Raw genomic sequence first — 57,140 nt, forward strand, 5'->3', positions numbered from 1 at the left:
CAGGGAGCGGATATACATATTAGAGCAAAAAACGAAAATGAAAATACACCTCTTCAAGCAGCAATTGCGAATAAGCAAAGCGAGCTTGTAGCTTTCTTAATTGAAAAGGGATCAGATGTGAATGCTGCACAAAGTGGTGGTTGGACAGGACTTCATGAAGCGGCGTTATTAGGAAATGAAGAAATCATTATATTACTTCTTGAAAAGGGTGCTAATAAAATGATTAAGAAAAATGATGGGAAAACCGCATATGATATTGCTTTAGAAAAAGGGCATGAATCTCTATTACATCATTTGCAAGAGGAAGTGAGCTTATGATTAGCCACTGGAATGTAGGGGTTTTTCTTTTTAATGAAGTGGAAGTGTTAGATTTTGCGGGCCCATTTGAAGTTTTTTCCGTTACAGCAACAAGTGAAGGTCAACCATTTACAGTTCATACTGTTAGTCAAGATGGAGAAATGATTACAGCGAGAAATGGATTAAAGGTACAACCAGATTATAGTATCGAAGACTTACCTCCAGTTGATATTTTAATTATTCCTGGTGGGTTAGGTGCTAGAGAAAACGAAGTAAAAAATGAAATAATAATAAATTGGATCCGTCAGCAAATGAAAGAAGTAAAGTTAATGACTTCTGTTTGTACCGGTGCGCTTTTACTTGCGAAAGCTGGATTACTCGACGGCTTCAAAGCGACAACACATTGGGCAAGTATTGAAAATTTTAGAAATGATTTTCCGAATGTGGAAGTATTAGAGAATGTAAAGTTTGTCGATGAGGGGCACATTATTACGTCTGGTGGAATTTCGGCCGGAATTAACATGTCATTTCACATTGTGAAAAATTTGTTGGGTGCTCGGATTGCTGAAGAAACTGCGAAAAGAATGGAATACGATATTGATTTAAAATATTAAAAGTAAAACAAGACCAGCTGCTGGGTATTTCCAGCAGCTGGTCTTGTTCTATAGTGAACGAATATATGTTAACTCTTCATCTGTAAAAAGGGGACGAGTTGACGCACCTGCGTTTTCTTTCGCTTGCTTTTCTGTTTTCGCACCAGGAATTGCGACCGATACCGCTGGATGAGTGAGGATATAACGAAGTGCAAGTTGCCCTAAGGTTTGATTTTCATTTGAGAGTAATCGTAGTTTCTCTACTTTTTGTAAATCTTCTTGAAACCAAGTTTCTTTTGGCCATTCTTTGCGTAAATCGCCATCAGGAAAAGTTGTTGCGTTTGTGAATTTTCCAGTTAATATCCCCATTTTTAAAGGACCGCGTATAACAGCTCCTAAATTATTCTCTTTTAGGTATGGCAGTATGTCGTTTTCTGGTTTTCGGTTTAATATGTTGTAATCAAGTTGCACAACATCAATTGCATCGTGTTTATTGAAGTGTTTTATATATTGTAGGTCATGAGTTGAAACACCTACAGCTCTTACTTTTCCGTCCCGTTTTAATATTTCAAATGCGCGTAAAAATGCCTCTGTTTCTTCTTGTTTATCCCACCAAATGTGACAGAAATAAATATCTATATAGTCTGTTTGGAGGCGCAGTAAACTAGTGTCAAATACCGCGATTACTTTTTCAGCTGTATTATAAACAGGCTCTCCATTTGGATCATAGTGATGCCCAATGAGTCCGCCTTTCGTTGATAAAACGATATTATTACGGTAGTCTTTTATTGCCTGTGCTACTAATTTTTCACTATGACCTAGTCCATATACATCAGCAGTATCAATAAAATTCACACCGCATTCGATTGCTTTTTTCATAGCGGTTATAGATTGTGAATCGTTAACGGGTCCCCATTCATCACCACCAATCGCCCACGCTCCAAAGCCAATTTCTGAAACGGTAATTCCGGTTTTACCTAATGTACGGTAGTGCATCATTTTTCCTCCTTGTAAGCATGTTATAACATCGGTATGCAAGGGGAGGATGGATGTGTGTGAAAATGTTTTCTACAATAGAGGAAAAAGAATAACATAAACTACTATTTTATTGCAGCATAAATAAAAATTTTCATTTTGAATAGGGAAATGTCGTCGAACGCTATCTCTAATTGGTTAATTTATGAGATTTTTTTGTGAAGGAGCTTATTTTATAAGAATAGAATTTAAGTTAATAAGATCGTGCCGATGGCAGTGAAAAATATGGGTTAGGGGGATTTGAAAATGAGGAAACTCAAAAGAGTAAATATTCCTAATATACCAGAGCAACTATCACAGCCTAATGCCAACCGAGCAATAAATAAGAAGAAGTTAAGGCGTTTTATTTTCATGTTCATTTTTATCGCTGCAACTACTTTGTACGTTCAATATATTTTAACGAAACAACAAGAAATAATAAATGAAAAAAAAGATACAATTACGGATCAAAAGAAACAATTAGTTTCTTTAGAGAAAGATCAAGGTTTTTTAAAGACTAACATTGAGAATTTAACCGATAATGAAGAAGAGATATTAAAGTTTGCGAGAAAAGAGTATCAATTTTCTAAGTCAAACGAAACAATATTCGTATTGCCGAAGTGAAGTGGTGGAACAGTTAGCGATAGCTAACTGTTTTTTTATGTATGAATGAAGGAGTTTGTAGTATGAATGTCATGGTACAAGGAGTGATGACATATTGTAAAAATGAGGAGTGTGAGCCATTTCCAATTGTTTTAAGAGATTTTCATAATTATGGAATATATGTCGGAATAAATATTGTTAAAATTCTGTCAATTTTATATAATACAAGGTAAGCGGATATATTTTTTAATCAACGTTGAGTTAATAGCTCATACGCCTGCTAAGAAAACCGTTATCCTCGTATAAGAAAGGAAGATAGCTGTGTACGCATCAAATACAATTTATGTCGTAGGGGATGCGAAAGCACCTCAAAATAATCCCATTACCGAAAAATTCAAAAGTTATTTTGTAGCATTTGTACTTGAGAAGGATACAGGGGAAATTATAGATGCAGATTGCTCAGCGACAATTGCATTAACATCTCAATTTGTTAAATATTTGTTTCTACATAAAAATATTAATGACCCAGCGTTAGTAACAGAAATAAAAAATCGATATTTCGGTTCGTCTCAAAAGGCGCTACTTGTAGCGCTAAAAGATGCGCAGAAAAAATATAATCAGATTGCTGCTTTGTCTACACATTCATAGACAAAATCCAGCCGTAAGAATCTTCTTATGGCTGGATTTTTTTGTTGGACAACGAAAGGATGAACAAAATGAAAATTATCGATGTAAAAGTAAATCGTAGACGTGTAAAGCTTCATACACCGTTTAAAACAGCGCTTCGTACCGTAACGGAAATTGAAAGTATAGATGTGTTTATTCATACAGATGAAGGGATTGTCGGAAAAGGAGCTGCGGCAGCAACACCAGTTATTACTGGTGATTTCGCCAGCGGGATTGAGGAGGCAATATTAGGATCAATTCGTTCCGCATTAGTTGATAGAGACATACTGCAATTTCAAACGTTATTGTTACAAATTCAAATGAGCTGCGTAGGAAATACAAGTGCGAAAGCAGCGGTAGATATGGCTTTATACGATTTGTACTGTCAATTTCATAGTATACCTATATACGCATTACTAGGTGGAAAGAAAGAGATTTATACGGATATTACTGTAAGTGTGGATGAACCATTATTAATGGCAAAAGAGGCGAAAAAGCATATAGAAAAAGGATTCCAAACATTAAAAATTAAAGTTGGTAAAGAGGCACATTTAGATCTGGAACGCATTGAGGCAATTCGAAATGTAGTGCCAAAAAATACGACGTTACGTTTAGATGCAAATCAAGGATGGAATCCGAAAGAAGCGGTTTCAATCATTAAAGAAATGGAGAATAGAAATTTAAATATAGAATTTGTAGAACAACCTGTTCATGCGAAAGATTGGGATGGATTAAAATACGTGAAAGATAATGTACAAACGCCTATTATGGCAGATGAAAGCATCTTTTCAGCAAGGGATGCGTTAAAGCTCGTCCAAGGAGGATATGCAGACTTACTTAATATTAAATTAATGAAATGCGGCGGTATACGAGAAGCCTGGCGAATTGCGGATATTGCAGAAACAGCTGGTGTAAAATGTATGGTTGGAAGTATGATGGAATCTTCACTTTCAGTTAGCGCTGTGTCGCATTTAGCCGCGGCTCATCCGAATATTCATTACTTTGATCTTGATGCACCATTATGGTTAGTAGAAGAACCAGAAGGAATGACTTACACAGGTCCAAAGGTAAACCTACATTCTGCAGTGAATATAAAGTCTTAGAAGTAGTGTCTAGCAAACTATCTTTTAAGGGGGATATGTATGAAAAAAGTGGGGACAGCATTATTAACAACATTGTTTATTTTTTCATCGTTTACAGCGGCGAACGCTGAAGAGAGGAAAGAAAATAAAGCGTATATAGACGTATCGGCTGCAACGTTATGGACTGCACCCGATTCACTTCGGCCAATTGATGCACCTAGTGCAAGTAATCCTGTTGATTTATGGAAGTGGACGAAATCAATGACACTAGATGAGAAACTTTGGTTAACAAACGCAAATAAATTAGAAACGCAAGCGTTACTCGGTCAAGAAGTAACTGTAATTGATAAACGAGGCGATTGGGTGAAAGTGCTAGTGCATGGACAGCCAACGCCGCGAAATGAGGAAGGGTACCCCGGATGGATGCCTGAAAAACAATTAGCGTATAATCAAGAATTTGCAGATAAGGCAGGACAGCCCTTCGTTTTAATTACAAAACCGACAGCTATTCTATATATAAATCCTTCTGAAAAACATAAATCACTTGAGGTGAGTTATAATACGCGGTTACCACTTTTAAGTGAAGATACTATTTCGTACCGCGTACTATTACCAAATGGTCAGAAGGCGTGGTTACGCAAGAAAGATGGAACTGTTCACCGTTCTCAAAATGATATTCCTACGCCAACAGCTGATGATCTAATAAATACTGGTAAGATGTTTTTAGGATTACCGTATATATGGGCTGGTACAAGTGGGTTTGGCTTTGATTGCTCAGGATTTACTCATACGATATATAAATCACATGGTATTACAATCCCACGAGATTCGGGGCCACAGTCAAAAGCAGGAATCGCAGTTGATAAGGAAAATCTTCAAAAGGGAGATTTAATATTCTTCGCACATGATCAAGGAAAAGGTAGTGTTCATCACGTTGGAATGTATATTGGTGATGGCAATATGATTCATTCACCAAGAGCTGAAAGATCGGTAGAAATTATTCCGCTAAATAAACTAGGATATATAGAAGAATACGCTGGTGCTCGTCGTTACTTACCTTGAAAAAGATAGGGGGCTTTATATGAAAAAGGTTGTTCGCTATTCATTAGTTAGTACTCTACTTGTCTCTTCATTTTTAGTAGGCTGTGCGAAAGAAAAAACAGTTACAAAGCCGAAAGATGAGAAGAAAGTATTACAATTATTAGAAACGGGTGAAATTCCGTCATTGAATTCAGGGAAAGTAACAGATGCAGTTTCGTTTAATGTTTTAAACAATGTTATGGAAGGATTATTCCGTTTATCGAAAAATGATGAAGTGATTCAGGCTGGGGCACAAAAATATGAAGTGAGTAAAGATGGAAAGACATATACCTTCCACTTGCGTGATGCGAAATGGTCTAACGGTGATCCAGTAACAGCTCATGATTACGTATATGCTTGGAAGCAACTTATTAATCCAGATACAGCCTCTCAATATGCATATATTGCGTACGATGTGAAAAATGCGGAAAAGATAAATAAAAAACAATTAGGATTAGAAGAATTAGGTGTGAAAGCAAAAGATGATAAAACGTTTGTTGTTGAGTTAGAACATCCAGTACCATATTTTACAAAGCTATTAATTTTACCGTCTTTCTATCCAATAAATGAAAAGTTTGCGAAGGAGCAAGGCGATAAATATGGCTTAGAGGCGAATAAAGCGATATATAATGGGCCGTTTACGTTATCAGAGTGGAAGCACGAAGCGAGCTTTACAATGAAGAAAAACGATAAATATTGGGATAAAAAAGAAGTGAAATTAGATGAAGTAAACTACCAAATTGTTAAAGAAATTTCAACTGCGGTAAATTTATATGAAACAGATAAGGTAGATAGAGCTGTCATTTCTACAGAATTCGTAGATAAATATAAAAATAATAAAGAACTGAAACAATATACAGATCCAGTTATGTATTTCTTCCGTTTCAATGAAAATGTACCGATTCTTAAAAATAAAAACGCACGTCTTGCACTTAGCACAGTTTTTGATAAGAAGGGACTTGCAACCTCGTTTTTAAATGATGGTTCGGTAGCTGCGAACTACTACGTTCCGAAAGGATTTTTAAAGGGGCCAGATAAGAAAGATTTTAGAGATACGGCTGGAGAGTTTAATAAGACGAACGTAAAACAGGCAAAGGAATATTGGGAAAAAGCAAAACAAGAGACGGGAACAAATGAAGTAACGTTAGAATTCTTAAACTATGACTTAGAAAACTTTAAAAAAGTAGGAGAGTATATTAAAGAAGAGCTTGAGAAAAACTTACCAGGGCTAAAAGTAAATGTGAAATTACAACCACATACTCAAAAACTAGCGTTAGAGAAGAAAAAAGAATATGAAATGTCGTTATCACGCTGGTTACCTGATTATCCAGATCCAATGACATACTTAGAAGTTTTCCTTTCGGGAAGTACCGTTAATAATACAGGGTATGCAAATCCAGAATACGATGCGCTAATTAAGAAGATTAAAACAGAATTAGGTAATGATGAAAAAGCTCGTTGGAAAGCAATGCAAGATGCTGAAAAAGTACTTCTTGATGATGCAGTAATTGCACCAGTATTCCAGCGCGGACTATCTTACTTACAAAAACCGTACGTAAAAGATTTATATGTTCACCAATTTGGTCCAGCAACAAGCTTAAAATGGGCGGACATACAAAAATAAGGTAAGAGAAAAACAGACGTCATGTATTGATAGTCTGTTTTTTTCTGGATGGTAGTTCATGGTATAATTTACCAGTCTGTAAACAGTATTAGGAGGGGGATTATGTCTGTATTTGTAGAGGGGAAAGTAATGCATACGAAAAGGTTGTCCATGAGAAGACCAAAATTAGAAGATGTTGATCAATTGTATAATATTTTGAAGAAAGAAGCGGTTGGTCAATGGCTTGCTAAATCAAGAGGTATGTCACTAGACGAAACTAAAGATTATATTAGTCAACTTATATTGCATTGGGAACAGTATGATTTTGGTGTATGGCTGTTATTCAAAAATGAAACAGGCCAGCTATTAGGACATTGTGGTTTAAGAAAGGTAGATGAAACAGGGGAAACAGAAATTATGTATCTCCTTGACCCTGAGTATTGGGGTAATGGATATGCGATTGAAGCAGCAGATGCAACCATTCAATATGCAACAGAGGCGATGAATCTAAAAAGAATAATCGCTAGAGTGAAAATAGCAAATGAGAATTCAAAGAAACTTTTGCGTAAGCAAGGATTTACATATACTTTCGATGTTGACCATAGTGGGCGTTTATTATCTTACTTTGAACTCCGTACATATTCTAATGAGTTATAGACATTTTATATGTTTTTTTATCGCTTAAAAATAAAATTATTACTAAAATTCCAGTGTGAAATTTATGTAGAATCTTGTATAATTAACATGTTTCTTTGGAAACATTTTCTTACGCTTTAATTATAGGGCTTAATAGAGCGAAGGAAGGAAATACATACATGTAAATAATAGATAAATAGAATGGAACATGTATATAGAAAAAGGAGAGAAATGATGGCGTGTCAAAAACAAGGGTTACAAGTTATTAGTAATGGAAAGAGGAATCACCGATGAAGATGAAGCATGCTTTTGGTCCAATTATTTTAGCGTGTCTACTCTTTTTCATTATATTGCTTATCCCATCTAAAAGTTTAGTATCACTTATTAGCGATAAGAAGGTTGAAGATGCGGCAACTTCTTTGCAAAAAGAGAAATTACAAAGTGTTTTCCTACAGCAGAAAATGTTAGAGAATTCGCAGTATTTACCGATGTATGGTTCATCGGAATTTTTACGAATGGATGCATATCATCCATCTAATTATTTCAAAGTAAATCCCGCAGGTTTTACACCATTTCTAATAGGAACTGGCGGTACGCAAAGCTTGGCTCATATTTTAAATATGACGTCTACAATGGATGAATTAGAAGGTAAAAAAGTAGTCTTTGTTCTTTCACCACAATGGTTTACAAAAACGGGTGTATCACAAGGGGACTTTTCAAATAATTTTTCTAAACAACAAGCATATCATTTTATTTTTAATGATGAAATTAATCCTGAAATGAAGAAGAAAATTGCGAAACGTTTACTAGATTATAAAGTTGTTCGTAAAGATGCGATATTAAGTAGTTCGCTAGAAAGTATTGTATATAACGATACAAAACATAACATCAAAGCTGGACTAGCTAAACCGCTAGCATATATGTACCGGAACATTTTAGATCATAGAGATTTATTTAATTCTCTATTTAAGATCGAACCAATGGAAGAGAAAACAAATACGGGACTGCGTTCAATTTCTTGGGAAGATGCACGTAAACAAGCGGAACAAGAAGGTAAGGCGGAATCCACAACAAATACATTCGGAATAGAAAATCCGTATTACTATAAACATAATTTAAAGAAAAAGTTAAAAGCTTTAAAAAACTTTAGAGCGAATGAATCGTATGATGAATCACCAGAATATGATGACTTACAAATTGTTTTAGATCTTTTCAAAGAAAAACATGTAAAACCACTCTTTATTTCTGTACCTGTAAATGGACCGTGGTATGATTACGCTGGTTTCCCAAAAGAACGCCGTGATGTGTATTATAATAAGGTTCGCGAGCAAGTCGAGAAAGCCGGATACCCAGTAGTCGATTTTTCTAGCCATGAATATGATAAGTATTTCTTAAAAGATACAATTCATTTAGGCTGGAAAGGCTGGATCTATTTTGATGAAGCAGTGCAGAAATTTTACTCTGAAAAATAATGTATAAACAATGGAAACAGGAATGGCGATAAAGCCGTTCCTGTTTTTTTAATATAAAAGATTTTGATGTGGGCAATTTGGAAAGGCATGTATATCTTGGATTTGTCTAAAGTCATAATGTTTCATGGCGAACTGAGCTTGGTAAAGGTATTCGTAAAGAAATAATTGATTATCTTGTACGCCGCATAAAACACCGGAAGTCCCTTGCCCATTAATGAGAGAAATACCAACAGGGCGACCGATTAAGTATGGTACTTTTTGCTGCCAATGCATAGGGGAGTCACTCCTTTTTGAGTTACTATACGAGGTTACAAATGAATTGTAACTTATCCATGTAAATCTTAAACTGGAGGGTTTTAATGAAATGTCTAGAAGTCATTAATATGAATGAATTATAAGTGTGGAAGAGGAGTGAATTATGGAGAAAGAAAGGATTCTGGAAGAAAAGCTAAGCCTAATAGAATGGTGCCAAACATTGAAGGGTATATCTGATGATATATGGTTTCAATCATTTAAAAAAGGTTCATGGGGAACTGCGGATGTGATTTCACATTTTATAGTTTGGGATGAGTTTTTAATGAAGTATAGAATCTTGTACTTTATAAGCTCGCAATATGTACCTGATGTTCCAACGGATGTGAAAGAAATGAACAAGAGTGCAATGAGATATGCGAGATCTGGTATTTCTAAAGAAGAACTAATAGATCAGTTTATTTTCACCCGAAAACAATTAGTTGATCAAATTAATCAAATTCCTGCCCGGAATTTTAATGATGGCTACCAATTCGGCACAAAAAGAGTGAGATTAAACAATTATTTTTCATCACTCATTCAACATGATTTAAAACATAAAGAAGAAATTATACAATTTCTAAAAAAAAAATGAAGCCTACAATAAAAACCGCTATTATTCTAATTGAATGTATAGCGGTTTTTATTTAGAATTTTAAGCAAGATTTTTACGTTTTTTTAACCATATTTTTATCGCGAAATATAAAATAATAAGAACAACTCCGCCAATAGCGAAAGATTTCACATATGGTCCGGCAACGTCATTTATATTACCCCAGTTTTCTCCAAGTTTTTCACCTAAATAAATGAAAATGATAGACCAAGGAATAATCGCAAGCCCTGTTAAAGTAATGAAACGTGAAATTGGCATTTTTGTAATCCCAGCAGGAATTGAAATTGCATGACGAACGACAGGAATGAAACGTGCAGTGAAAATTACGCCAGTTCCGTATCGATTAAACCAATCTTCAGCAGCATCAATTTGTTTTTTATGAATGAAAATATACTTCCCATAACGTTCTAAGACAGGGCGACCGCCGTATCGTCCAATCCAATAAATAAAGACTTGGGCAATGATTCCGCCAATGGTACCGAATATAACTGCGCCTACAAATGAGATACTTCCAGTTGATACTAAGTATCCCGCATAAGCAAGGACAATTTCACTTGGAATAATCTCAATCATAAGTCCAAGCATAATGCCCCAATAACCTAATCCTTCAAAAAACGTTAATACTGAATGAATAAAACTACTTAACATTGTTGCACCTTCTAGTTCATAAATTTTTAGGGTGAAGTTCTTTTTATTTAACAACATAAAAAGTTCACTATATGCAAATTATACCTTATTTAATGAACATATTGCCATTTCAATACTTTTTTATGTCTCGTATTTATTTTCCTTGTATTTATAGTAAACGATATAAATTGAGTTTTCATGAAGAGATAATGAAAAAAATATTAAAAATTTCTCATATTTAAAGAGAAGGAAAGGGGTTAGTAGACTGAACGGCATTAATTTAATTGGAACGATCTATTCTTATTTTTCACTTTATAAAACAAAAATCAAAAAATTCCCAAATTTTAGTTTTTAAAGATTGTTTATTACAGTATAATGGAATATGTTAGGAAATTTATTTGTGTAAGGAGGGATAATCTTGTGTACTTTTAAATATCATACAAGAACAATAAAAATTACGTTGTCCAGTATTAAGCCTACTTATAATCGGTATGTTAAATCTTAAGCGATAATGATCTGAAATGAACTTGCGTGAGATTATCGTAAATAGATAATCTTTTAAATATGCTTATTGGTAAAGGATTATTAATATACTTATCTAGGTTTATGGACTTCTTATCCTAGCAGCATTGTTCTTGCTATAAACTAGGAGGAAGCAAATTAAATGATGAATTTATTGTCCAAACCAGTGAAAATAAAGGGAAATGAATTGGAAGAAGTCTTAAAGAAAATTCAAAGTGGGCAAACAACATGGGATGAAAAGAATAAGACTGATATTGTTAAAGCGATGATTAACCATATTGGTTCGACGGATAGCGAACTTAGAGAATTGATTTACAGTTCTTTTTCTCAATTGATATTAGGTAATGAACTAGCGCATGAGTTATTAGTGGAAATATTAGATTTTTGTTTAAGTGACTTGTTATTTAAAGGGATTGGTGAGAATGGGACAGATACTGTATTTACAAGGTCATTTACCTCACTTTTAATTGCACTCATTTTGTACAAGGATAACGAAAATCAATTTCTATCTCAATCCATTATTTATAAAGCAAAAGATGAGTTAATTCATTATATTAATTTAGAACAGGATTTAAGGGGATATGTCCCTGAAAAAGGGTGGGCTCACAGTGTTGCACATGTGGCTGATGTTTGTGTGGAACTTGTAAAAAACGAAAAAATTGAAAAGTATTACTCAGAAATATTAGAAACGCTTTGGAAAAAAATATTTTATACAAAAGGTGTTTATATCCATAATGAAGACGGGAGAATTATAAAACCAATTCTAGCAATGTTAAATCGAGGATTAGAGATAGAGGGAGTAGAAGCATTAATCAAAGGTATACCAATGGAAATGAAATGTCAAAAAGAAGAGCTTGATGATGAACATTATTTGTTCCTAAAAGCAAACTGTAAGTTATTTTTAAAAAGTTTTTATATAGAAATTAACTCAAATTCTAATTTGTTATCACTGCAAAAAAATATTGAAACTTGCTTATCAGAAATTTAAAGGATTAATTACTTGTTCAAATAGCGGGGACATAAATGAAAGGACATTAAATAACTTTATTTTCATAAAAAAATAGGAGCAAATTTGCTCCTATTTTTTTATGGTTTTACATCTAAATTTTGTAAAAATAATGTTGCTGTCACATATCGTTTCGCTAGCATTTGTACATATGCGGTATGTACAGAGAGTGTAGCGATAATAATAGCGTTACGAATTGCTTCGCGTTGTTCGTTATTTATTTGATCGAACTTGCTTGCGATTTTATCAGCTTTTTCTTTTACAATATTTTCAATCGTATGAATTGTATCTGTAGCATTTAGTTGTATGCAATTCCCTTGATTTAGTTCTTCAAATAAAGAGGAATAAGCAACATATAAATGAACAGGATTAATTAAATCATCACTTCGATCGGCCGGGTCATTTACGATGAGACGTAATAGTTTACGAATAGATTCAAAATCAAGCGCTGTTTTTAAATCTTCAACAATGAATAGTAAGGCTGCTTGTTCGATTGAGTATTTCTTCCCTTTTTGAGGGGAGCCAATCATTTCTTTTATATCTCGTTTCACCCAGTTTTGCATAGCAGTTACAGAGAAACTCGTGTTTTCGATCTGATTGCCAAGCGCAACTATTTCATTTAAAGAAAAACCGACGTCCGTATCGTCAATCTTAATCAGTTTTTCAAAAATAGGTGAAAGTGCGGTTGTAATAAAAGCAGTAACGCTTTGTCCGCTCTCAATATCTTTTTTATGTGACTTTGCCCAAGCTTCTTGTAAAATACCGAGAGGCTTTTTCGTATTCCATCCTCTTAGTGATAGAAGGAGCGTTGCCATTTCGTTTCGTGTGAGATGAAATGTTTCCATCTTTTCACCTCCAAAATTATAAAAAGTTCTTATGAACTTATAATATGTTTTGTTTCATTTAAAGTCAATTCTGTTTTGCTTAATTTTTCCTATGTCATGAAATTGTCGTAAGTAAATAATGCTTGCATATTTCGACAAAAGTTCATATAATAAGTTCATAAGAACCTTTAAAATGGTTTTAAAACAAATCTATCATTCTAAATTTACAAGAAAGATAGATTTCACATATATCTATATAAAAGGAGAATGGATATAATATGTTGAAAAAACTTGTAGCAGTAATGACAGCATTCATGGTTATCTTTGGGGCTAGTAGCTTTATGTTCGTAGATCATGCGGCAGCGAAAAGTTACAAATCTGGTAAAAAATCATATACACCAAGTTCAGGTCAAAAGTCAAAAGTTGATTTAAACAAAAAAGATTCTAATGTAAATTCACAAAAAACAACAACTGATTCAAAAACAAAAGCAACAAACACAGCGCCAAAAAGTAATAAAGGAAGCTTTATGAAAGGTTTATTACTAGGTGGTCTTGGTGGTTTACTAATGGGTAGCTTATTTGCAAATATGGGAGCTCTTGGTTCTGTATTAGCGTTTATGGTAAATATGTTAGTAATGGCTGGTATCGTAATGTTAGCAGTTCGTGCATTCAAATACTTCAAAGACCAACGTAAGAAAAAGGCGGATGAAGTAGCATGGAAACAATAAAAATCTCTGAACAAGAGCTTATAAATGCGCTTTGCGTATATATCGCTGAAAAAAGACAAGTTGGGCCAGAAGAAGTTTTAGTTGAACTAATGTATGATGATGACTACGGTTTCTCTGCAGAAGTAGAGGTAAATGGTCGCCAGCAAATTTTAATTCAAGCAAACTTAATCGAAGCACTACGCTTGTTGCTTGATCGAGAATACAACGTCAATTCATTTGCAGCAAGATTGCAACTTGAATTAGATGATGAAGAAGGCATTTACGCATTAGCGAAATTTAATAATAATGAACAATAAAACTGTTAGAGCTGTATGCTCTAACAGTTTTTTTATTTTGATTTCTATTGTTAGTATGTTTCCTATTTTGGTATAAAATCCAGTATTTCATGTGTCTTCAATTTAGTATTTGCATCATTTTATCTATCTAATCAAAAGTTGGCTATCCAAATAAATAATAATTTTGACATAAAACGACTTTTATTTATCTATTCGACGAATTGTGACAAATAAATCACAACTATATTTGATATGATATTTCAGAAATCTTATATTTTATTATTCAAAGCGAGGTAGAAGAATGATGGTGTGAATTTAGCTGAATTAGCTCATAAGGCTTCTGGTGAAAAAGAAGTGTGTATATCGAGAAGATTAGAAAAGTTCAAAAAAGGAGAACGGAACATGGAAACACAAACACAGACTTATAAATATCCTAGGCAAAAGATTAATGGAATTTGGCTAATAATTGCTGGAACAGCAATGTTCTTACTTTTAATAAAACATAACGGATATCCAAATGTGTGGCCTTTTATTATTGTTTATATATTAGGAATGACATGGCAATTGAGCCCTAAAACTAGGAGGAGATTAGCGGTTGGTTCTGGAACACCGGAACAAAAAAAGTGGGCTAATTTTTCAATAATTATATTGGCTATTTTAGTTTTTCTCGCTTTTCATTTTGGTGGTGATGATTATAGAAGTTGTTGGCTATTAATTCTTTTAGCAGTAGGTATTCACTTTATACCGTTTATTCCAGTACATGGGAAGATTATGTTTTTGCTGTCCGTTATTTTAATAATCAATGCATCCATAGGATTAATCATTACTAACGTAAATCTAGATATCTTTTTTGTAGTAGATGGTTTAATAAAAATTTTATTTGGTGTAATTTTTATTAGGTTAAGTCCTATTGATTTTTAAAATATAGTTGATAAAAATTTCAGAAAAGAAGGCATAGTAATGATATTTTTTATGTTAGTTATTAGTGTAGGATTAATATTTTTTGTTCATTACATAACGAAACAGGTGTTTAAGTATGAAGTAAATCATCTCAGTTCAAAAAAACGCTTTATAATAAATCTTTTGCAATTTGTTAGAATCGCGCCATTAATTACAGTACTTGTAATATGCATACTGGTTTTAACAACTTTGCATACGAAAACAGGTATTCGACTATCTCATGCATGGTATGCTGCGCAATTTTGGGCTTATTATACGTTTTTGTATTGTATTTATATGATAACCAGGAAAAAACTGCTTCTTTTTTCAATGGTTATATCCTTAATTATGGCCATTTATTACACTCCGTTGTTCCACTTTGAAAACCAATTTATAGGATTGTATGTAATTGTCGCTGATATTTGCGGGATTTTAATGTTTATAAATTTATGGATGTCGATATCGAAAGTTTTAGTCGGAATGAAAAATAGGTAATACTTTTGGTTCCTGTAATTGACGTAACAGAAATACTAGATGTAGTACAAAAATTATAAAAAAGGCGGTGGAAATGAATCCACCGCCTTTTTTATATACTAGTATTTCACGCTTTCATTTGTTGATTTTCTTCAAATGATTGAAAATCATGCCAAATCTCATTCATCTTCCGTCTACCAATATCAACCATCGGATTAAATTGAATCGCAGCATGATGACGAACGGAGTGAACATTTTGAATCGCTTGTTGTAAATGTTTTTCAACCGAATTAGATGTTTTATTAGCCTGTTTTACGATTGAATATCCAGCGACAGTACCTTGCGCCATCGCGATTTTCCCGCTTTCAATTCCGGTAATATTTCCAGCTACAAATAAACCTGGAAGAGGGGTTTCCATTTCTTCTGAATGAAGTGGAACATGACCGCCTAATTCCGGAATGTAATGGAAAGGGCATCCCGCTACAGCGGCAAGCTCAGCAAGTGGATATAAACCTCCAGCGATACAAACGAAGTCTGCCTCATATATCTTTTCAGATTCATTAATAATATTTCCTTTAGAGTCGATGTTAGCAACACGTACACCTTCAACTTGATCTGTACCGATAATTTCAAGTGCAGCTTTTCGGAGATGAAGAGGTGTTCCATTTATTTTCAACCCGTTATTTGGATAGAAGTTTAATCCAACTTTTCGAATCCAATCATATTTCATAAAACGGCTACCTATGCGTAGGAAAGCGGACGGAGCGAGGTGAGCTGCATTTAAAAGGGAGTTCAAAACTTCCTCTGGTTCACCAGCTTTTTGGCTTAACTCGCTTTTTTCTGGAAGTACAATGTGATCCACTGTAATTCCAGCTAATTGCAATTCGTTTAAAATGGCGAATGACAAAATGTTAGCACCGATAATAATTCCTTTTTTACCAACTTGGACTCGGTGGACATTTGTCATAACTTGAGCCGCTCCAATTGACATAACCCCTGGAAGTGTCCAGCCGGGAAGGGGAATAGAATACTCCGCAGCCCCAGTAGCAATAAGTACAAACGGCGCTTCTAGCGTACCGATATTTGTATGTACGAACCAACAACTTTCATCTTTATCTAAATTATAGACAGAAACACCACATCGAATATCGACTGAAAGTGATTTTGCTTCTTCGTGAAGGCGTTTTGATTCTTCTATTCCGTTCCACCAATCTCCAGTAGTTTCCTGGTGTAACTGTCCTAATAATCGTCCGCCAGGCTTCATGAATTCATCAATAACAAGTACGTTAAGTCCAAAACGTGCACAAGAGATGGAAGCTGATAATCCCGCCGGCCCTGCGCCAATAATAATTACATCGCTCATCGCTTTTTCACCATCTCTCTTACGATATTTGGATGCTGTTTTCCGCTTTCAACAACCATATCGTTTTCTACAACAGTTAAGCACGCTCGTACGTTCGTTTGATTGTTTACCGTCACTCGGCATTCAGAACAATGCCCGATATTACAATAAATACCTCGCGGCGTTCCACTATCTTCATGGACTCTTAACGTTCGTATTCCGTTTGCTAGTAAAGCAGCCGCTATCGTTTCATGTTCATGTGCTTTGTATTGTTGACCGTTAAATTGAAAAGTGATGCGCTGACTATTATTTAAACTACCTAAAATAGGGTGATGTGTAATTCTACTCATTGATTTTCACCTACCGCTCCGAAAGTAACTGCACGTATTGGTGGCTGATATTTTAATGGAATTTCATTAGGAGTTATGTCAGGGTTTGTACTTTCAATCATTCGATCTATCATCATTCTACATGTACGGCCACCACAAAATCCCATGCCAGCACGTGTTCGTAGTTTTAATTCCCTTGCCGAGCATTTATATTCAGCAATTGTCGATTGTAGTTGTCCGTATGTAACTTCTTCACAACGACAAACAATTAAGTTCTCTTTATTCGTCATATGTATTCCTCCTCTAGTTCGGTTTGCACTAATTATGATGCAAAAACTATGCCAATATAGAGGAGGAGTGGGTGATTATTGTAACCCAAGTCTTTTTAAACGGTTATATAATGTGGCCCTCGTTACACCAAGTTGTTTCGCACATTCTAATTTATTACCATCTAAAATGCGTAAAGCTCTTTCAATTACCTTTTTCTCGTGCTCATCCATCTCTTCTTGTAATGAAAGAATCGTGTTATTGTTGCTGAGTAATAGGGAATGAGACGTTTGGTTCTCTAAAGTATCATTTGAATGAAATGGTAAATATTCTTGTTTTATAATGCCGTCTGACGCAAATACGACGAGTCTTTCAACTACGTTGCGGAGCTCGCGGATATTCCCTGGCCAATTGTAATGAAGCAACTCATGCATAATGCTTGAAGGTAAGTCGCGAACTGGTCTGTTATAGTTTATTGAAAAATCGTTTAAGAAGGAGTACGTTAATTCGATAATATCTTCTCGTCTTTCACGCAGTGGCGGAATATGCAAGCTAACTACATTTAAGCGATAATATAAGTCTTCTCGGAAAGTTCCTTTTTTCATTTCTTCTTGTAAATCACGATTTGTAGCAGCGATGATGCGGAAATCTATATTTATTTCTTTTTCTCCACCAACTCGGTAATACTTTCGTTCTTGCAGTACACGTAAAAGTTTCACTTGCATATCGAGCGGCATTTCGCCTATTTCATCGAGGAATAAAGTACCGCCTTGTGCAAGCTCTATTTTACCTTTCTTACCTTTACTATTCGCACCAGAAAACGCTCCCCGTTCGTAACCGAATAATTCACTTTCAAATAACGCTTCTGGAATTGCACCGCAGTTAATCGAAATGAAAGGGGCATTTGCTGTTTCGCTCGCCTCATGTATTGCCTTCGCAAATACTTCTTTTCCAACACCACTTTCGCCAAGTATTAAAACTGTAGATTTCACAGAACAAACCTTTCTAGCTAATTGAATCGTTCTTTGTATGACAGGGCTTTTTCCATTCATCGCATGGAAAGGGTCAGATGTATCTTTATATTTTGCTACTTCTTGCTCTAAACGGTGCATTTCATGCGACATATTAAATAATTTTTCATTCAATACAACTTGATTTGTAACATCTGTTTCAGAAACGACTGCTCCGATAATTTCATCGTTACAATAAACAGGGTTTGAATTAATTAATACGAACAAATCAGGACGAGGCTGATGGAACTGAGCGATTATGCTTTTTCCGTCATGTAATGAATGCAAAATTTCCAAATCCTTATAATCAAAAAAACGAGTGATGGGTTGTCCGATAATTTCATCCTGGTTGACAGAAAAGATTTTCTCAGCGCCATCTGTCCAAGTACGAACGCATTCTTTATCATCGATGACTGTAACAGAAGAATCCGATGTTTGAATAACAGTGTTATAAAAAGCTTGTAGTTCATTGTAGTACTTATAAAGAAAAGGAATCGTTTGCTGAGCAGTTATACAGCATATAGGTTCTTGGTTTTCGTTAATAATGACAACGGCTGGTTCATGAGAAAATGCGTCGATTAAAGCAGTGAAAGAGTCCTCTTCATATATAACTACGCAACTCCATTCTTCAGTAGATGAAGGGATGTAATAAAATTTTTCACCTACCTGTTTCATGTGCTTAACGATACTTGTACGATCAATTGACAAAATTTTTATAAACTCTTTTATTGTTGGAAATGAAAATGCCATAGTGCCCTCCTATTATGTATAAAAATTTAGACAGTGATAAAAAAATAATACACCTATTTACGATAAATTTAAAATATTTTTACAAATAAAAATTATTTCATATAAATATTTCTGTATGTAGAGTTGGCACATCAATTGCATAAATAGAAAGTGAGAGATTTAGGAGAAAGGAGGGGTGCTATGTGAGACACTGTGACGTTTTAATAATAGGCGGTGGTATTATAGGATGTTCTATCGCTTATTACACATCAAAATACGGAAGAGACGTAACAATCATTGAAAAAGGGGAATTTGTCAGTGGGACGTCTTCACGGTGTGACGGGAACATTTTAGCGATTGATAAAGACCCAGGGTTTGATAGTCAAATGTCGTTAGTAAGTCAAAAATTAGTAACTGAATTAAGTGAAGAGTTGGAGCACTCATTTGAATATAGGGCACCAGGAAGTATTCTCGTTTGTGAATCAGACGAAGAGATGGAGGCAGCACAGCAATGGGTGAATCGTCAAAAAGAAGCTGGATTACCGTTTCGAATGCTTGATAAGCAAGATATAAGAGAGGAATCACCATTTTTTGCAGATGATTTATTGGGTGGTTTAGAATGCGCAACTGATTCGACTGTAAATCCATATCTTCTTGCTTTTTCACTTCTTGCAGAGTCGAAAAAATTTGGTACAAAAGCTTATAACCATACAGAAGTGAAGGAAATGAAAAGGGATTTAGACGGATCCTTTATTGTAGAAACGACAAATGGGACGTTTACCGCGAAGCAAGTTGTGAACGCAGCCGGTGTTTGGGCTCCTAAAATCGGACAGATGTTAGATGTGAATATCCCAATTGAACCGAGAAAGGGACATATTATTGTAGCTTCAAGACAACAGCACGTAGGTTCTCGTAAAGTAATGGAATTTGGTTATTTAATTTCTAAATTTGGTGGAAAACGAAAAGTGGATGCTTTAACTGAAAAATACGGGGTAGCTCTTGTGTTTGAGCCAACAGAAAGCCAAAATTTTTTAATTGGTAGTAGTAGAGAATTTGTAGGGTTTCATACGAGAATTAATAACGAGGTAATTAAATGTATTGCGAATAGAGCAATTCGTTTTTATCCGAAAATGGCGGATATGATGGTAATTCGTTCATATGCTGGATTACGCCCGTGGACAGAAGATCATTTGCCGATAATTTCACGAGTGGAACATATTCCGAATTATTTTATTGCAGCAGGACATGAAGGTGATGGAATTAGTCTTGCAGCAGTTACTGGGAAAGTGATTGAAGAGTTATTAAATGAAAAAGAAACAATCATTCCTATTGAACCACTTTGTTTGAGTCGTTTTACAGAAAGGGTGTTAAACGGATGAGGTCACAAAGAGTCTTTACGACAATTGATACACATACGGGCGGGAATCCAACGAGGACATTAATTAGTGGACTTCCTAAGTTAATTGGAGAGACGATGGCAGAGAAGATGTTACATATGAAAAGCGAGTATGATTGGATTCGAAAATTGTTAATGAATGAACCACGTGGTCATGATGTAATGTCAGGGGCACTATTAACAGATCCGTGTCATCCGGAAGCTGATATAGGCGTTATATACATAGAGACAGGTGGATATTTACCGATGTGTGGTCACGATACAATCGGTGTATGTACAGCTTTAGTTGAATCAGGTTTAATTCCTGTAGTTGAACCAGTTACTTCTTTAAAGCTAGATACACCAGCTGGCTTAGTTGAAGTAGATATTACTGTTCAAAATGGTAAAGCGAAAGAAGTCTCCTTCTGTAACATACCAGCTTTTTTACTGAAAAATATTTCTGTACACGTCGATGGAATTGGAACTGTAGAGGCTGATATTGCGTATGGAGGGAATTTCTATGCCATTATCGATGCGAAGTCAGTAGGTTTAGAGTTAGTACCAGAAAACGCTTCCGCAATTATTGATAAGGCGATTCATATTAGAAATACAATTAATGAGAAGTTTGAAATCATTCATCCGCAATATTCGTTTATAAGAGGATTAACACATGTTGAATTTTATACAGATCCTACTCATGAAAGTGCACATGTGAAAAATACAGTTGTAGTTCCACCAGGAGGAATTGATCGATCTCCATGTGGTACAGGAACATCAGCGAAATTAGCTGTATTATACGCTCATAAAAAAATCGACATCAATGAAGAATTCGTTCATGAGAGTATTGTGGGCTCTCTATTTAAAGGGTGTGTCATAAATACGACATATGTAGAAAATATTGAAGCTGTAGTAACGAAGATTACCGGTTCAGCTTGGCTTATGGGTATGCATAGATTTTTTTACAATGAAAAGGATCCACTTAAAGAAGGCTTTTTGCTAATTCCGCCGATGGAACATGAAACGGAGGATGTAAAATGAACATTCAAAAAATGTATACAGCAGTAGATGTGCACGTAGCTGGCGAGGCATTTCGTGTAATTAAAGACGTACCATGCAAATACTACTACAGTTTGGAGCAACTAAATGAACAATTTTCAGGCGAATTAGCAGAAGAAATGAAGCTTTTATTAAATGAACCACGTGGTTTTATCGGTTTAAATGGATGTATTGTTGCACCTTCTATTCATAATGAAGTTGATGCAGCTGTATTGTTTTTTAATCATGAAGGATCCATTCCTCTTCATTACGGCGGCATTGTTGCGGTAATAACGATGTTACTAGAAAGCGGATATTTAAAAAAGAGAGATTCTAATCAATACAAAATTGAAACGTTATCCGGCATATTTTCAGTCAACGCTTATGTAGAGCATGATGAAGTTATATCTGTTTCGCTTGAAAGTAAATTATGTTATATGGTTGAGAAAGACTTGAAGATTGGTAATATACGTTATTCTCTCATACAAGCAGATAAAGTATATGCAGTTGTAGAAAAGGATACGTATTCGCCAGAAATTTGTATTGAAAACATCTCTAAATTAAAAAAATGGGGAGAAGCTACCCTTCAAGCTATTCAAAAACAATCTATTATAAAAAGACTTATTTTAGTAGATCCTTCGTCAAAAGAAGAAAACCATATAAAGACGATTACATTTCATGAGGATAACTTTATTGTGCGTTCACCGGGGTTTGTTTCTACAATTGTGTCTTATGTTAATGCTTTATTTAAAAATGATTTTACAACGGATAAACCTTTTAAAAACGAAAGTATATTTAATAGCTTTATAACAGTGGAAAAAGTGAAGAAAGAAGAACTAGGATACATTTTCCGTTTTGAAAGTAGAGGGTTTATTACAGGAATGCAGACGTTTATATTAGACCCTACAGATCCATTTCCGACAGGTTTCTTATTAAAATAAAATGTTAAAGGGAGAGATAAGGATGCAAAAAATTAAAGGTGCATTTCCGGTATTAATAACGCCGATGGATGAGTTTCAAGAGATTAATTGGGATGGTGTAAAACAAAACGTAAACTACTTTATTGAGCAAAAAGTAGCTGGAATTATTATTAATGGAAGTACGGGAGAATTTGTTAGTTTATCAAAAGAAGAGCGATTTAAGATGGTAGAAACAGTATTGAAAGAAGTTGATGGCCGTATTCCAGTAATTGTTGGAACTGCTGCCGAGACGACGAAAGAAACGATTGAATATACGAAATATGCAGAAGCGCACGGAGCGGATTGTGCATTAATTATTAACTCTTACTATTGTAAACCGAAAGAAGAGGAAATCTATTTTCATTTTAAAGAAATCTCAAACGCTGTAAATATACCAATTATGTTATACAATAATCCGTTTACTTCTGGTGTTGATATGAGTACAGAGCTTATGCTTCGAATCGGAAAAGAGTGTGAAAATGTTACACATATTAAAGAATCTAGCGGAGATATTCGAAAAGCGAGAGATTTAGTAAGACAAAGTGAAGGTGCTTTTCAAGTATTCTGCGGATCTGAAGATTTAGTTATGGAATCCTATTTAGTTGGTGCAACGGGATGGGTTTCAGTAGCAGGAAATATCGTTCCAGGTCTCGTTACGAAAATGTATGAGCATTTTCAAAATGGTGAATTAGAAAAAGCGTGGGAGATAAATGATGCTATTTTACCCCTATGCGAATTTCTTGAAGGATCAGGGAAATATGTACAAATCGTTAAACGTTCAATGGAATTACATGGGCAAGCTGGGGGACCTTCACGTTATCCGAGACTAGGGTTAACTGTAGAAGAAGATCAAAAGCTTCAAACGATATTATCGAATATCGCAGCTCATGCAGCTGTTTAAATAAGGAGGAGTGTATATGTTAACGACAAACATTGAGTTAAAACCAAGAGTGAAAGCGTTTTTAAATGAAGAGGTTAAATTGTTTATTAATGGCGAATTTGTTCCTTCTATTAGTGGGAAGACGTTTGAAACTTACAATCCAGCGACGGAAGATGTTCTAGCGGTCGTATGTGAAGCGCAAGAAGAAGATATTGATGTCGCAGTAAAAGCTGCGAGACTGGCTTTTGAAACAGGGCCTTGGGCGGACATGACTACTGCTGAAAGAGCGCATCTTATTTATAAATTAGCAGATTTAATTGAAGAGCATAAAGAAGAATTAGCACAGCTAGAAGCATTGGATAATGGGAAACCATATCAAGTTGCACTTGAAGATGACATTGCAGCGACAGTAGAAAATTACCGTTATTATGCGGGTTGGGCTACAAAAATTATCGGGCAAACGATTCCGATTTCAAAAGATTACTTAAATTACACACGCCATGAACCTGTTGGCGTTGTAGGCCAAATTATTCCGTGGAATTTTCCACTCGTTATGTCTTCTTGGAAAATGGGAGCTGCACTTGCGACAGGTTGTACGATTGTATTAAAACCGGCAGAGCAAACACCTTTATCCTTACTATATACAGCGAAGCTTTTTAAAGAAGCTGGTTTTCCAAACGGTGTTGTAAACTTTGTACCAGGTTTCGGTCAAGAAGCAGGAGCTGCAATTGTAAATCATCATGATATTGATAAAGTAGCTTTCACAGGTTCAACAGTTACAGGAAAATACATTATGCGTCAATCTGCAGAAACAATTAAACATGTGACGTTAGAACTAGGTGGAAAATCACCAAATATCATTTTAGAAGATGCTGATTTAGAAGAAGCGATTAATGGGGCATTCCAAGGCATTATGTATAATCATGGTCAAAATTGTAGCGCAGGATCTCGTGTGTTCGTTCATCGGAACCACTATGAAACAGTAGTAAACGAACTTGTAAGAATGGCAAATGACGTGAAGCTTGGGGCGGGTATGGAGAAGGAAACTGAAATGGGGCCACTCGTATCTAAAAAACAACAAGAGCGTGTGCTGAATTACATTGAACAAGGAAAAGCAGAAGGTGCTACTGTTGCAGCTGGTGGAGAACGCGCATTTGAAAAAGGTTATTTCGTCAAGCCAACAGTATTCACGAACGTTACAGACGATATGACAATCGTCAAAGAAGAAATATTTGGACCAGTCGTAGTGGTACTCCCATTTGATTCGACGGAAGAAGTAATTGAAAGAGCGAATCGCTCGTCTTACGGACTTGCAGCGGGTGTATGGACACAAAATATTAAAACAGGACATCAAGTTGCCAATAAATTAAAGGCAGGAACAGTGTGGATTAATGATTATAACTTAGAAAATGCTGCTGCACCATTTGGTGGATATAAGCAATCTGGTATTGGACGTGAGTTAGGGTCATATGCACTTGATAACTATACAGAAGTGAAAAGTGTTTGGGTAAATATAAAAGAATGATGGAATAGTGAAAGATGCGGACAACTGGTAGTTTGGATAAAGGTTGTCCGTTTTCTTATATATAAAATTGCTTTTTCAAAAGAATTATAAGGGGGATTTGGATGGAGAAGTTAGTAGAATGGTTAGTAGGGCAAGTGTGGAGTATTGGCTTAGTTGTTTTCAGCGTAAGAGTGTATGATGGAATTGATAAATCCAAGTCATTAAACGCAAGAAAGCTCTCCTTAAAATAAGCTTGTAAGGAAAGCTTTTTATTTTAGCCTAATTTTTTTGAAAGAGTTTCAATTGTTTCATATAGTCAATAGCTTTTGTTTTATTTCTTTGCTTAGAAACATATTGTGCTTCGTTTAAATCTCTATAATAATTATTAAATATTTCTTCAGAAAGAATTCCATCAGAGATAGCTTTTTTAACCGCGCATTGTGGTTCATTTGTATGCGAACAGTTAGAAAACTTACATCTCCTAGATATATCCGCTATATTTTCATACCCAAAATCAAAGTTACCTTTATGATTTATCAAGTCAAATCCCATCTTACTAATAAGCAATCCCTCCACTTTTGAAAGAGTTTTTTAGAATCATACATATAAATTTTATCATTTTCAATCTGTATTTATTTTTAACCGCCAATTGTTACAATGCATTAAATTACCTGGTGGGTATTCAAATTCGCAATCAGAAATCAATGTAAAGTTAAGCTTACGACAAACTGCATTTGAAGCAGGATTATGAATTGAAGGGAAAGCATGTATAAAGTTATATTTATTCTCTTTCATTGCTGCATCAATTGCTAGTTTAACTGCGAGAGTTGCTATTCCTTTCCCTTGAAATTGAGGTAGTACGCTCCATCCAATTTCATATACACTTTCATCATTCCAAGTAGTTTTCCAATACCCGACAGAACCAATCTCCACAAAATCGGGCGATTGAGTAATACTAAACATTTGCCCGCTATCACCAAGTTTAAGATAACGTTTATGTCGTTTTAAAATTTGTTCTTTCGTTTCAGGTCCTCCTAGATATTCCATCATTTCTGGGGCGTTTATTTTAAAAAGGAGATTAAGGCTGCTTTCTTGCCAAGTATTAATTTGTATTTCACGTTCTCCACTTCTTCCTAAAATATATATCAACTCCTTAAACTGCTTTTTTATTTTATTTCTTTGATTGATGGGAGAACTCTTTCTTCAATAACTTCGCTCTTGTGCTGAAGTGATGGTGTTTATTTTAATATTCTATATCTTCATAAATTGATTTCTCTACATCAGAGAGAAGTGTGTATATGCTCTTACCAATTAAAGATTCTAATTCTTTCTTAATTGCATAGAATCCCTTCCAATGTAAAGAGGTATGGGAGGTTGTGCCGTGACGTAAACCAACTGAAATCAATCTTCTTTCAAGCGTAGTAAAGCCATCTGCATCAGCAAGAGCGTCACAAAGGGTAATTACTTTATTGTATAAGTCGTAATCACTATGTTCATTCAATATTTCAACCAACCGGATTTCCATATGATCGGGAACAAGACTCCACTCCGCTGCGATATCTATATGTTCATTTTTGCAAGGAAATGAATGCGTCACACATATAATGGCGTTTCCTGTATACCCTAAATCATTCATGTACATATAGCCATCATAGGAATGAATAACAGATTGGGTAAAGCCTTTGTATCTTCCTATATCATGCAGGAGGGCAGCATTGTATGCTACGTCAACATCTAGGTCATACCCATTTTCAATAAGTTCTACAATTATTTTTTCAGTTGCATGGGCAACATGAATTGAATGCTCGAACCAAGGACCTGGGTTTTGTTCATATGCCCACTCGAGTAATTCTCTTGCGTATGTCCTATCTAATATATACTTCATATAGGTATCCTTTCTCTAAAAAATCATATCTTAAATAATTTCATCTTAATATTTAATTATTCCTGCTTTAAAAATTGTTAAAATAAAAACAAAAGGGGGAAAAGTAATGCAGAATTTAGTAATTGAAGAGATTAAACTAATAGAAGATAGTATTGAAGAACTTTCTAAACTTTTGAAAACTGTAGTAGATGATGGAGCATCAATTGGTTTTTTACCTACACTTGAACAAAAAGAAGCAACAAATTATTGGCAAACTGTTTTAGCACCAGAAGTGATATTGTATGTTGCTAAAGTAAACAATGAAGTGGCAGGTAGTATTCAATTACACTTAGTTACAAAGCCTAACGGGATCCATAGAGCCGAGATTTGCAAGTTAATGACTCACCCAAACTTTAGACGTAACGGTATTGGACGTTCACTTATGCAAAAAGCAGAAGAGAGAGCAAAACAAGAAAACAGGTCTCTTTTAGTATTAGATACTAGAGAAGGAGATCCTTCTAATAAATTGTACAAGTCATTAGACTATCAAGAATCCGGTAAAATACCAGGGTATGCAATTTCTCCGAATGGTGAGTTAGATGCAACGGTAATTTATTATAAAATGATTTAGTACCTTTCTATGTAAAAAATGATGGTGGAGTTAGACCAGAAACAACAGTAACCCATGAGGCGAATGTACCTACTGATCGAAGTGGATATCATCTTATTTTAGCGGTTTGGGAAATTGCAGACACAGGAAATGCATTTTATCAAGTTATTGATGTGGACCTTGTAAATAATGGTTTAGCTGCAAATTTAGCATTTAACAATGTAGTGTAAGTTCCTACATTATTTTAAGAAAAGGTAGCCTTTGATCATCTAAATCATCTTAGATAATCTTTTTTTGTGAAAACGATGTAAAATATAGAAGAAAGTGCAATTATTTATAAAAAAATGTGTCTAAAATATTGTCATATTTGCTTCTTTAAGATATCCTTTTCATGAAGAGGTGGAAATCATGGAAAAAGTACTAGTTTTCGGGCATAAAAACCCAGATACAGATGCAATTTGTTCTGCAATTGCTTATGCAGAATTGAAAAAAGAATTAGGAATGAATGCTGAGCCTGTACGTTTAGGCGAAATCAGCGGTGAAACTCAATTTGCGTTAGATCATTTTAAAGTAGAAGGACCGCGTTTTGTTGAGACAGTAGCAAAAGAAGTGGACAATGTTATTTTAGTTGACCATAACGAGCGTCAACAAAGTGCTAACGATATCGAATCTGTTCGAGTGTTAGAAGTTATTGACCATCACCGTATTGCTAACTTTGAAACAAGCGATCCTATATACTACCGTTGTGAGCCAGTTGGTTGTACAGCTACAATCTTAAACAAAATGTACAAAGAAAATGGCGTTGCAATTCGTAAAGAAGTTGCAGGTTTAATGTTATCTGCAATCATTTCAGATTCTTTACTATTCAAATCTCCAACTTGCACAGAGCAAGACGTAGCAGCTGCTCGTGAACTAGCGGAAATCGCTGGTGTTGACGCAGATAGCTACGGATTAGAAATGTTAAAAGCTGGTGCTGATTTAAGCGGAAAAACAATGGAGCAATTAATCTCCCTTGACGCTAAAGAATTCCAAATGGGTAACGCGAAAGTTGAAATCGCACAAGTAAACGCTGTTGACACAAACGACGTTCTTGTACACCAAGCGGAACTTGAAAAAGTTATCTCTGCAGTAGTAGAAGAAAAAGGTTTAGACCTATTCTTATTCGTTGTAACTGACATCTTAACTAACGACTCTGTCGGTCTTGCGATCGGTAAAGCAGCAAACGTTGTTGAGAAAGCATACAACGTAACATTAGAAAACAACACAGCTACTTTAAAAGGTGTTGTATCTCGTAAAAAACAAATCGTACCAGTACTAACAGAAGCATTCCAAGCTTAATATTATTGAGTACGGATAAACAGGAAGGACAAGTAGTCAGATTGGCTGCTTGTCTTTTTTTCTCTTTTTAAATGACAGAAAATTAGAATTTTTAACAAGGAGGCTTGCGTATGTTTAATGGCTCAAAGACGTTAAAATGGGATGAAAATAGGAAATGTTATGACTTGGAAACGTTGGAAAACAAATTTCGATCACTTTTAAATCAAAATATTTCTTCTGTTGCTGAATTAGAGGAATGGCTAATGAAGGAACAGCGTTTAACTGCTGAAGTAGAAGAGGTGTTAACGAGTCATTTAATTGCTGTGTATAGAGATTCAAAAGATATTGCTATGCGTGATTTACATAAGTATAATCAAAATGCGATTCAACCACTTTTAAAAAAATATAATGCAAAATTTGATCAGAAATTTATTGATTGTCCGTTTTCGAAATTATTAGATGAACGAAAATATGGATATATGAAAAAAATAAGATTGGTGAAGAGCGAAATATTTAATGAAAAGAATATTTCTCTTGCCGTTAAGGAAGAGGGTCTTATGACGAAGTATAGAGAAATTATGTCTAACATAACAATCAATTGGGATAACGAAATAAGGACGTACGCATACGTTAAAGCAAAGTTAGATAACCCAAATAGAATCATTCGTGAAAAGGCATGGCATGCTTTATGTGAAGCAAGAAGTGTAGTAAAACCAGAAATAGATTGTATTATGAATGAACTTGTACAATTACGGAATCAAATAGCCCTAAATACAGGGTTTAACAATTATAGCGAATATATTTTTAAGCTAAAAAACAGAGAATATAGTATTGAAGACTGTTATGTGCTTCATGAATCTATAGAGAAGCTTGTTGTACCCGTATGGAAACGATTAGGCAATCTTTTTAAAAGGGATCTTGGTGTAAAAGCGTATCGTCCGTGGGATCTTGCCCCTTGTACATTGCGGAAAGTTTCATTTCAAAATTCCAATGATTTATTGGATGGGGTTGAAGAGATGTTACGAAAGACGGATTCATATTTTCATGAGGAATTTATTCATATAAGGAAATCAGGATTAATTGACGTAGAAGAACGGGAAAATAAGGCGTCGGGAGCTGCTTGTTTTACTTTCCCTCATAGTAAAGATGTTTTTGTTTATTCTAATTTTAGCCCGTCATTTAACGCAATTAATGCACTCATACATGAAGTGGGTCATGCGCTTCATTTCTATAAACAGTTTAACAATGAAAGTAGTATGCAAGAAAAATATCTTCGTGAAGAAGTAGCCGAGCTGTATTCTCATAGTCTCGAGCTATTACTAATGGATAAGCTTGATATTTTTTATAAGGAAGAGAATGAATATAAGAAAGCACAACAAGAACAACTGCATCGGGCTTTGTCTTTATTAATTACGCCAGTTTCAGGTGATCTATTTCAACAATGGCTCTATACTAATCCGAACCATTCGCCAGCAGAACGCGATGAGAAATATCTTGAATTATGTAAAAGGTATAAGTATTCATCAGTTAATATTACAGGTGTTGAGGAAGAACTTAGTACGAGTTGGATAGAATCTTTCCATTATGTTCAGTTTCCTTTTTACAAAATTGAATATGCAATCGCACAATTAGGAGCACTACAATTATTTCAAATATATCGGGAGAATCAAGAAAAAGCGATTACTTTTTTTAAAGAGGGAGCGAGTACGGATTGGAATTTACCAATACAGGAGATTTATGAAAATACAGGTGTTACATTTGATTTTTCGCAAGAAGTTGTACAAAGTACTGCCGGGGCTGTACTTGATATGATAAGCGAATTAAAATAAGGATAGCATCCGCTATCCTCCCGAACGTTTATTCATAAGATCGTTTCTTATTTATATAAAATGTAGCAATAGCAGCAATAATGAAAATAGGTATTGCGTACGCTTGCCCAACAAATAATTTCCATCCTACAGAATTATAGCCGTCAGATGCTGGAATGATAATTGCGATGATACAAACAATAATATAAGCTAATAATGCTGGAAGTATATTTTTCATAGGTGTTCACCTCCTTTTAATACTAACATTATGTCTATATTTATATAATACATAATAGATTTGAATTTGAAAGATTAAGTATGAGATATATGTTTTTGTAATTATGTAAATGAAATGGCTGTTTGAAAATAGAGTAGATGATATATATATATAGAATGATATAGGGGTGATTTGTATAATGGATAATATATTAAATAGAATGAAGCAAGGTATAAATATGGATTTATTGTATGAGCTATGGCCTGATTTTAAGAGGGCTGCTTTTGCACTATATGATGATGAATATGTGTATCTATTTCAGCATCCATTATTTCTGACAGAGGAGAATGATGGGTATACCGTTTTAAATTGGAATGAACAATTTAAAGGGGATACATTCATCATATTCAAAGATTATCCAACTGCCATCGTCAATATGAATAGGTATAGAGATTATGAAAGTTTACTTGCGATTGTGGTGCATGAACTTTTTCATTGTTATCAATATTTGAATGGTGAAAGTAGATTTCCAAATGAATCTCTAGGATTTCAATATCCTATATTAGAAGAAAATATTGAATTACGAAATAAAGAACGAATTTGTTTATATGATGCTGTTCATTGTAAGTCACAAGCTGAGAAGAATAACTATATTAAGCAATTTATTGAACTAAGAGAGCAAAGGGCTAATTTTATGAAAGAAAAGTTTATAACATACGAGTGTATGGTTGAAAGTATAGAAGGGCCTGCTTTGTATGTTGAAATGAATGCTTACAATACAGTATGTAAAAATGATGAAAGCGAAATATTACGAAAATATAGTAGATTAATTTTAGATGCATATGAAGCTAATTGTAACATAAGAAAGAGTTGCTATAGCTCAGGAATGCTTTTATGTTTATTATTAGATGAAATCCTTCCTGATTGGAAAACGAGCTTCTTTAATAGTGATAAATCGCTATATGCTTTTTTAAAACAAAATATAAATGTGGATTTGAGTTTAAACAATGAAATTACAATAAGTAATGAAACAAAGCAAATGATTCATTTTGTTCAAAACGAAAGAGACAAGGATTTTAAAGAATTTAATGAGAAAAAAGGATATCACCTGTATATTATAGGGGATATAAAATTAAATATGTTTAATCCAATGAACGTAAATTTAAACGGAAATAAAGCATTACATAAAACCTTTGTAAGTGTAAGTATACATAATAAAACATATATGATAAATCAGCCTGTTTTAGCATCTTTTGAAGAAGATTATAAAAATATGAAACAAGTTCATATCGTTATGAATGAAAAACCGGTAGAAAAAAATAATAGTTGGAACGTTGTGGGGATTGGAGACATAGAAGCTGAGTATGAAGAAGTGGAGAATTCTCTATTTTTATATTTAAAAAGTTAGAAGTGAGGTAAGAAATAACGATGAAAAGATTATGCATTATTCCGTGTGGAAAAAAGAAAATTTGGGATAAGTACCCAGATTACGGCCCGACAGAGGCAAAAGATGTATATATTAGTCCATTCGGAAAAGCATGTCAGGCGTACGCAGCGGAGTTTTTCGAGAACTGGGTTATATTATCAGCAAAACATGGATTTTTAAGACCGAATGATATTGTACAAGAAAACTATGATCTGGCATTTGATTCAAAAAGTAGTGCGATTATTAGTATAGAACAATTACAAAAACAGATGGTTAATAAAGATTTGCTTCAGTTTGATGAAATCGTCTTACTTGCGGGGAAGAAGCATAAAAAAGTAGTGACGAAGTTATATCCAGAAGAAATCATTACATATCCGTTAGAAGGATGTAGAGGGATTGGGTATATGTTGCAGAGGTTGAAGGGGGCCGTGGAAGCGCAGCAGGAAGTAAAGGGATGAATTTGTAATTGTCTGGTCACAAAATTGGTCACATTCTGATAATCTTTTCGAGTTCGTCAGATACTGACTTATCCATACTCGGCAATACATGACTGTATACATCAAGAGTAGTCTTAACTGAGCTCCCTACAGCTTGCTGTACGCTCAAAGGAAGGGAAACCTTCCCTGGAGTAAGATTGTATTTAAATTTGTAATTTTGTAATCCACGCCTACATAATTACATATATCTAACTTGAAAACACTTCTATTTTTACTTTATTAGGTGAAACAAATAGAAATTATATTTTTCCCACTTTATAAAAAGAGCAGGCCTACTAAGGGGTTTTTAATTTTTTTAACTTGTTTTTTAAATCTAATTTTTTGATCCCTTTCTATAAAATAACGATTTTGTTTTTTTCTATTTCGCTCACATTTTTGTAACGCACAAATTAGTATATAGACAAGTAGATGCTCTATAATTTTCCTAGCAAATAAGAATAAATTTGCATTTCTTATTGGCCCTTACTTTCGAGTAAGGGCCTTAAATATTCCTTTTTCAGTTTAAAATACCACTCCCAAAGATAATCACATCCACTTTGGTATCAAACTGCGCTTTTTTATAATCAAATTTCTTCCAAGCTTTGGGGTGATAAGCAATCAACTGCCTACCAACTCCAAACGCATCGCAATTTACTTTCTGTAATTTATTAATAATTTTCTTTGATTCATCTGTTAATTCTTTAGATAGTTGCTTACTTAATTTCTTTTTTTCTTTCGCTCGACCTAAATGGCCGCGCGGATATTCAAGAACCGTAACAAGCAATTTTAATTTAATCGTAACATGAACATTACCGCTTTTATCTGTAATAACGTTCATTTCCCGTTTAACTTGTCCTTTTTTCACTTCAACACTCACATAATCTTTACCATTAATTTTCTTCGTGATATGCGCCTTCTCCCCAGCTTTCCCCTTGAGTAATGTAAATAAAACACATTGGTCAAGGGGTAACCGTTCAGTCAATTTATCATTATGAAACAAGGCTAGACCATTGGTAACTATTTCTTTACCTTGTATTTTTATTGACGGTAGCGTAAAATCTTCACCTTTGTCTAGAATTTTTTTAAAAACACTTTCCAAGTTTTCTACAGGAAAATAACTGCGCTCTTCAAGTGTGTTTACTTTCTTCTTCAGAAATTCTCCAATCATTAATTTACCAATTTTTTTCTTTTCCAAAATTTCAGATGATAACCCATCCACTGAAACTAATTTCACTAAAGATGTAGGATTGCCGGGATCCCTAAATGCTACATCAAGCGTTGGAAAAATCCCCTTTTTCTCAAGTGCTTTTCCATATAGCTGTAAACCATATTTTATATAGCTTATATCTCCAGTTGTATTCGTTCTCATTTTATCAGTAGTATCTTGCGCCGTATTCTTAATTGCAGAATGTACCTCATTTGTTAATTTTGAGTTCATGTGCACAATCTCTACCGTTTGTTTCAAACTTTTGTTTTTATATGAATCATAACCTAAGCTATAAGCAAGACGTGATTCTCTAAGTGGTTTTTGATCCCAACAGCCGACAAGGAAGATAAAGCATATAAATATATATAATTTTTTCATGATTATAATTTTTACTTGTCATGAAAAAATATACCAAAAAGGACATATAATAGCTCTTTTTACTTTCTTAAACAAAGGTATGCTTATACATCTCACCTTTAAAGAAGCTAAAAGTTCAACTTTAATGCAGTTTATCAAAACAACAAAAGAGAGTATATGATTAAAGTACGTGACCTAATAATTGAGGTCACGTACTTTTTTACTATAAAAATCAACACCATTGTTTAACATAACCATAGATAAAAATAGTTCATTGTTATTGATTGTCCAAACCAATGGGATAAAGCGTCGCATCATTTTTAGAAACGTCGCAACACTTTTCAAAACATCGCGTCTTTTTTAACATCGTGACTCTATTTTAAATGTAAGGAGAAAAATGGCACATACAATGATGCATAATTTAGACGTTCTTTTTGGCATACTTTTCTCCTTTCTTATTTCTTAATATGGCATAAAAAAGAAATAAAAGAGGAAGGACAGCAATAAAAATATAGGTGAGATTATCCGTGAACTTTGCTATGATTTTTAGCTTTTCAGGTGTGTTAATAAATAAAGCGACGCTAAAAGAGATAAGAGCGACAATTGGAACGGCCTTCTTATGATTATTAAGTTTAAAGATATGCTCTATTCCTACCGAAGCTGCATAATAATAGCTGGCATAAGAACATACAACAGTTATCATCCATATCGGAATGAAAATTAAATCAGTTCGATCTATGATACCGATATGAAGGGAGCGTAATAAATATATAACGGGTTGAGGAATTAATTCGATTTGATTAGGGCTAAACACGATATAACAAATCCATACGGTAAAAGTGTAGAAAATGGTTACAAATCCGTTCGCAAGAGAAATAGCCTTAAGCTTTGCTGCAGGTTTTCCTTTTACAAATGGATAAGCAATAAGTATAATTTCGAAACCATACATTGCTGTTATTGTTTCTTTTGATGCTCGAATAATATTCCACCAACCAGCTTCTGTAATTGGAAAGGGATAAGAGAATTCAGCACGGGTAAGACCAATTCCAATTAAAAAAGCCATTGGGATAATTAAAATGAGAGTCATGTCGTAAAATCGAACCATGACTTTAAATGTGCTATAGATTAAAAAAGAGGAAGCGATTGGACCCAAAAAGAGTATAACTGGCCAAGGTGTTGCTTGCAAAATCCATATTTTAATAATGTTCCCAGAGCTTGCCATAATGGTCGTTCCGATGAGAATGAAGTAAAAAATATAAGAGAAACTAAATATTTTCCCTAATATATCCCCGAACATTGTGCGAACAATTTCATAGATGGTTACTTCAGGGAATCTTTTTAATAAAAGCCATATAATTAAAATAAAGATTTGAACAATAAGTCCAGCTATTAGTGTAGAAATCCATCCGCCACCTTTGGCAATATAATGCAGTCGATTCGGAAGGGTAAGTATACCTACACCGATTTGGCATTGAGCAACAAAAAATGAGAATTGCGTAAGTGTAATTTTACTTTGCGTGTTTATCACCGTTCTCATCCTCTCTAGTTACCAGCTGTCTTCTCATTTTTTTAGGTTTTGAATCATGAGGACGTTCCCAAAAAGACCAAATTGGGAGTCTTAAAAAAGCATCTTTCATATCCTTAATCCGAAGTGGGGCCACTGGAGAAAGATATGGTGTGTGAAAAGAGTGAAGCTGACATAAATGAATGAAAGTTATAATTAAACCGAATGAAATACCAAGATAGCCAAAGACAGCAGCTAAAATCATTAATGGAAAACGAAGGATTCGGACGGCCGAACTCATATCGTTTGATGGAACGAGAAAAGATGCGATTGCTGTTAAAGCTACGACGATAGTCATTGTATAGGAAACAAGTCCAGCTTTAACAATTGCATCACCGATTACTAAGCCACCTACAATACCGATTGTTTGTCCTACTCGGCTCGGTAGACGAATTCCAGCTTCTCGCAATAATTCAAAGATTAATTCCAGTAGTAAGGCTTCAAAAATAGGCGGAAGTGGTACTCTTTCTAATGAAGCTTTAATTGTATTAACAAGCTCCAGTGGCAAAACATCGGGGTGGAAAGCCACTGTTGCAATATATATAGCAGGTAAGAGAAAGGCGATTAAAAAACTCGTGAGGCGAATCATTCTCACGAAAGAACCGACAATCCACCGATTGTTATAATCATCCGGTGATTGATAAAAGGCAAATAATGTTACAGGAACAATAAGTGCTGTTGGATCTCCATCCGATAAGATAGCAACCCTTCCCTCCATCAAGTTAGCGGCAACTCGGTCTGGACGTTCTGTATTTAATTGCTGTGGAAATGGTGAAAAGGATGTATCCTCAATAAATTCTTGTATATAGCCTGGTGACATAAGGGAGTCCGTTTTAATGGTTTGTAATCTTCTTTTTACTTCTGTCACAAGATCATCGTTGGCCAAATTTTGCATATATACAATAGCAACTTTAGTATGCATTTCTTCACCAAGGGTAAAATATTTAACCACTAAATCTTGATTTTTAATAAGTTTACGAATGGAAGCTAAGTTAGTAGCTAAATCTTCGATAAAACCGTTATGCGGACCGCGGACAATCCCTTCATTATCAGGTTCCTTTATACTCCTTTTTACAGATAAAGCTGTCTCGAAAATACAAAAGCTTTGTACCTCTTCATGAAAATATAAAGATTTTCCTTGTAGTAAAAGTTGTATGCCATACAGTAAGTTCGTTTCTTTTTTCATGTTCAATGTAGAAAATGCCTTATCGAGAGATAATTCAGCTTGGGTTAATATAGGTTCGAGAGCTAATTGATGAATTAAATTAGGGTCTGCTAAAGACTCAATGTATAACATCGTTCCTTTTCCGTTTTGAAAAGGAACGTCGAGTTTTTTTAAATCGTCCGAATGAAATAGCTTATTTTCAATATAATTAATATTTTCTGCGAGTGATGGAAACATATGCTTCATTTTGGTTGTTGAATGCTGTGAGTTTTGTTGAGTCTGTGTCATAATTTTCACCCCATATCGAATAAAATTACGCTGTTAATTTTTGCTTTTTATAGGAAAATTACGCTTACCAATTCATCATCTATGGCTCTTTTTTTGTTCTTAATTTTTATTTCTAACTAAACGATTTTCAGCTTAATTTATAGACTTTGAATAAAGTTAAATGTCCCTTATAAAACAACTAGCTTAATCTTCTGCTTTAAAAGTTTTGAGGTTTTTCAACATATAAACCTAAAATATATCCACATTTCAAACAGAAACATGAATAGAAATCCAATTCACACGCTCATTTTTATTTTGATCTTCCGTTTCAGGTGATAATTTTTTCAACCAGTAATATAATCGATGAACTGATAGGTTCTGTTTTTGACATCAGGAAACTTTTGATAATCCATTGTTTTTATAATCTTGAATATAAGTTTCCCATGCTTTCTTTATTAGGTGTCTGTTTATAAAAAAACACATGTAGTATGCAAGGGGAACTACTCACAGGTGGAAGAATCAAAGAGGGTGACTCATTGGTTATACGGAGACAGGAATCTTTCAAAGAAGGGGATATCATCTTAGTGAATACGGATATAGGGCTGACTTTGAAGAGAGTGGCATGCAAGAAAGACCCTGAAGTTGTTCTTTGTACGATAGACTCGAAAGAGAACCCTATAATGATAGATGAGAGGTATCAAGTGATGAACATTGAAGGGGAGCTTCTGAGAGTTATCATAGAGATTGAAGGAGGAAATGTAAAGTAACAGAATACATGCGTTCTATTATAGAATTCTTCTAAAAAATGATTATTAAATGTTCTAATTAAGGAGAAAAAAAGCATAGGAATTTTCTATGCTTTTTTTATGGGAATAGTCATGTTAAATAGCAAATTATTATGTATCTAGCAGTCACATTTTGGTCACAAAACCAATAGAATTACCTACTTAGTTAAAGAGAACCTCCTTCACAAACCCTGTAATAAAGCCATTTCTCATTACATATCCGTTAGAAGGAGGTATAGGGATGAATTAGTACTATAGATTCAAATTACATCACATTGATATATATAATAGACTAGTAAACAAGCCTTTTTACGCTTTAAACATAGAATATGATGAATTCTATTATGTATTAGGGGGGAATCATATTCATGGGAAATAATTGTCGTTGTAGACATTTCCGAGATTGTAATAGATTTTGTGATGATTGTTGTTGTAGACGTAAACGTCACTGTGATTGTGATGATTGCCGTTGCAATCGTAAACGTGAAGATGATGATGATAAATGTCGTAAGTGGTAATTTTTTTTGAAAGAGTACTTTGAAGTAAGTACTCTTTTTTGTGTATGAATCTTTTAAATTCCATTTTGAACAGATTTTTTTTCAATTTCCCATGTAGCTTGTTTTTTAATTTTTAAAGCTACATTAGTACCGTTAGATTCCTTATAAAAGATATATCCGTGGTCTGATTTAACGTAAGTTGAAGGTTCACTTATGCAATCTTGAGAACAAGATGTATTGATAAGCTCAATTAAGGATAGTTCGCTCAGATCGGTTTTACTAGCATCTATAAGTGTATCAAGGTTCGTTTTGCGAAAGCCTTGTAAGTTTACATGGAAATTCTTTTCAATTTCTCCAGTAACGCTAGTATTCATTGCTTCAACTGAATTTTTCTTTTCTAAAAGAAACCCATTTCCATAAAGAAATTTTGTATATCCAAGCCACGCGATTAAAAATAGTATAAAAAATACACCAACTGTTCTAAGTCTTCGAAGCCGTTTACTTACGATTGATTCTGAATATTTCATTCAGCCTAATCCTCCAATGTTTTTATTTTAAAGTATGCTTGGGTACATATATTTAGAAGGAGATGAAAGTTAGCGAGTTAGTGATTCAAAAAAAGAAAGCATCTGAAGTTAGGTGCTTTCTTTTTGAATACTTTCCGCTATCTGTTAGTTACATGTTTCATAAGAGGTCTTATTTCTTTAACAGGTGGTTTTTTATCATATACATCAATGTAAGAAAAATAATAATTTAAATTTCTAAGGAGACCTTTTCCTATTTTTGCACTTAAGAAAGGGAATACTTGTCCAGTATAATCATCGAGAGATTTACAATAGTATTTTTCATCTAAATAAATACTGTATTTACAAGTTAGTTCTACTAATGAATTACCTTCATCATCATATACTTCTTTAGAATCAATTATGTCTATTAGTGCAAATTTCTCATTCAGATAAACTTTTTTCTTTTTCTCGTATTTATTAGTAAGGATAAATACGAGACCAATAGCGTTAATCAAACTATTTCCTCCTATAAAAATGGCTATTAATAAAATATATCGATATAAGCCAAATGTAAAGAGGTGAGGTGTAAATATAATATAGATAGAAATTTTAACAAGCCGATTTGAAGAGAAATCGGCTTGTTTTATTGAAATACTTGAGGGAATTGTTTTACGATTGCATCCGTTATAGTATCAGCCATTTCTAATGCTTCTTTTTCAATTTTATCGTACAGTTTTATACCTGCATCATAATCTTTATTTAGGATGGCGATTGCTTCCGCTTTCGTTAGTGCTAAATGTTCATAAAACATTTTTCTAAATTCTTCTTTTTCTATATATGGGTTGAGACTGTTTAGAAACTCAACAATTTCATCACCATTAGTGTACCACTTCTTCTCTATAGCGGCAGCTGCGTTTTGATCGCCAGCTTTTGCGGCTTTAACAAGATCAGCAGCGATAACTAAGTGGTCTTTAATTAGTGCACTATATTTTTTTACTGCATTTTCACCATAGAACGGTTCAAGTGAAAGCCCCATGTGAGTTGCGTTTTTTAGAAGACGGTCAACAGTAGCGTTAACGTCTGGCAAGTTAAAGATGATACTTATAATAGCTAATCTCGTCCAAGCGACATGTTGTTCCCATAAAGAACGCATATAACCTTTTAAAAAGTTCTCGTTTTTACTAATTCGGTAATTTCGTGTTAATAAATCAAAGTTCCCATAAGGGTTATGAGTGGGGGAGTAATATGATTGCCAATAAGTATACATAAATAGTTACACTCCTTTGAACATGTATACATCACAGTATGATAACTGTTATTTTTAAGTTACGTGTCCAAGAATTTTTTTGAGAATTGGAAAAGAAGTGGATTGAAGGGAATGGGGAAGATCGAAAACTTGATTACGAGATATATGAATTAAATGAATTATAACATAAAAGAGGCCCTGCAAGGGAAGATGCAGGACCTCAAAAGGGTATTGCCGAGATGTCGGACTCGACTACGTAATATTAACATAAAATTCTTTCAAAAAGACCTGGTAAATGTGTCCAAATGAAAAGGGTGCTTTTTAATAAAGTCAAAGGGATCTGCTTCCCGCGGCAGATCCCTTTAACTAGATAATGTTGATGAGTAAAAACTCATCTGGAGTACTTTCATAGTAACAAATGAAATTCACTTTGTGTATTGAGAAAAAAAGAATTGTTTAAATGAATGTAACTGATTTGTAGTTTGCTTTTTTGAATAATAATCATTTGTAGTGAGTGGAATAGCTTCCTAAAATGGAGAAAAGACTTGTAATCCAGATTAGGATACATTGGAATATGTAATTATAAAAAAGACCTGCTAATTTAAGCAGGTCAACATAAGGGGTTTATCCAACAGATTATTATATATGGTAACAACTGTATTGTCGTAAGTCTATACGTTTTATATTGAGAAAATTAGTGTGAATGATTTATTTTTAGCACATGTATTAACGCCTAAAAAGTTGATAAAAGAAATTAAATAGCTTTCTATAAGAAAATAAAGGCTGATACTTGTAAAATGATTCATATTTCCACGCATCATTATTAGAGAATTGGAGTTGTTTATTTGACGCTTTAGGCTGGATAGAGCTATTGAAACGACGTTTCATATTTTAACCTCCTCAAATTCATATGTATACGATTAGTAGTATTCTAGGAAGGCAAATAAAATGAATATTTATATTGAAATTCTTTCTTCTTGTGTACTAGATTTGTGTTTTGCGAGAATCAGTTTGATGAGAGATTAAATATAACTCTTTCATTCATCACTTTCATGACGCATAAGTGATGATATAATAGGAATAGATGAAAGATATAGAAAAGCAGGTGACTCTTTTTTGTTTACAAAAGCTCAAGAACTTTTAGCGTCTTATTTCGGTTATTCGTCATTTCGAAGAGGACAAGATGAAACAATTAAAAATGTATTAGATGGGAAAGATACGGTTTGTATTATGCCTACGGGCGGTGGTAAGTCAATTTGTTATCAAATTCCCGCATTAGTATTCGAAGGAACAACATTAGTTATATCACCTTTGATTTCACTTATGAAAGATCAAGTAGATACATTAATACAAAACGGTATTTCCGCTACATATATTAATAGTTCTATTTCTATTGCAGAAGCAAATCAACGAATTCAATTGGCAAAACAAGGACACTATAAGTTACTTTACGTGGCGCCAGAGCGTCTTGATTCTATGGAGTTTGTTGACCAACTTATAGATATGAAAATCCCGATGATTGCGATTGATGAGGCACACTGTATTTCACAGTGGGGACATGATTTCCGCCCGAGTTACTTACATATACACCGCATATTAGATTATCTTCCGGAAAAACCGCTAGTTTTAGCGTTAACCGCAACAGCAACACCACAAGTACGTGACGATATTTGTAGCACACTTGAAATTAATCAAGAAAATACAATTATGACAACGTTCGAGCGCGAGAACTTATCGTTTTCGGTGATTAAAGGACAAGATCGTAATGCATATTTAGCAGATTATATTCGTCAAAATCAGAAGGAATCTGGGATTATATATGCAGCTACAAGAAAAGTAGTCGATCAATTATATGAAGATTTAGGGAAAGCAGGAGTTTCGGTATCGAAATATCATGCTGGTATGAGCGATCACGATCGAAATGAACAGCAAGAACTCTTTTTACGAGATGAAGTCAGTGTTATGGTAGCAACATCTGCATTCGGTATGGGGATTGATAAATCGAATATTCGTTACGTTATTCACTATCAACTTCCGAAAAATATGGAAAGTTACTATCAAGAAGCGGGACGTGCTGGTCGTGACGGATTAGATAGTGAATGTATTTTGTTATATTCTTCACAAGATGTGCAAGTACAACGCTTTTTAATTGATCAATCAACAGGAGAATCTCGTTTTTCTAATGAGCTTGAAAAACTCCAAAATATGACCGATTACTGTCATACAGAACAATGTTTACAATCATTTATTTTACAGTACTTTGGAGAAGAACCGAAGGAAGATTGTGGCCGCTGTGGTAATTGTACTGACGACCGTGAAAGTATCGATGTGACAAGAGAATCACAAATGGTGCTATCTTGTATGATCAGGACGAATCAACGATTTGGAAAACAAATGATTGCACAAGTATTAACTGGATCGAAAAATAAGAAAGTTATTGAATTTAATTTTCATACTTTGCCTACGTACGGTCTTTTATCAAACCGTAGTGTAAAAGAAGTTAGTGAGTTTATTGAGTTTTTAATATCAGAGGAGTTAATCGCAGTTGAACATGGTACGTATCCGACATTAAAAGTAACGGAAATAGGAAAAGAAGTATTACTTGGTAAAGAGAACGTTTTACGCAAAGAACGAGTAGAAACGAGACAAATTGTTCAAGACCATCCTTTATTCGAAGTGCTTCGTGAAGTGCGTAAAGACATTGCGCAAGGAGAAGGTGTACCGCCGTTCGTAATTTTCTCTGACCAAACATTAAAAGATATGTGCGCGAAAATGCCGCAAAGTAACTCTGAACTCCTAACTGTAAAAGGAATTGGAGAACATAAACTTGTGAAGTACGGTTCTCACTTCTTACAAGCAGTTCAGCACTTTATCGAAGAAAACCCAAACTATGCTGAAACAATTAAGACGGAAGTTGTTACAGAGCGTAAAAAGCCAGGGAAAGCATCAGCAAATTCTCATTTAGAAACGTATGAAATGTATAAACAAGGCATTGACTTAAGTGAGATTGCGAAAGAAAGAGGTCTATCAAGACAAACGATTGAAAATCATCTAATTCGTTGCTATGAAGATGGTATGGAAGTGGACTGGAAAAGCTTCGTTCCAGCAGAGTATGAATCTCTTATTGAAAATGCTGTGCAACATGCAGAAGGTGGTTTGAAATCTATTAAAGAACAACTTCCTGATGAAGTGAGTTACTTTATGATTCGAGCATATTTACAAATAAGAAAGTAGAGACAAATAAAGGGGATAGGGATATATGCATCATGTTTTCGTTTATGGTACGTTAAGAAAAGATCAAACGAACGCTCATTTTATGCAAGGTGCAACATGTATCGCAGACGGAGCATGGACGTATGGCAAATTATTTGATACAGGAGAAGGGTATCCAGCAATGATTTGTTCGAGTGAGGAAAAAGTATATGGGGAAATTTATGAAGTAAATGATGATGTGCTCCAAAAATTAGATGAACTCGAAGAATATACAGGTAATGCAGAGACTGATCTATATGACCGGCTTACACAATCAGTATATTTTGCGGATAGAGGAATACATGTATACGTGTATGTTGCTCAAGATAAAGAAATGTTGAAGAAGGTTATCATTTCTGGTGATTGGGTGGAGTATCAAAAAGGAAAATGAAAGCAGCTATAAAATAATGTGAAAGCAGATAGTGGAATAATTCGCTATCTGCTTTTTACTATAGTTTTGGTTTTAATTACTTAAGTGTTTTTTAATGAATCTTCTTCAAACTTTTTATAAGCTTCTTCCATTCCCATAATTACATCTTTAATTTTCATGTGACCTTCAGTATAGACAGAGTGATCTCTAATTTCTTCCCACATATAGTGATATTTTTGGATGTTTTTCGTTTCACACATGATTATGTCAGTATAATCTTTTCCAGGTAACGCTTCTGCGTCAAAGAAACGCACATGTACCTCAGGGTATTTTAAAGTAATTTCTTTTAGTTCATTAGCTCGTTTTCCCCGTTCATCACGAGACATTGCAAGCCAAGTTGGATAAAATTCTACTAAAACAATAAAGATGTGATTCACCCTTCATTCCTCCTAATAGTTTCTTTATGGTTAAATCATAGCACATGTTAGTATTTAGAATCCCTATATAAAATTTTATTGTTTTATAGGTGCGCAAAATAAAGAGGGGGGGATCATCAAAATTTATCGAATGGGAAAAATTGCAAATAAAGACTGGATTCCCTTTGAATATTCCGTTTATTTTGATAATATATAAATATAGGTAATAAATAAGGGGGATTTTTAAAATGAACGAATTAAATGTGAAGGAATTTTACAAAAAACAATTTGAATTACTAAATTATGATATAAATACAGAAAGCTGGTTAGAGCAGGTTGCTATAGAAGTACAAGAACAAGTTGGTCATCCTTTTCAAACGATGTTAGAACTCGGTGCAGGAAATGGTGGATTTGCTAGAGCGATGTCAAAGTTAAGCGTAACAATGACGACTGTAGAACTTGTATCAGAATTAGTTGAATTTGCAAAGGGGCATTCTAGCAAAGATATTACGATTCATCATGGTGATTTCTATCAAATTGATATTCAAGAAGAATTTGATGTAGTCAGCTATTTAGACGGTTTTGGTCTAGGAACAGATGAAGAACAAATGTTTCTATTAAACAGGATCAAAAAATGGATGAAGGATGATGGTTGTGCATTAATTGATATTTATCAACCGTTGTATTGGAAAGCAGTGAATGGGAGAGAAATGCCACTTGGTTCAGCGATGCGAAAGTATGAGTATGACAGTAGAAATGAAAGAATGCTAGATCATTGGTGGAATCCTAATTATCCAAATGATATTGTGACACAGTCTTTACGTTGCTATACAGTGGAAGAGATTAGCAATCTATGTGATGAAGCAAATTTAAATATTGTAGCAATTTTCCCAGGCGGCGCATTTGATTTTGAGAAATCGCGATATAAAGAGCAAGCTTCTTTACATAAGTGCTTATCGTATCGTATAAAAGTAAAAAAGAAATAAAGAAATAAAGAAAAGGTAGAGCTTATCCCTCATACACATTAAGCTAAGTTTATGTGAGGGGAATTTTAAATTTGTATAATCTAATAAACAAATACAACGAAAATAGTTGGTATACACTTTTGGTTGAGTGCTTCTGTACTCATAGAAATATCTGTGTTAGCTTCTAATCGACTGAAAAGTTGAGTTAATGAAGTATGAGCTATGTTTTGGCTTAACCAAACACATAGGTCTACTAGTTCTTGTGAACTATATTCACTTGTTTGTTAAACGAATCAGATTTTTCTAACTAATCACTCCAAAGTATTAGGCGGCATATATCATTATAATTCTTTAGAAACTAATACTAGTTCATTAAAAATCGATAAATTCATATTAAAAACGCCATTCTTTTTGTATATTTCTATAAAAAGAATAGCGTTTTTTCGTTATATGGATACGATTTTACATTATCTTGATAATAGTAATAGGGTGAGAATCAATTATGTTTAATCAATAATAAAATGGCACAATTGACAAAATACGCACCAGTGTTATAATGATACATTGTTATCAAGGTAACAAAATATTGTTTTTTACGTTAAGGATGTGAAATTATGAAACAAAATAATGAACAAATAAATGAAAAAAATACAAAAATTAAAGTTGAACGTGTGCAAACTGGTATTAGGATGGAAAAAAGAATGGTAAAAGTTTTGAAAGCGATGGCAGAATATCATGATATTTCGCTAGGTGTTCTTCTTGAAAGAATCGTTCTACATTCTTTTGAAAATAAACCTGTGTTTAGCGATGAAAGTCTGGAAAAAGTTAAAGCTATAAAAGAAGTTTACGATATGGATTATGGCCTAGAAATAAGTCGTCAGTGGAATGATTCGGATAACTAGAATGATTATTTTCAAATACAGTACCATCTAGATTTTTTGTAAGCAATCTATGAAGTGAAGAAAATAAAGAGAGAGAAAATTTTGTTTTAAGGATACTGTAAAATCTTAGATAAAGAGGCATGTTTTTTGTATTTTTCTTTATTTCGGAAAATTCTCAACTAAACTATTGACTTTATGAATAGATTTTTAATACAATTGTATCTCGACTGAAAAAATTGGAACGGACAGGAGGGAATCATCAAAATGAGCAACATATTTGAAGAAGAGTTACAAACAATGAAAGATACTTTATGTACGATGGATGATCAATTAGAACAGCTTGAAAAAATCCCGGTTTATTATGGAGAAGATTTTAAAGAGCAAATTCTTGAAAGTATGAGGGAGTCTAATAGACAAAACTTACGTATTGGTGTACAAGAACCGTACTTTGGAAGATTAGACTTTCAGGAGGATGGAAAAGAAGAAGTTATGCCGATATACATCGGTAAAGTAGGTGTTTCAGATAAAGACACGATGAAGCCAATTGTAATTGATTGGCGAGCACCTGTTGCAAGTATGTTTTATTCATTTACCGGTGGAGAAGAATTAGCATTTTATCTTTCACCAGACGGATTAGTAGAAGGCGATGTTTATTTAAAACGCAACATTTCCATTCGAAAGAGAGAACTAGAACGTGTTGTTGATACATATGTGAAAGGAAATGAAGATGTCTCGCATGCTGATGATTTTCTTCTATATCGATTAGGTGAGAATAAAGACAATAAATTGAAAGATATCGTTTCGACTATACAATCGGAGCAAAATGATATTATTCGTGCGGAAAGAAACTTACCATTATTAATTCAAGGGGTTGCAGGGAGCGGAAAAACAACGATCGCTTTACATCGCCTTGCTTTTTTAATTTATGAATATCGTGAACAACTAGAAGCAGAGAGAATGATTGTATTCGCTCCAAACAGTTTGTTTTTAGACTATATTTCGAGTGTACTTCCTGAACTAGGGGTAGGTAATATTAGTCAAACAACGTTTCCAGATTGGGCATTACGTACGTTAGATGATTCGGTGAAACTGAAGCAGACAGAAGAAAAATTGAAAGAAGCCTTTTCAATTAATCGAGATGAAAATAAGGTTATGTTTGGTAAATTAAAGGGTACGCTGGAATTCAAGTCGTTTATTGAAGAAAGAATGGCTCAATTTGAAAAAGATTTAATGCCGACAAAAGATTTTGAAGCATGGGATAAAGCAGTTATTCCAGTGGAAGACGTTAAAAAATGGATGCAAGTTGAATATAAACATTATCCATTAAAGAAAAGAAGAGAACGTTTAGTCGGCCGAATGAAGCGCTGGATTGAAATTGAACTTAAAAAGTTTGGAGAAACAAACGAGAAAAAGTTACTAAAAAAAGAAGCGACAAAGAGATTGAACACATATATGAATTTTTGGCCGAAAATGAGCCCGCTTTCACTATATTGTTCGATGATGAAGAGTAAAGAAATACTCGAAGTATTACCTGAAGAACTTGTTCAAGAAACAGAAAAGAATTGCCGTAAAAAAGAAGTATATGTAGAAGATTTACCAGCTTTAATTTATATACATCATCGTATAACGGGTATTGAAATCGGACAAAAGTTTCATCACGTCGTTATTGATGAAGCGCAAGATTTTTCACCATTCCAAGTTTATGTATTAAAAGAAATTACACTAGGTAATTCTTTCACCATATTAGGTGATTTATCTCAAGCGATTTATGATTATCAAGGAATTGAAGACTGGAATGCCTTTAAGGAAGTATTCCAAGAAACTGGTTATTATGAACTGACGAGAAGTTATCGTTCTACAAAAGAAATTATTGAATTTGCAAATGAAATAATTAAAAATGCAGAAATACCAGTAGGACTCGCAACACCAGTTTTCCGTAGCGGTGAAGATGTGAAAGTGATCCATGCAGAAGATCAATTCACTGAAATTGTGAAGACGTTAAAACATCTACAAAATGAAGATGTGAAAACAATTGCGGTAATAGGAAGAACAGACGATGAATGCCGCGATATGTATGAGAAATTAATAAACGCAGGATTAACTGTTAACGTGATTGAAGCAGATCAAAGTAAATATGAAGGTGGTATTTCAGTAGTACCTGTCTATTTAGCGAAAGGTTTAGAATTTGACGCTGTACTGATAATCGATGTGGATGAAGAACATTATAAAAATACAAAACATGATGCGAAGTTACTATATGTAGGATGTACGAGATCACTTCATGATTTATGGATTTTCCATAGTGGGGAAGCATCTCCTTTAATTAAGGGATTAAAATAATAAAAAAATTCAAGAGGCTTTTCTAGTAATGAACAGAAAAACCTCTTGTTTTTCTATATAAAGATTTGGGGGAGAAAATGATAATGATTACAAAAGTAATAACAAAAAGAAATTTGGAAGCCGCAAAAACAATTGGAGAAATTAATGAAGCCTCACTTAAAGAAGAGGGATTTATTCATTGTTCATTTTTTGGGCAAGCTTTAAAAGTTGCCCAAAAACATTTCAATCATGAAGAAGATGTTTTATTACTTACAATTGATCCATCCCTGGTAAAAGCAGAAATAAAATATGAACTTGCTTCTAACGGTCAAGAATATCCGCATGTATATGGAGTAATCAATGTTGAGTCGATTGTAGATGTTGTCCCATTCCTTAAAGAAAAAGGAGAATTTATATTACCCGAGGTACATAGTTGAAAGTATTATTGGTATTTAAGTTTGCTAGAAAAGCACAAATTATATAGTTTGTGCTTTTTATTATCCGTTTTTGTCACACAGATACTGTACGATACATAGTATAAAACACATACTGTATGACATATAGTAATGGAAATGAGGTGGGTGAATGGATACTTTATTAAATTCGTTAATTACTGAGTTAAGAAGAGGGACATTGACATTAGCTGTTTTAAGCCAATTAAGAACGCCACAGTATGGATATTCACTTGTCCAATTATTGGAGCAATCAGGGATCACAATTGATCAAAGTACTTTATATCCACTACTTCGCCGATTAGAAAAGCAGGAACTAGTGACGAGTAGTTGGGATAAAACGGAGAGTAGACCTCGTAAGTATTATGTTTTAAGTGAATATGGATTAGAGATTTTTTTGCAATTGAAAAAAGAATGGATAAAAGATTCAAAAGAACTTTATAACTTATTAAAGGAGGAGGACGAGAATGAATTTAATTGAGGTTTACATTCAGGAAGTTGCGAAGAGAATACCTGAGAAAAACCGTGATGATATTGTACTTGAGTTACGTTCGACAATCGAGGATATGTTACCCGATGATTATAATGAAGACGATGTAAAAAGTGTTCTTGCAAAATTGGGGAGTCCAGTCTCATTGGCTAACGGGTACATGGATAGACCGATGCATTTAATTGGACCACGTTATTTTGATGTGTACACGACATTATTAAAAATGATCATACCGATTGCCGCTGTTATTGCACTCATTTCAATGGTTGCAGAAAATTTTATAGGCTATAGTGGTGATCAGGCGGTATTAAATGTTATTTTAAAATTGATAAGTGAAGGCATCGGGGAAATATTCGAAGTAGGCCTCCATGTATTTTTCTGGTTGACACTTGTGTTTTTTATTTTAGAGAGAACTGATAATGTAAAAGATCCACAACCATTAACAACAAGTTTCAAAAAATGGACTCCGGATGATTTGAAAAATACCCCTTATATCCCGAAGAAAAAGAAGATTTCAAAGTTTGAAGTATTTGGAGGCTTAATGTGGACGGCAATATGGGCTACACTTTACTTTTATGCGAATCATCTTGTTGGCGTATATAATGGTACGGCAAATGGACTGAAATTTGTCGCGCCAACTTTTAATCAAGATGTTTTACTTCAGTACTGGCCAATCGTTGTAATTATGATCGTTTTCGAAATAGCTATATCTCTTTATAAGTTAGTACAAGGACAATGGACGAAAAGATTGGCAATTGGAAATGCTATTCTTCAAGTAACCGGAACAATAGTATTCATTGTAATTGTAGTAAATCCGCATTTATTTAACGAAGGGTTTATTACGTATGTGGCAAATGTGTTTACTATTTCTCCAGAGGAATTAAAAATGCGGTTAATTGTTGGAGGCATTTTCATTTACATGTTATCTGCTGCATTAAATATATTTGATGGTTTCCGAAAAACTGGTATTCGTATGTGGAAGTGAAACTGAAATTTCGATAAAATAAAACTATTTAATAGGTAGTAAAAGAAGATAAACCTTATGAAAGGAAGAAAACGATGATAAGGGAAGCAACGCAAAAAGATTTAACATTTATTTTAGATATTTATAATGATGCGATACTAAATACAACAGCTGTATATGCGTATAAACCTGTAACCCTTGAAAATAGAAAAGATTGGTATGAACAAAAACAGGCAGACGGGTATCCAATTTTAGTATACGAACTAGATAATAAAGTAGTAGGATTTGTGACATTCGGTCCATTTAGAGCGTGGCCTGCCTATAAATATTCAATTGAACATTCTGTGTATGTTGATAAAGGTTATAGAAAAAATGGAATTGGGACTTCTTTAATGAAAGCATTGATCACAATTGCAAAAGAAAGAGAATATATGAACTTAATTGCTGGAATTGATGCAGAAAATGAAAAAAGCATTGCTATGCATAAGAACTTCGGCTTTGTTTATTCGGGAACAATAAAAAAGGCTGGCTATAAGTTTAATAGATGGCTAGATTTAGCTTTTTATCAATTGGAGCTTAACGGGCCTGAAAATCCTACTGAAGAATAGATGTATTCATTATACGTAATATTTATTTTTAAAAGGTAGTATGAAAAAATTTCATGCTATCTTTTTCTTATTCTATGCATGAATATCATTTAACAAAAAAGGATTTTTATATTCTATATCGAATTTTGAGAAGATGATAAAACGATATAAAAAGAGGAATGAATATGCAGACTGTCATTGAAAAAATTAAAGAAATACAATCTGGTCAAGTTGGGATAGTTGTTTACTCTACAAAGTATGAAAACATAGTTGCTTCCTATAATAGTGAACTTTATGTTCCATTAGCATCAGCAGCAAAACTGGCAATTGGATTTGCAGTAGCAAAGATGGTAAAGGACAAACAAATTAGTTGGAATCATATACTTCATCATATTAAGTTTAATCCAAATGAGGATAGTGCGCAGTTATATCCTCATTTACAAGGAAGAAATATATTTTCACTTAATAAAGCGGTAGAAGTGATGATAGCATGCCATGATAGCTATATTGCTCAGTCAATTGTTATGCACTGCGGAGGATGGGATACTGTCAGAGAATATGTTTCAACGTACTTTACAAAGATTCATATACAGGAAAACCCTAGAGATGAACAAAATGTTGGAGAGTTAAATCAAGTACATTCACTTTTAGTACATATTTTTCAAGGTTATAAATCAGAACCAGAATTATGGGAACCGATTATTAATGGAATGGTAAGACAATAAGGTGATTATGAAGGTATACCGTATTATCATTTAGCTCATATGACAGGTGGATTGCCCACAGCTATAATAAATATTGGTATAATGGGAATGTTTAATGAGGTTCCATTTCTTTATGTTATTGGAGGCAAAGATTTACCTGATCGATTTAATAATAAAATGGTAGATGAAACAATTACAGAAGCTTTGAAGTGCTTGTACAAAGAATATAAAAAAGTATCGCGGGGGTGAATGATTGAAAAGAAACTTAAAAACTTCAACGATTATTATTTTAATTTTAACAATTATTGCTCTTGAAGTTGGAATCGCACTATACAATCATAATTTGTCATTAGATACAATTTACTTTGCAGCGATTCTAATTTGTATTGTATTGCTTTTTGGCACACGTGTTTCTGAAGAGAAAAAAAATACATCGAAACAGAGACGAAGAAAAACAGCTCTTATATTTTGGCCATCTATTTTATTATCAATCGTTAGTTTTGCAGTTATAAGTTATATAAGAACGGGCTATGTCTCTGTACCAGGGATAATTGGTTTTTCATGCTTTGTTACATATGGTGGATTTGTATTCATTAGTATTTTAAAGAGAAGAAATAAAAATTAAATGTAGCTTACTAAGGTGAAAGGAAGAACTATATATGAAACGTATAGAGAACGGTACACGCACTGAAGGAGAATACATTAAAAATAAATTAATTCAATATAACATGTCTATTTTAACAGATGAAGTAAAACAGCCGATGGAACAAGTAAGCTTCGTAGTGAAAGATGAGGATGGAAAAATTTTTGGTGGCGTAACTGGAACGATGTATTTTTATCATCTACATGTAGATTTTTTATGGGTTGATGAATCAGTTCGTCATGATGGGCATGGAAGTCAATTGTTACATAAAATCGAAGAAATTGCGAAGGAAAAAGGGTGTAGGTTAATATTACTGGACTCATTTAGTTTCCAAGCACCAGATTTTTATAAAAAGCATGGTTATCGAGAGTTTGGGGTCGTTGAGGATCATCCTAAAGGCCATAGTCAGCATTTTTTAGAGAAAAGACTTTAATATAATTATATTATGTTTACTAGGGGGATAGGAAATGTACACATATAAATTTCAACACGAACACCCTATCTGTGCAGAACAAATAAAAAATCTTTACGATTCTGTAGGCTGGTGGCCAGAAAGAAAAGAAGTCGATATTGAAAAAATGTTAAAGAATAGTATAGCAATTGGAGTATGGGAAGAAAATGAATTAATTGGATTTGCTAGAGTTGTTTCTGATGGTGTTTTTCGAGCGTACATAGAAGATGTTGTCGTATATGAAAGTGTAAGAAATAAAGGCATTGGAGAGAAGATGCTTACAATGTTACTTCGAGAAATATCTCATATTGATATTGTTAGTCTATTTTGCGGAGAGAAACTAATAAAGTTTTATGGTGAACAGCAATTTCAAGCGACGAAGCAAATTGTGATGCATCGTAATCAAATAGTAAAAGAATAAGAGGTGCCAATTTTTATGAATGCAACAAGAGCATATTGTTTATCGAAAAGAAAAGCGACAGAAGATTCTCCAGATGGTTGGAATGCAACTTGTATGAGGCTCAATAATAAAATATTTGCGATAGTGAACCATGAAGAAGGTGAAAAAGCTGCGATTACATTAAAGTGTGATCCAGAACTTGCTTTACGGATACGAGAAGATTATCCGGAAACAATTATTCCAGGATATCATATGAATAAAAAACATTGGAATACAGTGTACATACATAAGGATGTAGAACAAGAACAAATTAATAAGATGATAGATTGGTCTTATGATTTGGTACTGCAATCATTTTCAAAGAAAAAACAGCAAGAGTTATTGGATTAATTAATAAGTATTAGGAGGAGAATTTAATGATAGATTCCACAAAGGATACTTATAATAAATTGGCTAGCACATATAAAGAAAATCTTGATACAGTAAATCCATATAACAGTTACTATGAGAGACCAGCAATGATGGAAATCATCCCGAAGCAAATACAAGGGATGAAGGTTTTAGATGCTGGTTGCGCAGCTGGTTGGTATTCTTCTCAATTCGTAAACCGAGGTGCAGAAGTTACGGCTATTGATGTAAGTCCAGAAATGGTGAAAACAGCGAGGGAATGTGTAGGTGAAAACGCAACGTTTCTTTGTCATGATCTTGAAGAAACATTACCATTTGAAGATGATACTTTTGATATCATTGTTAGTTCGCTTACTCTTCATTACTTGCAAAATTGGAGTGATGCATTTCAAGAGTTTCATCGCGTCCTTAAACCAGGTGGTTTATTTGTGTATTCAGTTCATCATCCGTTTATGGATTTTACAAAGTTTCCGTGTGAAGATTATTTTAAAACACAGTTACTAGTAGATACTTGGCGTAAACCAAATATTACAATTGAAGTGAGTTTCTTTAGAAGATCACTTCAAGATATTATAAATGAAACAACGAATAATTTTGTATTAGAAGAGCTAGTGGAGCCGAAAGCGATTGAAAAGATGAAGGAAGTAAACGAAAAGTCATATCATTATTTAAACACTAACCCGCATTTCCTTATTATAAAAGCGAAGAATACAAAGTGAAACTGTTTAAATAGCTTGTAAAATTGTTATATTTTACAAGCTATTTTTAGTTTAGGGTTAATAATGGAAAGTATAAACTAGGAGAATTTATAATGATTGGTAAACGAAACAGAATACTATACGCTATCTTTACTATAATCGTAATTGTTTTAGGCCTTAGTTCAAGAAAATTTGCATATGCTTTACCGGATATATTAAATGCTTATTTAGGTGATGCGTTATGGGCATTAATGATTTTTACGGGATTTGGCTTTTTATTTCCTAAAATAGAAACGAAGAAATTAGCTATTATTAGTTTGATATTTTGCTACGGGATTGAAATTAGCCAATTGTACCATGCAGAATGGATAGATAGCATTCGCGCAACGACATTGGGTGGACTCGTATTGGGTTACGGATTTTTGTGGAGTGACTTAGTGGCTTATACAATTGGTATTGGGGTAGGAATGCTTTGTGAGTTTATGTTACGGGAGAAATAAGAGATTTTAAAAAGGGGATTTGTATATGGAGCATGCACTGGAGATTGCAAAGTTTTGGTTTCATGACGAACATGTTACGACTACTGTAATTCAATCCAAAGTCACAAAGGTTACGTGTAATAATAAAGCGTATATTTTAAAGGAAAAGGGATCGATAAAGCAGCTTCTAGTTGAACTAAACGTATTAGAACAGCTTGATGAAAAAGGAATTAGAGTACAAAAATTAGTGAAAACGAAAAGTGATGAAAGGTACGTATTTTATAAAGAGAAGTATTATTGTTTGTATGAATATGTTGCCGGAAGTGTGCTAGAAATAAAAGATACAGAAAAGCTGAAAGAGCTAGGAAGCACAATTGGAGAGGAATTGGCCAATTTACATCAGGCTCTAAATTCAGTAGGGAATGCAAGTGAGTTAATAAAAAGGGATTTGTATAAAGTGGTATACGAGTGGGCTATGCCGATTTTAGAAAAGAATGAGCAGGTTCAGCGTGATGTAATTCAACAAATGAATAACATACATAAAAAATTCAAAGAAAAAGTTCAATTATTACCTAAACAAATTATTCATCGTGATATGCACTTATCGAATGTACTATTTAAAGACAATGAGTTTCAAGGATTTATAGATTTTGAGCTTTTAGAAGAAAACGTAAGAGTATTCGATTTATGCTATTGTTTTACTAGTGTATTAAGTGAGCTATATATGGATGAAACATTAAGAAGGAATTGGTTACAAATTGTTAGAACTATTTTTGAAGGATATTATAAGCAAAATGCATTAACAAGAGAAGAAGTACAGACTATTTGGTACGTCATGCTATCTATACAAATTATCTTTATTACTTATTTTTTCCAGTCAGTAGATTTACTAAAGTTGAATGAAGAGATGTTCTTATGGATTTTTGCGAATAAAGAAGAAATTGAAGAAGCTATAGCAAGTATCGTACTTATATAAATAAAGTAGAAATTTTATTTAGAAGTACGATATGAAAAAGGAGCCATTTATGAAAAAAATAATATTGATTGGTTCTGGTGGTTCAGGAAAATCTACATTAGCAAAGCAGTTAGGAAATAAACTAAAAATACAGGTGTATCATCTTGATGCGTTATTTTGGAAACCGAATTGGGTAGGTGTTCCGAGGGAGGAACAAAGAACAGTTCAAAATGACTTAATTAAAGAAGAAAAGTGGATTATTGATGGGAATTATGGCGGGACAATGGACATAAGAATTAACGCAGCTGATACAATCATCTTTCTTGATATTCATAGAACGATATGTGTTTATCGTGCTTTTAAAAGAATTGTACAATATCGGAATAAAACTAGACCAGATATGGGAGAAGGATGTGAAGAAAGGTTTGACTTGCAATTCTTTAAATGGATATGGGAGTATTCTAAGACGAAAAGACCTTCAATTTTAAAAAGACTAGATCAATTAAGTCAGGATAAAGAAATTATTATTTTAAAATCTCCAAATGAAGTTCAGCGATTTTTAAAAGAAGTGCGGCAAGTATAAATTTATGCACTAAAAGAGTAAATTTTGTTCCATTTTAAAATGGAGGGATAACATTGAATGAAATCATTCGCTCGATTGATTCTTACATGGTAAAAATTCCAGTAGGAGAGGTAATATTAAGAGATGATCGAATAAAAAAAGAATGGAAAGTTCAAATTAAGCCGTTTCTTCTTGCAAAGTATGCTGTAACGATGAGATTATATGATGCCGTTACGAATAATACACCAAATGTATTCAAAGGAAATAATAAACCAGTTGTAAATATTTCATGGAATGATGCGATTCTGTTTTGTAATTTACTTTCAAAAAAAGCGGGATTAAAAGAATATTATTCTATTAGTGATGATGGTCAAAAGGTTCGTTGTAATTTAGATTCCAACGGCTATCGATTACCTTCTGAAGCAGAGTGGCAATATGCATGTAAAGCAGGAACTACTGGATACATATATGGAGAACTTAAAGAGATTGCTTGGTATAATGAAAATTCAGAGGGACATATTCATGAAGTCGGTAAAAAAGAATCGAATGCATGGGGATTATATGATATGTTAGGGAACGTTTGGGAATGGTGTTATGATTTGTATGATGAAAAGGTATATGGATCGTATCGAATTTTCCGGGGCGGTAGCTGGGCTGAAGAAGCGAGAGGTTGCGGTGCTACTTGTCGTAGGCGTAGTCATCCTACATTTCGTATAGATGATCTTGGATTTAGGCTTGCTAGGTCCATTTAGAAAGAGAATAAGAGATAGGAGTATGGAAAGTACCCGTACTCCTAATGACAACATAGAAATCATTTAACTTAAGGAGTGTTTATATTGGCACGTGTATTATTCATTAATGTTGGATCAGAAGGACATATTAACCCAACGATTCAAGTTGTAGAAGAACTGATTGCACGAGGAGAAGAAGTAGTTTATTTTTCAATAGAAGCTTTCAGAGAGCGTATTGAGAAGACGGGTGCTACTGTACGAACAATTGACGACCAAAAGTTTTTACAAGCTTTCCTTTCCAGTGGTCGAAATTATTTGTCAGAAAG

The 57,140-nt window shown here is 33.9% G+C and carries 65 protein-coding genes and 4 pseudogenes (2 of these 69 cut by a window edge); 48 read left to right on the forward strand and 21 right to left on the reverse strand.

Features of this window, described 5'->3' with window-relative positions; translation table 11 throughout:
* Positions 1–318 carry the 3' portion of an ankyrin repeat domain-containing protein gene (locus ACTFQM_RS01485; RefSeq protein ID WP_048371064.1) on the forward strand. The gene continues 174 nt to the left of window position 1, outside the view, so the window shows 318 of its 492 coding nt (coding positions 175–492); the start codon falls outside the window, past its left edge; the stop codon is at positions 316–318.
* Positions 315–911, forward strand: a complete 597-nt coding sequence (locus tag ACTFQM_RS01490; RefSeq protein WP_440033203.1) for a DJ-1/PfpI family protein — start codon at positions 315–317, stop codon at positions 909–911. Before ACTFQM_RS01485 ends, ACTFQM_RS01490 begins: the two co-directional genes overlap by 4 nt.
* A 48-nt stretch (positions 912–959) precedes the next feature.
* On the opposite strand, the gene ACTFQM_RS01495 is transcribed toward ACTFQM_RS01490, so the two are convergent.
* A complete protein-coding gene (locus ACTFQM_RS01495; RefSeq protein WP_440034368.1) occupies positions 960–1,886 on the reverse strand; it encodes an aldo/keto reductase in 927 nt (308 codons plus the stop codon).
* Between the two features lie 285 nt (positions 1,887–2,171).
* Between ACTFQM_RS01495 and ACTFQM_RS01500 the strand changes: the two genes are divergently transcribed.
* The 7 genes from ACTFQM_RS01500 (at position 2,172) to dltD (ending at position 9,046) form a co-directional block, all read left to right on the forward strand.
* Positions 2,172–2,528 carry an FtsB family cell division protein gene (locus ACTFQM_RS01500; protein ID WP_440033204.1) on the forward strand — a complete coding sequence of 119 codons (357 nt, stop codon included), beginning with the start codon at positions 2,172–2,174 and terminating at the stop codon, positions 2,526–2,528.
* Between the two features lie 300 nt (positions 2,529–2,828).
* On the forward strand, positions 2,829–3,155 hold the full coding sequence (locus ACTFQM_RS01505; RefSeq protein WP_212936250.1) for a DUF3870 domain-containing protein: 327 nt from the start codon (positions 2,829–2,831) through the stop codon (positions 3,153–3,155).
* A gap of 68 nt (positions 3,156–3,223) precedes the next feature.
* Entirely contained in the window at positions 3,224–4,276 is a 1,053-nt protein-coding gene (locus tag ACTFQM_RS01510; RefSeq protein ID WP_440033205.1) for a dipeptide epimerase, read from the forward strand.
* Positions 4,277–4,315: 39 nt separating this feature from the next.
* Positions 4,316–5,317 carry a C40 family peptidase gene (locus ACTFQM_RS01515; protein WP_440033206.1) on the forward strand — a complete coding sequence of 334 codons (1,002 nt, stop codon included), beginning with the start codon at positions 4,316–4,318 and terminating at the stop codon, positions 5,315–5,317.
* 19 nt (positions 5,318–5,336) lie between these two features.
* The gene (locus ACTFQM_RS01520) at positions 5,337–6,959 is read left to right on the forward strand and encodes a peptide ABC transporter substrate-binding protein (RefSeq protein WP_440033207.1); all 1,623 of its coding nucleotides are present in this window, start codon (positions 5,337–5,339) and stop codon (positions 6,957–6,959) included.
* A gap of 102 nt (positions 6,960–7,061) precedes the next feature.
* Positions 7,062–7,595, forward strand: coding sequence for a GNAT family N-acetyltransferase (locus ACTFQM_RS01525; protein WP_440033208.1), 534 nt, complete (start codon positions 7,062–7,064; stop codon positions 7,593–7,595).
* Between the two features lie 269 nt (positions 7,596–7,864).
* On the forward strand, positions 7,865–9,046 hold the full coding sequence (dltD, locus tag ACTFQM_RS01530; RefSeq protein WP_440033209.1) for a D-alanyl-lipoteichoic acid biosynthesis protein DltD: 1,182 nt from the start codon (positions 7,865–7,867) through the stop codon (positions 9,044–9,046).
* A gap of 48 nt (positions 9,047–9,094) precedes the next feature.
* Here dltD and ACTFQM_RS01535 read toward each other — a convergent pair whose 3' ends face one another.
* Positions 9,095–9,319 (reverse strand): hypothetical protein, encoded by a 225-nt coding sequence (locus tag ACTFQM_RS01535; RefSeq protein ID WP_440033210.1) that lies wholly within the window; start codon positions 9,317–9,319, stop codon positions 9,095–9,097.
* A 145-nt stretch (positions 9,320–9,464) separates the two neighbouring features.
* On the opposite strand from ACTFQM_RS01535, the pseudogene ACTFQM_RS01540 reads away from it, so the two are divergent.
* A pseudogene (locus tag ACTFQM_RS01540) lies at positions 9,465–9,966 on the forward strand (DinB family protein).
* Between the two features lie 26 nt (positions 9,967–9,992).
* On the opposite strand, the gene ACTFQM_RS01545 reads toward ACTFQM_RS01540, so the two are convergent.
* Positions 9,993–10,598, reverse strand: a complete 606-nt coding sequence (locus tag ACTFQM_RS01545; protein ID WP_071719317.1) for a DedA family protein — start codon at positions 10,596–10,598, stop codon at positions 9,993–9,995.
* A 643-nt stretch (positions 10,599–11,241) separates the two neighbouring features.
* Here ACTFQM_RS01545 and ACTFQM_RS01550 point away from each other — a divergent pair.
* Complete coding sequence (locus ACTFQM_RS01550) at positions 11,242–12,087, forward strand: DUF2785 domain-containing protein (protein ID WP_440033211.1); 846 nt, start codon at positions 11,242–11,244, stop codon at positions 12,085–12,087.
* A 98-nt stretch (positions 12,088–12,185) separates the two neighbouring features.
* On the opposite strand, the gene ACTFQM_RS01555 is transcribed toward ACTFQM_RS01550, so the two are convergent.
* Positions 12,186–12,950, reverse strand: a complete 765-nt coding sequence (locus ACTFQM_RS01555; protein ID WP_000447229.1) for a DUF1836 domain-containing protein — start codon at positions 12,948–12,950, stop codon at positions 12,186–12,188.
* Positions 12,951–13,207: 257 nt separating this feature from the next.
* Between ACTFQM_RS01555 and ACTFQM_RS01560 the strand changes: the two genes are divergently transcribed.
* The 4 genes from ACTFQM_RS01560 (at position 13,208) to ACTFQM_RS01575 (ending at position 15,366) form a co-directional block, all read left to right on the forward strand.
* Positions 13,208–13,657 (forward strand): hypothetical protein, encoded by a 450-nt coding sequence (locus ACTFQM_RS01560; protein ID WP_002172319.1) that lies wholly within the window; start codon positions 13,208–13,210, stop codon positions 13,655–13,657.
* Positions 13,645–13,953: a YxcD family protein gene (locus ACTFQM_RS01565; protein ID WP_440033212.1), complete on the forward strand. Its 309-nt coding sequence runs from the start codon at positions 13,645–13,647 to the stop codon at positions 13,951–13,953. Before ACTFQM_RS01560 ends, ACTFQM_RS01565 begins: the two co-directional genes overlap by 13 nt.
* Before the next feature lie 381 nt (positions 13,954–14,334).
* A complete protein-coding gene (locus ACTFQM_RS01570) occupies positions 14,335–14,853 on the forward strand; it encodes a DUF6609 family protein (protein WP_440034369.1) in 519 nt (172 codons plus the stop codon).
* A 39-nt stretch (positions 14,854–14,892) separates the two neighbouring features.
* Positions 14,893–15,366 (forward strand): hypothetical protein, encoded by a 474-nt coding sequence (locus ACTFQM_RS01575; protein WP_440033213.1) that lies wholly within the window; start codon positions 14,893–14,895, stop codon positions 15,364–15,366.
* A 106-nt stretch (positions 15,367–15,472) separates the two neighbouring features.
* On the opposite strand, the gene ACTFQM_RS01580 is transcribed toward ACTFQM_RS01575, so the two are convergent.
* From ACTFQM_RS01580 to ACTFQM_RS01595, 4 genes are all read right to left on the reverse strand, one after another.
* Positions 15,473–16,708: an NAD(P)/FAD-dependent oxidoreductase gene (locus ACTFQM_RS01580; RefSeq protein WP_440033214.1), complete on the reverse strand. Its 1,236-nt coding sequence runs from the start codon at positions 16,706–16,708 to the stop codon at positions 15,473–15,475.
* The gene (locus ACTFQM_RS01585) at positions 16,705–17,037 is read right to left on the reverse strand and encodes a (2Fe-2S)-binding protein (protein WP_440033215.1); all 333 of its coding nucleotides are present in this window, start codon (positions 17,035–17,037) and stop codon (positions 16,705–16,707) included. The genes ACTFQM_RS01580 and ACTFQM_RS01585 overlap by 4 nt, the downstream gene beginning before the upstream one ends.
* Entirely contained in the window at positions 17,034–17,306 is a 273-nt protein-coding gene (locus ACTFQM_RS01590) for a (2Fe-2S)-binding protein (RefSeq protein WP_002172313.1), read from the reverse strand. Before ACTFQM_RS01590 ends, ACTFQM_RS01585 begins: the two co-directional genes overlap by 4 nt.
* 75 nt (positions 17,307–17,381) lie before the next feature.
* The gene (locus tag ACTFQM_RS01595) at positions 17,382–19,043 is read right to left on the reverse strand and encodes a sigma-54 interaction domain-containing protein (protein WP_440033216.1); all 1,662 of its coding nucleotides are present in this window, start codon (positions 19,041–19,043) and stop codon (positions 17,382–17,384) included.
* A 182-nt stretch (positions 19,044–19,225) separates the two neighbouring features.
* On the opposite strand from ACTFQM_RS01595, the gene ACTFQM_RS01600 reads away from it, so the two are divergent.
* The 6 genes from ACTFQM_RS01600 to ACTFQM_RS01625 all read left to right on the forward strand — a co-directional run bounded on the left by ACTFQM_RS01600 (position 19,226) and on the right by ACTFQM_RS01625 (position 25,026).
* Positions 19,226–20,401, forward strand: a complete 1,176-nt coding sequence (locus tag ACTFQM_RS01600; RefSeq protein ID WP_440033217.1) for an NAD(P)/FAD-dependent oxidoreductase — start codon at positions 19,226–19,228, stop codon at positions 20,399–20,401.
* Entirely contained in the window at positions 20,398–21,435 is a 1,038-nt protein-coding gene (locus ACTFQM_RS01605; RefSeq protein ID WP_440033218.1) for a proline racemase family protein, read from the forward strand. The genes ACTFQM_RS01600 and ACTFQM_RS01605 overlap by 4 nt, the downstream gene beginning before the upstream one ends.
* Positions 21,432–22,373, forward strand: coding sequence for a proline racemase family protein (locus tag ACTFQM_RS01610; RefSeq protein ID WP_440033219.1), 942 nt, complete (start codon positions 21,432–21,434; stop codon positions 22,371–22,373). The genes ACTFQM_RS01605 and ACTFQM_RS01610 overlap by 4 nt, the downstream gene beginning before the upstream one ends.
* Position 22,374: 1 nt before the next feature.
* Positions 22,375–23,292: a 4-hydroxy-tetrahydrodipicolinate synthase gene (dapA, locus tag ACTFQM_RS01615; RefSeq protein ID WP_440033220.1), complete on the forward strand. Its 918-nt coding sequence runs from the start codon at positions 22,375–22,377 to the stop codon at positions 23,290–23,292.
* Positions 23,293–23,308: 16 nt separating this feature from the next.
* Complete coding sequence (locus ACTFQM_RS01620; protein WP_440033221.1) at positions 23,309–24,796, forward strand: aldehyde dehydrogenase family protein; 1,488 nt, start codon at positions 23,309–23,311, stop codon at positions 24,794–24,796.
* Positions 24,797–24,897: 101 nt separating this feature from the next.
* Positions 24,898–25,026: a hypothetical protein gene (locus tag ACTFQM_RS01625; protein WP_440034416.1), complete on the forward strand. Its 129-nt coding sequence runs from the start codon at positions 24,898–24,900 to the stop codon at positions 25,024–25,026.
* A gap of 28 nt (positions 25,027–25,054) precedes the next feature.
* Here ACTFQM_RS01625 and ACTFQM_RS01630 read toward each other — a convergent pair whose 3' ends face one another.
* The 3 genes from ACTFQM_RS01630 to ACTFQM_RS01640 all read right to left on the reverse strand — a co-directional run bounded on the left by ACTFQM_RS01630 (position 25,055) and on the right by ACTFQM_RS01640 (position 26,660).
* Complete coding sequence (locus ACTFQM_RS01630; protein ID WP_048371019.1) at positions 25,055–25,327, reverse strand: hypothetical protein; 273 nt, start codon at positions 25,325–25,327, stop codon at positions 25,055–25,057.
* Positions 25,328–25,396: 69 nt separating this feature from the next.
* On the reverse strand, positions 25,397–25,921 hold the full coding sequence (locus tag ACTFQM_RS01635) for a GNAT family N-acetyltransferase (RefSeq protein WP_440034370.1): 525 nt from the start codon (positions 25,919–25,921) through the stop codon (positions 25,397–25,399).
* 97 nt (positions 25,922–26,018) lie between these two features.
* A complete protein-coding gene (locus tag ACTFQM_RS01640) occupies positions 26,019–26,660 on the reverse strand; it encodes an HD domain-containing protein (protein ID WP_440033222.1) in 642 nt (213 codons plus the stop codon).
* Positions 26,661–26,766: 106 nt separating this feature from the next.
* On the opposite strand from ACTFQM_RS01640, the gene ACTFQM_RS01645 reads away from it, so the two are divergent.
* From ACTFQM_RS01645 to ACTFQM_RS01660, 4 genes and pseudogenes are all read left to right on the forward strand, one after another.
* On the forward strand, positions 26,767–27,270 hold the full coding sequence (locus ACTFQM_RS01645) for a GNAT family N-acetyltransferase (RefSeq protein WP_002172303.1): 504 nt from the start codon (positions 26,767–26,769) through the stop codon (positions 27,268–27,270).
* Positions 27,264–27,479: pseudogene (locus ACTFQM_RS01650) on the forward strand (lytic polysaccharide monooxygenase); the annotation flags it as partial. The gene ACTFQM_RS01645 and the pseudogene ACTFQM_RS01650, both read left to right, overlap by 7 nt.
* Before the next feature lie 178 nt (positions 27,480–27,657).
* Positions 27,658–28,587, forward strand: coding sequence for a manganese-dependent inorganic pyrophosphatase (ppaC, locus tag ACTFQM_RS01655; RefSeq protein WP_440033223.1), 930 nt, complete (start codon positions 27,658–27,660; stop codon positions 28,585–28,587).
* 110 nt (positions 28,588–28,697) lie between these two features.
* Positions 28,698–30,395: a M3 family oligoendopeptidase gene (locus tag ACTFQM_RS01660; RefSeq protein WP_440033224.1), complete on the forward strand. Its 1,698-nt coding sequence runs from the start codon at positions 28,698–28,700 to the stop codon at positions 30,393–30,395.
* A gap of 28 nt (positions 30,396–30,423) precedes the next feature.
* On the opposite strand, the gene ACTFQM_RS01665 is transcribed toward ACTFQM_RS01660, so the two are convergent.
* Complete coding sequence (locus tag ACTFQM_RS01665) at positions 30,424–30,612, reverse strand: DUF4017 family protein (protein ID WP_048371012.1); 189 nt, start codon at positions 30,610–30,612, stop codon at positions 30,424–30,426.
* Between the two features lie 178 nt (positions 30,613–30,790).
* Between ACTFQM_RS01665 and ACTFQM_RS01670 the strand changes: the two genes are divergently transcribed.
* The gene (locus ACTFQM_RS01670; RefSeq protein ID WP_440033225.1) at positions 30,791–31,999 is read left to right on the forward strand and encodes a peptide ABC transporter permease; all 1,209 of its coding nucleotides are present in this window, start codon (positions 30,791–30,793) and stop codon (positions 31,997–31,999) included.
* A 20-nt stretch (positions 32,000–32,019) separates the two neighbouring features.
* Positions 32,020–32,475: a DUF6884 domain-containing protein gene (locus ACTFQM_RS01675; protein WP_440033226.1), complete on the forward strand. Its 456-nt coding sequence runs from the start codon at positions 32,020–32,022 to the stop codon at positions 32,473–32,475.
* Between the two features lie 535 nt (positions 32,476–33,010).
* Here ACTFQM_RS01675 and ACTFQM_RS01680 read toward each other — a convergent pair.
* The 4 genes and pseudogenes from ACTFQM_RS01680 to ACTFQM_RS01695 form a co-directional block, all read right to left on the reverse strand.
* Entirely contained in the window at positions 33,011–34,078 is a 1,068-nt protein-coding gene (locus ACTFQM_RS01680; RefSeq protein ID WP_440033228.1) for a Ger(x)C family spore germination protein, read from the reverse strand.
* A 400-nt stretch (positions 34,079–34,478) separates the two neighbouring features.
* On the reverse strand, positions 34,479–35,585 hold the full coding sequence (locus tag ACTFQM_RS01685; protein WP_440033229.1) for a GerAB/ArcD/ProY family transporter: 1,107 nt from the start codon (positions 35,583–35,585) through the stop codon (positions 34,479–34,481).
* The gene (gene gerKA, locus ACTFQM_RS01690; RefSeq protein ID WP_440033230.1) at positions 35,566–37,074 is read right to left on the reverse strand and encodes a spore germination protein GerKA; all 1,509 of its coding nucleotides are present in this window, start codon (positions 37,072–37,074) and stop codon (positions 35,566–35,568) included. The genes ACTFQM_RS01685 and gerKA overlap by 20 nt, the downstream gene beginning before the upstream one ends.
* Positions 37,075–37,320: 246 nt before the next feature.
* A pseudogene (locus ACTFQM_RS01695) lies at positions 37,321–37,431 on the reverse strand (IS66 family insertion sequence element accessory protein TnpA); the annotation flags it as partial.
* Positions 37,432–37,541: 110 nt separating this feature from the next.
* Here ACTFQM_RS01695 and ACTFQM_RS01700 point away from each other — a divergent pair.
* Complete coding sequence (locus ACTFQM_RS01700; protein ID WP_440033231.1) at positions 37,542–37,820, forward strand: S24 family peptidase; 279 nt, start codon at positions 37,542–37,544, stop codon at positions 37,818–37,820.
* 589 nt (positions 37,821–38,409) lie between these two features.
* Here the strand turns inward: ACTFQM_RS01700 and ACTFQM_RS01705 are convergent.
* From ACTFQM_RS01705 to ACTFQM_RS01720, 4 genes are all read right to left on the reverse strand, one after another.
* On the reverse strand, positions 38,410–38,862 hold the full coding sequence (locus tag ACTFQM_RS01705; RefSeq protein ID WP_440033232.1) for a hypothetical protein: 453 nt from the start codon (positions 38,860–38,862) through the stop codon (positions 38,410–38,412).
* Between the two features lie 137 nt (positions 38,863–38,999).
* On the reverse strand, positions 39,000–39,356 hold the full coding sequence (locus ACTFQM_RS01710; protein WP_002172294.1) for a hypothetical protein: 357 nt from the start codon (positions 39,354–39,356) through the stop codon (positions 39,000–39,002).
* A gap of 128 nt (positions 39,357–39,484) precedes the next feature.
* Positions 39,485–40,108 (reverse strand): acetylglutamate kinase, encoded by a 624-nt coding sequence (locus tag ACTFQM_RS01715; protein WP_440033233.1) that lies wholly within the window; start codon positions 40,106–40,108, stop codon positions 39,485–39,487.
* Between the two features lie 705 nt (positions 40,109–40,813).
* Positions 40,814–40,975, reverse strand: coding sequence for a hypothetical protein (locus tag ACTFQM_RS01720; RefSeq protein ID WP_440033234.1), 162 nt, complete (start codon positions 40,973–40,975; stop codon positions 40,814–40,816).
* A 228-nt stretch (positions 40,976–41,203) separates the two neighbouring features.
* On the opposite strand from ACTFQM_RS01720, the gene recQ reads away from it, so the two are divergent.
* Together recQ and ACTFQM_RS01730 are read left to right on the forward strand one after the other, a co-directional pair.
* Positions 41,204–43,321: a DNA helicase RecQ gene (gene recQ / locus ACTFQM_RS01725; protein ID WP_440033235.1), complete on the forward strand. Its 2,118-nt coding sequence runs from the start codon at positions 41,204–41,206 to the stop codon at positions 43,319–43,321.
* Positions 43,322–43,346: 25 nt separating this feature from the next.
* The gene (locus ACTFQM_RS01730; protein WP_440033236.1) at positions 43,347–43,730 is read left to right on the forward strand and encodes a gamma-glutamylcyclotransferase family protein; all 384 of its coding nucleotides are present in this window, start codon (positions 43,347–43,349) and stop codon (positions 43,728–43,730) included.
* Positions 43,731–43,810: 80 nt separating this feature from the next.
* On the opposite strand, the gene ACTFQM_RS01735 is transcribed toward ACTFQM_RS01730, so the two are convergent.
* Positions 43,811–44,146 carry a darcynin family protein gene (locus tag ACTFQM_RS01735; RefSeq protein WP_440033237.1) on the reverse strand — a complete coding sequence of 112 codons (336 nt, stop codon included), beginning with the start codon at positions 44,144–44,146 and terminating at the stop codon, positions 43,811–43,813.
* Positions 44,147–44,373: 227 nt separating this feature from the next.
* Here ACTFQM_RS01735 and ACTFQM_RS01740 point away from each other — a divergent pair, with 227 nt between their 5' ends.
* The 18 genes and pseudogenes from ACTFQM_RS01740 to ACTFQM_RS01825 all read left to right on the forward strand — a co-directional run.
* A complete protein-coding gene (locus ACTFQM_RS01740) occupies positions 44,374–45,111 on the forward strand; it encodes a class I SAM-dependent methyltransferase (RefSeq protein ID WP_440033238.1) in 738 nt (245 codons plus the stop codon).
* A 593-nt stretch (positions 45,112–45,704) separates the two neighbouring features.
* Positions 45,705–45,992, forward strand: a complete 288-nt coding sequence (locus ACTFQM_RS01745; protein WP_002065782.1) for a hypothetical protein — start codon at positions 45,705–45,707, stop codon at positions 45,990–45,992.
* Positions 45,993–46,235: 243 nt separating this feature from the next.
* On the forward strand, positions 46,236–48,311 hold the full coding sequence (locus ACTFQM_RS01750) for a HelD family protein (protein ID WP_440033239.1): 2,076 nt from the start codon (positions 46,236–46,238) through the stop codon (positions 48,309–48,311).
* A gap of 83 nt (positions 48,312–48,394) precedes the next feature.
* Positions 48,395–48,727, forward strand: coding sequence for a DUF952 domain-containing protein (locus ACTFQM_RS01755; protein WP_178939748.1), 333 nt, complete (start codon positions 48,395–48,397; stop codon positions 48,725–48,727).
* Positions 48,728–48,875: 148 nt separating this feature from the next.
* Positions 48,876–49,223: a PadR family transcriptional regulator gene (locus ACTFQM_RS01760; protein WP_071719346.1), complete on the forward strand. Its 348-nt coding sequence runs from the start codon at positions 48,876–48,878 to the stop codon at positions 49,221–49,223.
* The gene (locus ACTFQM_RS01765; protein WP_440033240.1) at positions 49,210–50,217 is read left to right on the forward strand and encodes an HAAS signaling domain-containing protein; all 1,008 of its coding nucleotides are present in this window, start codon (positions 49,210–49,212) and stop codon (positions 50,215–50,217) included. Before ACTFQM_RS01760 ends, ACTFQM_RS01765 begins: the two co-directional genes overlap by 14 nt.
* Before the next feature lie 74 nt (positions 50,218–50,291).
* The gene (locus ACTFQM_RS01770) at positions 50,292–50,804 is read left to right on the forward strand and encodes an N-acetyltransferase family protein (RefSeq protein ID WP_440033241.1); all 513 of its coding nucleotides are present in this window, start codon (positions 50,292–50,294) and stop codon (positions 50,802–50,804) included.
* 164 nt (positions 50,805–50,968) lie between these two features.
* Positions 50,969–51,736 (forward strand): annotated as a pseudogene (locus ACTFQM_RS01775) (serine hydrolase).
* 4 nt (positions 51,737–51,740) lie between these two features.
* Entirely contained in the window at positions 51,741–52,112 is a 372-nt protein-coding gene (locus tag ACTFQM_RS01780; protein WP_440033242.1) for a hypothetical protein, read from the forward strand.
* Positions 52,113–52,146: 34 nt separating this feature from the next.
* Positions 52,147–52,563, forward strand: coding sequence for a GNAT family N-acetyltransferase (locus tag ACTFQM_RS01785; RefSeq protein ID WP_440033243.1), 417 nt, complete (start codon positions 52,147–52,149; stop codon positions 52,561–52,563).
* Between the two features lie 34 nt (positions 52,564–52,597).
* Positions 52,598–53,002: a GNAT family N-acetyltransferase gene (locus tag ACTFQM_RS01790; RefSeq protein ID WP_178939752.1), complete on the forward strand. Its 405-nt coding sequence runs from the start codon at positions 52,598–52,600 to the stop codon at positions 53,000–53,002.
* A gap of 15 nt (positions 53,003–53,017) precedes the next feature.
* Positions 53,018–53,371, forward strand: a complete 354-nt coding sequence (locus ACTFQM_RS01795; protein ID WP_440033244.1) for an MmcQ/YjbR family DNA-binding protein — start codon at positions 53,018–53,020, stop codon at positions 53,369–53,371.
* A 26-nt stretch (positions 53,372–53,397) separates the two neighbouring features.
* Entirely contained in the window at positions 53,398–54,108 is a 711-nt protein-coding gene (locus ACTFQM_RS01800; RefSeq protein WP_440033245.1) for a class I SAM-dependent methyltransferase, read from the forward strand.
* A gap of 92 nt (positions 54,109–54,200) precedes the next feature.
* A complete protein-coding gene (locus tag ACTFQM_RS01805; protein ID WP_440033246.1) occupies positions 54,201–54,587 on the forward strand; it encodes a DUF2809 domain-containing protein in 387 nt (128 codons plus the stop codon).
* Positions 54,588–54,612: 25 nt separating this feature from the next.
* Complete coding sequence (locus tag ACTFQM_RS01810; protein WP_440033247.1) at positions 54,613–55,542, forward strand: phosphotransferase enzyme family protein; 930 nt, start codon at positions 54,613–54,615, stop codon at positions 55,540–55,542.
* 49 nt (positions 55,543–55,591) lie between these two features.
* Positions 55,592–56,104: a DNA topology modulation protein gene (locus ACTFQM_RS01815; RefSeq protein ID WP_440033248.1), complete on the forward strand. Its 513-nt coding sequence runs from the start codon at positions 55,592–55,594 to the stop codon at positions 56,102–56,104.
* 53 nt (positions 56,105–56,157) lie between these two features.
* Entirely contained in the window at positions 56,158–56,835 is a 678-nt protein-coding gene (locus ACTFQM_RS01820) for a formylglycine-generating enzyme family protein (protein ID WP_440033249.1), read from the forward strand.
* A gap of 84 nt (positions 56,836–56,919) precedes the next feature.
* Positions 56,920–57,140 carry the start of a macrolide family glycosyltransferase gene (locus ACTFQM_RS01825; protein WP_440033250.1) on the forward strand. Its footprint extends 973 nt past the window's final position, so the window shows 221 of its 1,194 coding nt (coding positions 1–221); it begins with the start codon at positions 56,920–56,922; its stop codon lies beyond the right edge, outside the window.

The organism is Bacillus cereus group sp. MYBK30-2 (assembly GCF_051915945.1).
Classification (GTDB): Bacteria; Bacillota; Bacilli; order Bacillales; family Bacillaceae_G; genus Bacillus_A; species Bacillus_A paramycoides.

Coding starts and splice junctions, on each gene's coding strand:
- ACTFQM_RS01490 (WP_440033203.1), top strand. CDS start 315: ATGATTAGCCACTGGAATGTAGGGGTTTTTCTTTTTAATGAAGTGGAA.
- ACTFQM_RS01495 (WP_440034368.1), bottom strand. CDS start 1,886: ATGCACTACCGTACATTAGGTAAAACCGGAATTACCGTTTCAGAAATT.
- ACTFQM_RS01500 (WP_440033204.1), top strand. CDS start 2,172: ATGAGGAAACTCAAAAGAGTAAATATTCCTAATATACCAGAGCAACTA.
- ACTFQM_RS01510 (WP_440033205.1), top strand. CDS start 3,224: ATGAAAATTATCGATGTAAAAGTAAATCGTAGACGTGTAAAGCTTCAT.
- ACTFQM_RS01515 (WP_440033206.1), top strand. CDS start 4,316: ATGAAAAAAGTGGGGACAGCATTATTAACAACATTGTTTATTTTTTCA.
- ACTFQM_RS01520 (WP_440033207.1), top strand. CDS start 5,337: ATGAAAAAGGTTGTTCGCTATTCATTAGTTAGTACTCTACTTGTCTCT.
- ACTFQM_RS01525 (WP_440033208.1), top strand. CDS start 7,062: ATGTCTGTATTTGTAGAGGGGAAAGTAATGCATACGAAAAGGTTGTCC.
- dltD (WP_440033209.1), top strand. CDS start 7,865: ATGAAGATGAAGCATGCTTTTGGTCCAATTATTTTAGCGTGTCTACTC.
- ACTFQM_RS01535 (WP_440033210.1), bottom strand. CDS start 9,319: ATGCATTGGCAGCAAAAAGTACCATACTTAATCGGTCGCCCTGTTGGT.
- ACTFQM_RS01545 (WP_071719317.1), bottom strand. CDS start 10,598: ATGTTAAGTAGTTTTATTCATTCAGTATTAACGTTTTTTGAAGGATTA.
- ACTFQM_RS01550 (WP_440033211.1), top strand. CDS start 11,242: ATGATGAATTTATTGTCCAAACCAGTGAAAATAAAGGGAAATGAATTG.
- ACTFQM_RS01555 (WP_000447229.1), bottom strand. CDS start 12,950: ATGGAAACATTTCATCTCACACGAAACGAAATGGCAACGCTCCTTCTA.
- ACTFQM_RS01560 (WP_002172319.1), top strand. CDS start 13,208: ATGTTGAAAAAACTTGTAGCAGTAATGACAGCATTCATGGTTATCTTT.
- ACTFQM_RS01565 (WP_440033212.1), top strand. CDS start 13,645: ATGGAAACAATAAAAATCTCTGAACAAGAGCTTATAAATGCGCTTTGC.
- ACTFQM_RS01570 (WP_440034369.1), top strand. CDS start 14,335: ATGGAAACACAAACACAGACTTATAAATATCCTAGGCAAAAGATTAAT.
- ACTFQM_RS01575 (WP_440033213.1), top strand. CDS start 14,893: ATGATATTTTTTATGTTAGTTATTAGTGTAGGATTAATATTTTTTGTT.
- ACTFQM_RS01580 (WP_440033214.1), bottom strand. CDS start 16,708: ATGAGCGATGTAATTATTATTGGCGCAGGGCCGGCGGGATTATCAGCT.
- ACTFQM_RS01585 (WP_440033215.1), bottom strand. CDS start 17,037: ATGAGTAGAATTACACATCACCCTATTTTAGGTAGTTTAAATAATAGT.
- ACTFQM_RS01590 (WP_002172313.1), bottom strand. CDS start 17,306: ATGACGAATAAAGAGAACTTAATTGTTTGTCGTTGTGAAGAAGTTACA.
- ACTFQM_RS01595 (WP_440033216.1), bottom strand. CDS start 19,043: ATGGCATTTTCATTTCCAACAATAAAAGAGTTTATAAAAATTTTGTCA.
- ACTFQM_RS01605 (WP_440033218.1), top strand. CDS start 20,398: ATGAGGTCACAAAGAGTCTTTACGACAATTGATACACATACGGGCGGG.
- ACTFQM_RS01610 (WP_440033219.1), top strand. CDS start 21,432: ATGAACATTCAAAAAATGTATACAGCAGTAGATGTGCACGTAGCTGGC.
- dapA (WP_440033220.1), top strand. CDS start 22,375: ATGTTAAAGGGAGAGATAAGGATGCAAAAAATTAAAGGTGCATTTCCG.
- ACTFQM_RS01620 (WP_440033221.1), top strand. CDS start 23,309: ATGTTAACGACAAACATTGAGTTAAAACCAAGAGTGAAAGCGTTTTTA.
- ACTFQM_RS01625 (WP_440034416.1), top strand. CDS start 24,898: ATGGAGAAGTTAGTAGAATGGTTAGTAGGGCAAGTGTGGAGTATTGGC.
- ACTFQM_RS01630 (WP_048371019.1), bottom strand. CDS start 25,327: ATGGGATTTGACTTGATAAATCATAAAGGTAACTTTGATTTTGGGTAT.
- ACTFQM_RS01640 (WP_440033222.1), bottom strand. CDS start 26,660: ATGAAGTATATATTAGATAGGACATACGCAAGAGAATTACTCGAGTGG.
- ACTFQM_RS01645 (WP_002172303.1), top strand. CDS start 26,767: ATGCAGAATTTAGTAATTGAAGAGATTAAACTAATAGAAGATAGTATT.
- ppaC (WP_440033223.1), top strand. CDS start 27,658: ATGGAAAAAGTACTAGTTTTCGGGCATAAAAACCCAGATACAGATGCA.
- ACTFQM_RS01660 (WP_440033224.1), top strand. CDS start 28,698: ATGTTTAATGGCTCAAAGACGTTAAAATGGGATGAAAATAGGAAATGT.
- ACTFQM_RS01665 (WP_048371012.1), bottom strand. CDS start 30,612: ATGAAAAATATACTTCCAGCATTATTAGCTTATATTATTGTTTGTATC.
- ACTFQM_RS01670 (WP_440033225.1), top strand. CDS start 30,791: ATGGATAATATATTAAATAGAATGAAGCAAGGTATAAATATGGATTTA.
- ACTFQM_RS01675 (WP_440033226.1), top strand. CDS start 32,020: ATGAAAAGATTATGCATTATTCCGTGTGGAAAAAAGAAAATTTGGGAT.
- ACTFQM_RS01680 (WP_440033228.1), bottom strand. CDS start 34,078: ATGAAAAAATTATATATATTTATATGCTTTATCTTCCTTGTCGGCTGT.
- gerKA (WP_440033230.1), bottom strand. CDS start 37,074: ATGACACAGACTCAACAAAACTCACAGCATTCAACAACCAAAATGAAG.
- ACTFQM_RS01700 (WP_440033231.1), top strand. CDS start 37,542: ATGCAAGGGGAACTACTCACAGGTGGAAGAATCAAAGAGGGTGACTCA.
- ACTFQM_RS01705 (WP_440033232.1), bottom strand. CDS start 38,862: ATGAAATATTCAGAATCAATCGTAAGTAAACGGCTTCGAAGACTTAGA.
- ACTFQM_RS01715 (WP_440033233.1), bottom strand. CDS start 40,108: ATGTATACTTATTGGCAATCATATTACTCCCCCACTCATAACCCTTAT.
- ACTFQM_RS01720 (WP_440033234.1), bottom strand. CDS start 40,975: ATGAAACGTCGTTTCAATAGCTCTATCCAGCCTAAAGCGTCAAATAAA.
- ACTFQM_RS01730 (WP_440033236.1), top strand. CDS start 43,347: ATGCATCATGTTTTCGTTTATGGTACGTTAAGAAAAGATCAAACGAAC.
- ACTFQM_RS01740 (WP_440033238.1), top strand. CDS start 44,374: ATGAACGAATTAAATGTGAAGGAATTTTACAAAAAACAATTTGAATTA.
- ACTFQM_RS01745 (WP_002065782.1), top strand. CDS start 45,705: ATGAAACAAAATAATGAACAAATAAATGAAAAAAATACAAAAATTAAA.
- ACTFQM_RS01750 (WP_440033239.1), top strand. CDS start 46,236: ATGAGCAACATATTTGAAGAAGAGTTACAAACAATGAAAGATACTTTA.
- ACTFQM_RS01755 (WP_178939748.1), top strand. CDS start 48,395: ATGATTACAAAAGTAATAACAAAAAGAAATTTGGAAGCCGCAAAAACA.
- ACTFQM_RS01760 (WP_071719346.1), top strand. CDS start 48,876: ATGGATACTTTATTAAATTCGTTAATTACTGAGTTAAGAAGAGGGACA.
- ACTFQM_RS01765 (WP_440033240.1), top strand. CDS start 49,210: ATGAATTTAATTGAGGTTTACATTCAGGAAGTTGCGAAGAGAATACCT.
- ACTFQM_RS01770 (WP_440033241.1), top strand. CDS start 50,292: ATGATAAGGGAAGCAACGCAAAAAGATTTAACATTTATTTTAGATATT.
- ACTFQM_RS01785 (WP_440033243.1), top strand. CDS start 52,147: ATGAAACGTATAGAGAACGGTACACGCACTGAAGGAGAATACATTAAA.
- ACTFQM_RS01790 (WP_178939752.1), top strand. CDS start 52,598: ATGTACACATATAAATTTCAACACGAACACCCTATCTGTGCAGAACAA.
- ACTFQM_RS01795 (WP_440033244.1), top strand. CDS start 53,018: ATGAATGCAACAAGAGCATATTGTTTATCGAAAAGAAAAGCGACAGAA.
- ACTFQM_RS01800 (WP_440033245.1), top strand. CDS start 53,398: ATGATAGATTCCACAAAGGATACTTATAATAAATTGGCTAGCACATAT.
- ACTFQM_RS01805 (WP_440033246.1), top strand. CDS start 54,201: ATGATTGGTAAACGAAACAGAATACTATACGCTATCTTTACTATAATC.
- ACTFQM_RS01810 (WP_440033247.1), top strand. CDS start 54,613: ATGGAGCATGCACTGGAGATTGCAAAGTTTTGGTTTCATGACGAACAT.
- ACTFQM_RS01815 (WP_440033248.1), top strand. CDS start 55,592: ATGAAAAAAATAATATTGATTGGTTCTGGTGGTTCAGGAAAATCTACA.